The sequence below is a fragment of the Conexibacter sp. CPCC 206217 genome (assembly GCF_030646165.1).
Lineage (GTDB): Bacteria > Actinomycetota > Thermoleophilia > Solirubrobacterales > Solirubrobacteraceae > Conexibacter.
Genome location: NZ_JAUTDO010000010.1, coordinates 1 through 56,152 on the forward strand (window position 1 = coordinate 1; position 56,152 = coordinate 56,152).

Sequence of the window (56,152 nt, forward strand, 5' to 3'; positions counted from 1 at the left end):
ACAAAAACACTGACACGACCGCGACAACGACAACGTCAAATTCCGACTAAAAGTGACCCGGCGGTGGAGGGGCTGCGCGAGGTTCTGCATGGGTCAGATGCTAGTGGCGTGTCTCCAACCCCAGCGCCGCGCGCGCGTTGTCGACGGCGATGCGCCGGCGCAGGTCGTCGTCGGCCGCCGGCACTGGCGGCGAAGCCGACCCTTACGTCTCCGACAGGGACGCGGTCGACGCCGCCGTCGCCGCGGTCGTCACACGCCACCGCCGCGTCGACAAGGGCGCGCTGATCGCGTTCGCGAAGTCGCTCGCGGCCGAGGTCTCCGACGACCGCGTGCGCGTCAACACGGTCTTCCCCGGCGTGATCGTCACGCCCCAGCTCCAAGCCGCCAACCCGACCGGCGGCGAGCGCGAGCACTGGCAGAAGACGACGGGCATCGGGACCCCCGAGGACGTCGTCGGCCCGCTGCTGTTCCTGCTCTTCGACGCCGCCACGATGACCGGCTCGACGCTCGCGCGCGATCGAGCGTTCGGCTCAGAGGAGGAGTCGCCCTCCGGCGCGCGCATGGCGGACAGTGGCTGAAGGGCACGTCGATCGACGACACGATGCCGCTCGGACCGTGGATCACGACGGCCGACCAGGTGCCCGATCCGCACGGCCTGCAGATCACCTGTGAGTTGAACGGTGAGATGCTTCAGAATGCGGCGACTGACCGGAACGCCCAGCGGGATCGGCAACGCCCGGGATCGGCAGGTCGTTCTGAACGACGGGGATGTGGTGGTGACGAAGGTGATCGGCCTCGGAGAGCTTCGCAACAACGTGGTGGCGGTGGCATTGACATGAGCAAGCGCGCGCGACGAGTGACGACGAGGGGCAGCAACGGAGCCGCCGGCGGCAACGGGTCGGCGGCCGCGACCAACGGGGCCGGCGCAGCCAGCCTGGTGAGTGCGACCGCTCCCGTCGTCTCCCGACCCGCGCGCCAGACTGCCGGAGACCAGGCCGAGGAGGCCGTCTTCGAGGCGATCATGGACGGGAAGATCCCGCCCGGCTCGCCGCTGCGGCTGCAGGAGCTGGCCGAGCAACTCGGCATGTCGATCATGCCGGTGCGCGAGGCGCTGCGCCGGCTGGAGGGCCTCGGGCTCGTCGAGATCGTCGCGCACAAGGGCGCGTGGGTGCGCCCGCTGACGCTCGAGGACCTGCACGACACGTACTTCACGCGCGTCAACCTCGAATGTCTCGCGATGCGCACCGCGGCCGGCAGGATGACCGAGCAGGACAGCGCCGCCGCGCGCGCCGCGCTGGACGAGCACGTCGCCGCGCGCGAGCGCGGCGACCAGGTCGGCGCGCGCAACGCGCACGAGCGCTTCCACTTCACGATGTACCGCGCCTGCGGCTCGGAGTGGCTGGTGCGCTCGATCGGCCCGGCGTGGCGCAACAGCGAGCGCTACCGCGTCGAGTCGATGCGCAACCCCGAGCACGTCGCGCGCCGCGGGCAGGAGCACCTGCAGATGCTGGAGGCGCTGGAGCAGGGCGACGCCGAGCGCGCCGTCGAGCTGCTGGCGTCCCATCTGCTGTCGTCGGTCGAGCTGGTCGCGGCCGGCCTCGAGGGCGACCCCGCCGCCACGCGCGTGCGGCTGCCGTCGCTCGACGCGCTGCTGCCGCGCGGCAGCGCGTAGCGACGGCGCTCGCGCGCAGCCGCTCGTCGCCTGCGCGGGGTCAGCAAGTCCTTTCCCGGAGTCCGTGCGCTCGACGCCGTCGACCGCACGATCGCGGCCGGCGAGGTGCACGCGCTGACCGGCGAGAACGGCTCAGGCAAGTCGACGCTGGCGAAGATCGTCGCCTGCGTCGCGCAGCCCGACGGCGGCACGATCGAGATCGACGGCGCGCCGGCTTGCCCGCCGCTTGGACATCCGGCCAAGCGAGTCCGACCAGACGGCGATTGCGGACCTCTCTGAAGTTGTCTAGGTTTCGCAACCGAAGTTGTCCTATTGGTAAGACAACCAGTCAGGGAGTACCGGGATGCGTGCGACGACGGTGAGGCGATCTGGATTCGGACTGGCGCTGCTGTGCGCAGCGACGCTGGCGGCGGGCTGCGGCAGCAGCGACGACACGGCGAGCACGAGCACGGCGGCAGCCGGCGGCTCCTCCGGCGCGACGGAGACGACCGCCGCCTCCAGCGGCGTCGCGGACGCGCAGAAGGAGCTCGACGCCTACCGCGGCGTGCCGACATTCGAGGCCCCGGGTGAGCCGTTCGACGCCAGAAGACTGGTCGCCGGCAAGACGCTGATGAGCATCCCGGCGTCGAGCAGCATCCCGTTCGTGCAGACGCTCCAGGACGGCGTCAGAGAGCTCAGCGGCGAGGTCGGGATGAGATTCCTCGACTGGCCCAACCAGGGCAAGCCGGTCGAGTGGGTCCAGGGCATGAACGCCGGCGTCGACCGCAGAGTGAACGCGATCAACCTGATGGCCGGCATCAACCCGGGCAGCATCGGGCCGCAGGTGAGCGCGGCGAAGGCAGCCAGAATCCCGGTCATCGCGTCCCACCTCTACGACGTCGGCGACACTCCCGCCGAGGGAGTCGACACCGTCTCGATCCCCTACGAGCAGGCCGGCCGGCTGCTGGCCGACTGGGTCGTCGCGAGAACCGGCGGCAAGGGCGACACGCTCGTCGTGAAGATCGACGAGGTTGTCTCGACCGCGCCGATGATGAGAGGGATCCAGGACGTCTTCGACAGAGCCTGCGGCGACGACTGCCCGGTCTCGACGATCAACGTCGCGATCGCCGACGTGGCGACGAAGATCCAGCCGCAGGTCCAGTCCGAGCTCGTCAAGAACCCGAACATCAGATACGTGATCGCGCTGTACGACTCGGCCGAGGCGCCGTTCGTGGTCGCCGCGATCAAGGCCGCCGGCGCGGCCAGCCGCGTCAGAGTCGTCACCTTCAACGGCACGCCGAGCGTGCTCAGAATGGTGAAGAGCGGCGACGTCGAGATGGATGTCGCGGAGAACCTCGAATGGGTCTCCTACGCGATAACCGACCAGGCGATGCGCCTGATCGGCGGGCTGGAGCCGGTCAGCGACCCGAAGCTGCCGCTGCGCATCTTCGACGCCGACAACATCGACGAGGCCGGCACCAACCCGGCGACCGCCGAGGGCTTCGGCGACGAGTACAGAGCGGGCTACCGCAAGCTCTGGGGCCTGGGCGGCTGATCGCGATGACGACGCTGCTCGAGATCCACGGCCTCAGCAAGAGCTTCGGCGGCGCCCGCGCGCTCGACGCCGTCGAGCTGGAGCTGCGCGCGGGCGAGGTCCACGGCCTGCTCGGCCAGAACGGCTCGGGCAAGTCGACGCTGCTGAAGGTGCTGTCGGGCTTTCACCAGCCCGACGAGGGCCGACTCGCGATGCGCGGCGAGCCGGTCGCGCTGCCGCTCGCGCCGGGCGCCTATCGCGCCCTCGGGATGGCGTTCGTGCACCAGGACCTCGGCCTCGTGCCGGAGCTGTCGGTGTGCGAGAACCTGATCGTCGCGCGGCTCGGGGCGGGCGTGCAGAAGACCGTGCGCTGGCGCGTCGAGCACGCCCGCGCGGCCGAGGCGCTGGAGCGCCACGGCCTCGGCGAGATCGACACGCGCGCGAAGGTCGCCAGCCTCAGCCAGATGCAGCGCGCGCTGCTGGCGATCGTGCGCGCCGTGGAGGAGCTGCGCGACGGCCCGCACGAGCACCAGCTGCTGGTGCTCGACGAGCCGACGGCGTTCCTTCCGCGCGCCGGCATCGAGCAGCTGTTCGCGCTCGTGCGCGGGCTGGTCGAGCATGGCGCCAGCGTCCTCTTCGTGACGCACGACCTCGACGAGGTCGTCGAGCTGTGCGACCGCGTGACGGTGCTGCGCGACGGCAGGCTGGCCGGCACGACCGAGGTCAGCGCGACGGACGCCGACGCGCTCGTCGAGCTGATCGTCGGACGGCGGCTGGCGGCGCTGGCGCAGCGCCCGCCCGCGGACGACGCCGCGGCGGCTGCCGCGGCCGCCGCGGTGCCTGCGCGCCTGCGTGCGCGCGGCGTGCGCGGCCGCTACGTCGACGGGATCGACCTCGAGGTCCGCCCCGGCGAGATCCTCGGCGTCACCGGCCTGCTCGGCTCCGGCTTCGAGGAGCTGCCGCACCTGCTGTTCGGCTCGCGCCCGGCGACGGGCACGCTGACGCTGACGCGGCATGACGGTGCAAGCGGCCGGGACCGCTCAGGCGACCCCGCGCCCGACCAGGAGATCGCGCTCGAGCGCCTCACGCCGGGCCGCGCCGTCGGCCTCGGCCTCGCCTTCGTGCCTTCAGACCGTCCGCTCGACGGCGCCGTCGGCGCGCTCAGCATCGCCGACAACCTGACGATGACGACGCTGCCCGAACATCGCCGCGGCCCGCTGCTGTCGCGCCGCTCGATGCGCGAGAAGGCACGCGAGCTGGGCGAGAGATTCGCCGTCGTGCCAAACGATCCGAGCGCCGCGCTGAGCGCCCTCTCGGGGGGCAACCAGCAGAAGGTCGTGCTCGCGAAGTGGCTGCAGCGCGACCCGCGGGTGCTGCTGCTGGACCAGCCGACGCAGGGCGTCGACGTGCAGGCGCGCCGGCAGCTGTTCGACGCGATCAGCGGCGCCGCCCGCCGCGGCAGCGCCGTGCTCTGCGCGAGCGCCGACTACGAGGAGCTGGCCGCGCTCTGCGACCGGCTGCTGATCGTCGCGCGCGGCCGCGTCGTGCGCGAGCTGCGGCGCTCGGAGCTGAGCAAGGAGCGGATCGCCGAGCACGTCCTCACGAGCACGACGATGCCCGCCGCCGACCTCGCGGAGACCCACCACTCATGAGCGCCACCACGACCTCCTCCAAGCCGTCTCGCCACGCGCTGCGCCCAAGCGTCCTGGTCGAGCGCTCCGGTCTCGTGATCGCCTGGATCGTCGCGATCGCGGTGTTCGGGATCCTCAAGCCCGACACGTTCCTGACGAGCGCGAACTTCTCGACGATCTTCGGCTCCCAGGCCGTCCTCGTCGTGCTCGCGCTGGCGCTCGTCGTGCCGTTGACGGCCGGCGACTACGACCTCTCGATCGCCGGCGTGCTGGCGCTCTCCAGCATGCTCGTCGCCTACCTCAACGCCGAGCACGGCGTGCCGCTCGCGTTCGCGATCCTGGCGGCGCTCGGGGCCGGCGCGCTCGTCGGGGCGATCAACGGCGCGCTCGCGGCCGTCTTCGAGATCGATCCGTTCATCGTCACGCTCGGAACGGGCACGATCCTCGAAGGACTCGTGCTCTGGCTCTCGGACTCGCAGACGATCAGCGGCATCTCGACGACGCTCAGCGACGCCGTCATCACGACGAGATTCCTCGGCGTCGCGCTCGGCTTCTGGTACGGGATCGCGCTCTGCGTCGTGCTGTGGATCGTGTTCGAGTACACGCCGCTGGGGCGACGGCTGCTGTTCGTCGGCCGCGGCCGGCGCGTCGCGGCGCTGTCGGGCTTCAACCTGCGGCGGCTGCGCTGGGGCGCGCTGATCGCCAGCGGCACGATCGCCGCCTTCGCGGGCGTCCTCTACGCCGGCGTGACCGGCGGCGCGGACCCGTCCAGCGGCGCGACGTTCCTGTTGCCCGCGTACGCGGCTGCCTTCCTCGGCGCGACCGCGATCGTCCCCGGTCGCTTCAACCCCTGGGGAACGGTGATCGCCGTCTACTTCCTCGTGACCGGCATCACCGGCCTGACGATCCTCGGCGCCGCCGCGTGGGTGCAGGACGTCTTCTACGGCACCGCGCTGGTGCTCGCCGTCGCGTTGTCGACGTGGTCGCGCCGCCGCAGCGGCGCCGCGGCGGCGGACGGATGAGCGGCGCGGCGATGACCTTCACGAACACCAAGACCAAGGAGTCCGACACGTGCTGCTGGTAGGCATCGACATCGGCGGCACCTTCACCGACCTCGCGCTCTACGACTCCGATGCGGGTCGCGTGGCGGTGCACAAGGTCCGCTCCACCCCCGACGACCCCGGCCGCGCGCTCGTGACCGGGATCGTCGAGCTGTGCGCCGCCGCCGGCGTCGCGCCCGGCGACCTCGACGGCGTGCTGCACGGCACGACCGTCGCGACCAACGCGGTGCTTGAGCACCGCGGCGCGCGCACCGGAATGGTCACGACGGAGGGCGTGCGCGACGTCGTGCACATCGGCCGCCATCAGCGCCCAGAGCCGTACTCGGTGATGCTCGACATCCCGTGGCAGGCGACGCCGTTCGTGCGCCGCGCCCACCGCCTCACCGTCCCGGAGCGGATCGCGTCGAGCGGCGAGGTGATCGTGGCGCTCGACGAGGAGCGCGTGCGCAGCGTCGCCCGCGCGCTCGGCGAGGCCGGCGTCGAGGCGGTCGCGATCTGCTTCCTCTTCTCCTACGTCGACGCCGCGCACGAACAGCGCGCGGCGGAGATCGTGCGCGAGGAGCTGCCCGCGGCATTCGTCACGACCTCGGCCGACGTCTCGCCGCAGTTCCGCGAGTTCGAGCGCTTCACGACGGCGGCGATGAACGCCTTCGTCGGGCCCGGCACGGGCAGATACCTGGAGCGCCTGACCGCCGGTCTGGAGCGCGAGGGCGTCGGCGCCGACCTGCTCGTGATGCGCTCCAACGGTGGCGTCGCGAGCGTCGCCGAGGCCGCCGCGCGGCCCGTCACGCTGATGCTCTCCGGCCCCGCCGCCGGCGTGCTCGGCGCGCGCTGGGCGGCCGGTCTGGCCGGGCGCGAGCGGCTGATCACGTTCGACATGGGCGGCACCAGCGCCGACATCGGGATCGTGACCGAGGACGGCGTCGCGGAGGCGTCCGCGCGCGACACCGAGATCGCCGGCTTCCCGCTCCTGGTGCCGATGTTCGACATCCAGACGATCGGCGCCGGCGGCGGCTCGATCGCACGCCTGGACGAGGCCGGCGGCTTCCGGGTCGGTCCGCGCAGCGCGGGCGCCGTGCCCGGCCCGGCCTGCTACGGCTTCGGCGGCACCGAGGCGACGATCTCCGACGCGCACCTCGTGCTCGGACGGCTGGACCCGGAGCGCTTCCTCGGCGGCGACATGGCGCTCGACACGGCCGCCGCGGAGGCGGTCGTCGACCGGCTCGCCGGCCAGCTCGGCCTCGACCGGCTCGCGGCGGCCGAGGGGATCCTGCGGCTGGCGAACGCCAGCATGGCGCAGACGATCCGCTCGATCACCGTCGAGCGGGGCCACGACCCGCGCGACTTCAGCCTCGTCGCGTTCGGCGGCGCCGGCCCGCTGCACGCGGCCGAGCTGGCCGACGCGATCGGCATCCGCGAGGTCGTCGTGCCGCCGCATCCCGGCATCACCTCGGCCGCCGGCCTGCTCACCTCCGATCTGCGCTACGACCACATGCGCACCGTCTTCATGACCGAGGGCGCGATCGACGGCGACGCGATCAACCGGCAGTTCGAGGAGCTGGCCGGCGAGCTGCTCGCACGGCTGCTGCGCGACGGAGCCGACGCGGCCGACGTGACGATCGAGCGGGCGCTCGACTGCCGCTACGCGGGCCAGGGCTACGAGCTGCGGATCCCCGCCGGCAAGGGCTTCACGCCGCAGGTGCTGGAGGCGTTCCACGCCGCCCACAGAGCGGAGTACGGCCACCACTTCGCTGATCCGATCGAGCTCGTCAACCTGCGCGTGACGGTCTCGGGACCGCGCCCGAAGCTGGAGCGCGTCGAGATCGGCAGCGGGACGCTGGAGCAGGCGCAGATCGGCGAGCAGACGGGCGTCTGGCGCGTCGGCGACGAGCTGGTGGCGCGCCCGACGCGCCAGCTGCTGCGCGAGCGGCTGCCGCTGGAGGAGCCGATCGCCGGTCCCGCGATCGTCTTCCAGCGCGACACGACCGTCGTCGTGCCGCCCGGCTGGAGCGCGACCGCCACGCCCGGCGGCGCGCTGCTGCTGAACGCGACGGGCGTGCAGCACGGAGCCGCCGCCGACGATGACGTGACCGCCGACGGCGCGACCGCCACCGACCAGACCGCCGACCGCGCGACCGCCACCGACCAGACCGAGACGAGAGGAGCGCTCGCATGAGCACGCTCGACCGACCGCGCGTCGACCCCGTCACCGCCGCGGTGATCGGCGGCGCGCTGACCTCGACCGCCGTCGAGATGGGCTACCGCCTCGCGCGCGCCTCCTACTCGTCGATCATCCGCGAGTCGGAGGACTTCGGCTGCGCGCTGCTGGACCACGAGCGCCGCCAGCTGTGCGAGTCGACCCAGTCGACGCCGCTGCAGTCCGGCCCGATCCCCGGCTACGTGAGAGGGATCGATCGCCGCTTCGCGGAGCTCGGCGACAGCTGGAGACCCGGCGACGTCGTGATCCACAACCACCCCTACTACGGCGCATCCCACCAGCCCGACGTCGGCTTCGTCGTGCCGGTCTTCCTCGGCGAGCAGCTGATCGGCTTCTCGGTCACGACCGCGCACCACCTCGACCTCGGCGCGCTGACGCCCGGCAGCTGCGGGATCGTCGACGCCTCCGACGCGTTCGCCGAAGGGCTGCTGCTGAACGCCGTCAAGGTCGAGGAGGAGGGACGCCGCAACGAGAGCGCGTGGCGGATCGTCGCCGACAACACGCGCCTGCCCCAGCTCGTCGTCGGGGACATGGAGGCGCAGGTCGCCGCCGCCAAGCTCGGCGCGACGCGGATGCTGGAGCTGGTGCAGCGCTATGGCCTGGAGACGGTCCAGGCCGCCTCCGAGCAGCTGATGGACCACTCCGAGGCGAGCCTGCGTCAGCAGATCGAGCGGATCCCCGACGGCCGCTACGCGGCGGAGGGGCGGATGGACGGCTTCCTCGACCACCCCGACCCGGCCTATCGCGACCTGCTCGTGAAGGTCGCGATCACGGTCTCCGGCTCGGACCTGCACGTCGATCTGACCGGCACCGCCGACCAGGTCGACCTGCCGATCAACATGCCGTTCAAGGGCACCGTCGACATCGCGATCTGCCTGACGCTGCGGGCGATCCTGCTCGACAGCGTGCGGCACGACGCGGTCGCCAGCAACCAGGGGCTGTTCCGCCCGATCACGATCGAGGCGCCGCTCGGCTCGCTTGCCAACCCGCGCTTCCCGGCGCCGACGATCGCGCGCTTCTGCCCCGGCAACGTGATCGCCGACACGGTCATGCGCGCGCTCGCGCCGGTGCTGCCCGACCAGGTCGCGGCCGGGGTCGGCAACCTCAAGGTCGTCGCGTACTCCGGCGCGAGCGAACAGGGCTCGTGGGTCTACATGGACATCGTCGAGGGCTCCTACGGCGGCCGCAGCGGCAAGGACGGCCTCGACGCCGTCGACACGCTCTACGCGAACACGCGCAACAACCCGATCGAGGACATCGAGTCGCACTACCCGCTGCGCGTGCGGCGCTACGAGCTGGTCGACGAGGGCGCGGGCGCCGGTCGCTGGCGCGGCGGCCTCGGCTCCGTGCGAGAGATCGAGTTCCTCGCCGACGGCGGCTTCTCGCTGGAGGGCGACGGCAACCTCGTGCCACCGCCGGGCCTGTTCGGCGGTCACGAGGGCAGAGCGGGCTCGGTCACGCTCAACCCCGGCACCGCGCGCGAGCAGGCGCTGCCGTCCAAGACGCCGTACCGCAAGGCCCGGGCCGGCGACGTGCTGCGGCTGGTGGCGCCCTGCGGCGGCGGCTACGGCGACCCGGCGCAGCGCGACCCGGCGGCTGCCGCGCGCGACAGCGAGGACGGGATCGCGACGGTGGCGTCGCGATGAGCGGCGTGTCGATCAGCCCGCAGACGCTCGCCCGCACGCTCGGGCAGGACCTCGAGGAGGTCGCGCAGATCGGCGCGACCGGCCGCGGTGGGATCTCGCGCTTCGCCTGGACCGACGAGCTGGCGCAGGCATACGCCTGGGTCGCCGGCGAGCTGGAGGCGCTCGGGCTCGTCGCCGGGGTCGACCAGGCCGGCAACCTGATCGCCAGATGGGAGGTCGACGGCGGCGACGAGGGCGCCGTGATGGCCGCCTCGCATCTCGACACCGTCCCCAACGGCGGTCGCTTCGACGGCGTGCTCGGCGTGCTCGGCGCACTGGAGGCGGTGCGGATCCTGCGGCGCAGGGGCTTCGAGCCGGCGCGGCCGATCTGGATCGGCTCGTTCATGGACGAGGAGGGCACGCGCTTCGGCGCTGCGCTGTTCGGCAGCCGCGCCTTCGCCGGCCACGACGTCAGCGCAAGCCTCGCGGCGACCGACGCCGAGGGCGTCACCGTCAGCGAGGCGATCGCGGCGCGGGGGATGGACCCCGCGCGCGTCGGCGAGGCGTTCGTCGCGCCGTCGCTGTCGGCCTACCTGGAGCTGCACGTCGAGCAGGGGCCGGTGCTCGACAGCGCCGGCGAGCGGCTTGGCATCGTCGAGTCGATCACCGGCGTGCTCGGCTTCCACGTGATCGTCAGAGGCGAGGCCAACCACGCCGGCGCGACCCCGACCGACGCGCGCAGAGACGCGCTCGTCGGCGCCTCGAAGATGGTGCTGGCGCTGCGCGAGCGGGCGCGCGAGCACAGCGAGCTGCGCGCGACCGTCGGGCGCATCTCGACCTCGCCGGGCGCGATCACGGTCGTCCCGGGCGAGTGCCGCTTCACCGTCGATCTGCGTCCGTCGCAGCCGGAGGTCGTCGCGCCGACGATCGCCTGGCTGCGCGCGATGGTCGCCGAGGTCGCGGCCTCCGAGGGGCTGGAGGCGGAGGTCGTCAGCGACTACGAGCTGGCGCCGACGATGATGGATCCGCGCGTCGTCGCGGCGCTCGCCGCGGCCGCCGCCGACGAGGGCGTCGAGCCGGTGCGGATGTGGAGCGGCGCCGGACACGACGCGATGGTGATCGCGCCGCATGCGCCGACCGGGATGGTGTTCGTGCCGAGCGTCGGCGGGATCAGCCACTCGCCGCACGAATGGACCGAGACGGCCGACTGCGAGCTGGGCGCGCGCGTGCTCGCGGGCGCGATCGAGCGGCTCGCGGGGTGAGCGGCGCGCGGGGACTGCGGCGGTGTGCGCACGCGCCAGCGGCGGCGACGTAAGGTGGTGCGATGAGCTCCGTCGACAAGCAGTCCCCGCTGCCGGCGTACTTCCAGGTGGCGCAGGATCTGCGCCGCCGGATCGCGCAGGGCGAGTGGGGAACCGGCGACAGGATCGCGCCGGAGCTCTCGCTCGCCGGGCACTACGGCGTCAGCCGCGTCACGGTCCGGCAGGCGCTGGCGGAGCTGGCGAAGGACGACCTCGTCGAGCGCAAGCGCGGCAGCGGCACGTACGTGCGTCCGCAGCAGCGGCCGATCGTCTACGACCTCAACCTGACGCTCGGCGCCTACGCCGCGAGGATCAGGGAGCTGGGCTTCTCCAACCGCGCCGAGATCATCGAGTCGGGCCTGCTCACGCCGCCGCCCGAGCACGTGCGCGCGCCGTTGGAGCTGGCGCCGGACGGCCAGGTCGCCTACCTGCTGCGGCGGATCTTCATCAACGACCAGCCGGCGGCGATGTACCGCTCGTGGTTCGACGCCGCCGTGGTGCCGGGGATCGAGCGCTGCCCGGGCGTCGAGGGCTCGTTGTCGGACACGCTCGAGCGCGAGTACGGCTTCGTGCCGGTGCGTAGCGAGCTGTACCTGGAGGTCGTGCGCTCCACGCGCGAGGAGGCGCTGCTCGTCGACGCCGTCAGCGACGTGCCGCTGCTGGTCGTCACCAGCACGAGCTACCTCGCCGACGGCCGCCCGCTCGAGCACGGCCAGACGGCATGGCTCGGCGACCGCGTGCGGTTCCACGTGACGTCGGAGGCGTAGTTCCAGCGCCGGCCCCTCGATCGCCTCGCGGAGACGGCGGTCTCGATTCTCGCGGAGATCGTCACGACCCGCGCGGGGCGCCCCGCCGCGCCGTTGCGTGACACGAGCGGCTCGATCCAACCACACGACACCACCTGAGCTGTCGCCCGTCAGGCGCTGTCGATCGTCGTGAGGAAGTCGGCGAACGCCTGCTGCGTGCGCATGGTGTCGCCGGTCGCATCGAGATCCATCAGGAGGCCGCGGATCACGGCGAGCACGACGGTGGCCAGCTCCGGCCGGCCGAGGCTGCGCATGCCGTCCTCCAGCGGTGCGAGCCAGTCGGTCGTCGCGGTGCGCCGGAAGCCGGGCCAGAGCGGTCCGCCCGCGCTGTCGTGCAGCCGGCTGAAGATGCGCAGGTAGGGCGCGCCCTGCGGCCCGGAGATCTCCGCCCATGCACGGGCCAGGGTCACCGGGTAGGGCTCGTCGGGTCGCAGGCACAACAGCTCGGTGAAGGCCTCGACCTGACGCTGCCGGGCCTGTCTGAGGACCTCGCGCAGCAGTCCGTCGCGGGTCTCGAAGTGGTAGATCAGCATCCGGCTCGAGCTGCCCGTGGCGGCCGCGAACGGCCCGAGACGATCGGGGAGCCCGTGCTCGAGCGCGTAATCGGTGCACGCGTCGAGAAGCTGCTGCCTGATCTGCGGTTGACGCTGCCGGCCCATCCGGTCATCTTTTCACGTAACGAACGGTACGTCTATCGTTGCTCCAGAGCAGATCGACACACGACGGGAGGGCAAGATGCGGGTCGTTTTCGTGCATGGGGCATGCGTCAGCGACGGAGCGTGGTGGTGGCACCGAACCGCTGAGCTGCTGGCCGAGCGGGGCATCGCCAGCGACGCGCCCGCCCTGCCGAGCTGCGGCGAGACGGGACTGCCGACGAACGCGCAAGGACCCGGGCTGGCCGAGGACGTCGCGTCGATTCGGCACGTTCTGGGCGCGAGCGACGAGCCGACGGTCGTGGTCGCGCACAGCTACGGCGGCATCGTCACCGCGGAGGCCGCGGCGGGCGTCGCAGCCGTGCGCCATCTGCTGCTCGTGTCCAGCTACCTGCCCGAGGTCGGGCAGAGCCTCTCCTCGTTCGGCGGTGACGAGCCCGCCCCGTTCCTCGACGTCGATCCCGCGGGCGGCACGTTCACCGTGCGGCCGGAAGCCCTGGCCGAGACGTTCCTGCAGGACTGCGACGCGGAGATCCAGCGACAGGCGATCGACAAGACGGCGCGGCAGAGCCTGGCGGTGCTGGGGCAGCCGGTGCGGTCAGCGGCCTGGCAGCACGTGCCCTCGACGTACCTCGTCTGCGCACAGGACCACGGCACCCCGGCCGATCTGCAACGCGAGTTCGCCGGTCGAGCCGGCAGCGTCGTGGAGCTCGACGCCGGTCACCACCCGTTCCTCTCCCAGCCCGCGGCCGTCCGCGAACTGATCCTCGGGCTGTGAGGGCGACGGTGGCCGCCGCCGCGCTGGGCGCGCGGCGTCAAGCGGCGATCGAGCGCCGCAGCGCGACGAAGCCGATCGCTCCGCCGGCCAGCGGGAGCCAGAAGAGGATCACGCGGTAGATCAGCACGGCCGCTGCGGTGGCGGCGGCGGGGGCGCCGAAGACGATCAGCATCCCGATCAGGCCGCCGTCGATCCCGCCCATCCCGCCGGGGATCGGCAGCAGCCCGCCGAGCTGGCCGACGAGATAGCCGAGCAGGATCACCCAGATGCTGACGTCGGCGCCGAAGGCGTGGAACGCGGCCCACAGGACGGCGTTGTCGAACAGCCAGTAGCCGAGTGCGCCGGCGAGCACGAGCGGGTTGCGGGCCCGCAGGATCCCGATCGCCTCGGCTGTGCCGGTCACGAGGGTGCGGCGAGCGATCGTGAGGGCGGCGCGTACGCGGATCGCGCCCGAGCGGGTGACGGCGCGCTGCGCGCCGGGCGGAACCGCGCGTGCCGCCTCGCCACCCGCGCCGATCCGCGGCAGCAGCAGGACGACCGCGATCGCAACGCCCGCCAGTGCGGCGGGGAAGGCCGTCAGCCACAGCGAGACGGGCGGCCCGACGAGGCCGAGCGCCATCGCCGTGCCGATCAGCGCGACCGCGACGAAGTTCACCGAGCCCTTGATCAGGAAGAACGCGACCGAGCGGCGTGCGACGCGCTCGGGCTCCATGCCGTCGTGGACGAGCGCCCAGCTTGCGAGCGCGAGGCCGGCGGCGCCGCTGGCGGGGACGATCGAGCCCATTCCGAGCGCCGACCAGCCGATCCGGCTCGCCGCGCCCCAGGAGCGCTCGGCGCAGAAGATCGGCTTGAACATCAGCACGTAGGCGACGCACGACAGCAGTTGCAGCGCGACCGCGGCGGCGACCCAGCCGAGGCTCGCGTCGCCGAGCAGGCGCCGCACGTCGCCGAGCCCCGGCGTCAGCGCCGCGACGAGCACCAGCGCGCCGATCAGTGCCGCGACCTGCGCCGCGCCGCCGAGCAGTCGGCGCGTCTGGAACGCGCGCGGCGGCGCGTGGTCGGTCGCGTGCTGCTGAAGCGTGCTCATGCGGTGCTCTCTGAGCTGGGCATGTCGGTAAGACCGTGCGGCCGCGCGAAACTCACCGGTCGCCCGTCGTCGATCGGCAGGTCACCCGACCCGCTCGATTCAGCCGCTACGCCCGCGGCGCCGGTCCTCGCGCGCGGCGCCGAGGCGCCCGGCTCAGGCCGCCGCGGACGCAGCCCCCACCGGGCTCGACCGCAGCACGCGCGTGCGGCCCCATCTGGCGGCCGCCGCGTGGTCGAGCAGGAGCGGGACGAGCCGCTCGATCGGGACGGGGCGGACGCCGAGCTGGCCGGCGCGGGCGAACTCGAAGCGCGCCCAGACGTCGACGTACGGGGCGTAGACGCCGATCTGGTCGGCCGCGGTCGGCACGCACTCCATCATCGGGCGCCCGGCGTGCTCCAGCGACAGCCGCGCGAACTGCTCCATCGTCGGCGCCAGCTCGCCGCTGACGACCTGCACCACGCCCGTCTGCGCGGGATCGTCGAGCAGACCCGCGACGACCTCCACGACGTGGTCGACCGGCACGAGGTCGAGGATCGCACCGGCCGGCGCGGGGACGACGTCGAGCACGCCGCTGACGAGCGCCCGCAGCGGCGGGTAGACGACGTTGAAGGAGCTGGTCCAGCCCGTCCGCGTGTCGCCGACGACGATGCTGGGGCGCACGATCGCGGCGCCGTCGAGGCGTTCCACGACGCGCTCGGCGCGGTGCTTGGTCTTCTCGTAGGTGTTGCGGAACGCGGGCGTCGGCGCCGGGCCGGTCTCCCGCGCGAGCCCGTCCGCGCGGCCGTGCACGTACGCCGTCGAGACGTGCACGAGGCGGCCGGCGGCGCCGCGCTCGCGGGCCCGCTCGGCGAGCGCGACGATCCGCTCGGTGCCGGCGACGTTGATCGCGTGCGCGTCGTCGAGCGACAGGTCGAAGCGGATCGAGGCGGCGCAGTGGACGACCGCGGCGGCGCGCTCGGCGAGCGCGTCGTAGGCGTCCGGCGCCAGCCCGAGCCCGTCGCGCTCGACGTCGGCCGCCAGCACCTGCACGCCGGCGACGACGGTCGCGTCGCCCCAGGTCGCCTCGGCCAGCTGCTCCAGACGCCGGCGCGCGTCCGCGTCGTCTCTCGCGCGCACGAGCGCCGCGACGCGGTCGCCGCGTGCGAGCAGGCGCTCCAGCACGAGCGAGCCGACGAAGCCGGTGGCGCCGGTCAGCACCGTCACGTCATCTTCACGAGCCATGCGCTCAGTATCGCTGCGCACGGTCGGTCAGCGCCGCGCGGTCGCATCCCCTAAGGTCGTCCGCCACACGACGCCGGGGTCGACGCGCGGGCGCACGCGCCCGCGCGCCAGCGATACGGAGGACGGACATGGCAGCGATGAAGTGGTGGGGCTGGGGCGTGGAGGGCGTGGAGTTCACGCACGAGGACAAGCCCGCGCTCGGACCGTTCATCAAGGAGGTGCTGGGGCTGGACGTCTCGCGTCCGACGACCGCGCCGCTGCGCTTCGACCAGCTGCAGATCGCCGACCCGACCCTGCCCGACGCCCTGCGCGCCGCGCTCGAGGAGGCCGTCGGCGCCGAGCACGTCAGCGTCGATCCGCTCGACCGCGTCGTGCACGCGCGCGGCAAGTCGGTCCGCGACCTGATCCGCCAGCGCCGCGGCGACCTGCCGCGCGTGCCGGACGTCGTCGTGCGCCCCGGCGGCGAGGACGCCGTCACCGCCGTGCTGCAGGCGGCGCTGAAGGTCGACGCCGTCGTGATCCCGTTCGGCGGCGGCAGCTCGATCTCCGGCTCGCTGGAAGCGCCCGCCGACGAGCAGCGCCCGATCGTCTCCGTCGACCTCGGCCGGCTCGACAAGCTGCTGTCGATCGACGAGCACGCCCGCCTGGCGACGGTCCAGGCCGGCGTCTTCGGCCCGCACCTGGAGCAGCAGCTCAACGCGCGCGGCTACACGTTCGGCCACTTCCCCGACTCGTTCACGCACTCGACGCTCGGCGGCTGGATCGCGACGCGCTCCTCCGGCATGCAGTCCGACCGCTACGGCGACATCGCCGACCTGACGCGCGGCCTGCGCGTCGTGACGCCCAACGGCACGCTCGTCGCGCAGCCGGTCCCGTCGCAGTCGACCGGGCCGAGCGTGCGCGAGATGGTGCTCGGCAGCGAGGGGCGGCTGGGGATCATCACCGAGGCGACCGTGCACGTGCGGCGGCTGCCGCAGGAGCGCAAGATCCTCGGCTACCTGTTCCCCACGTTCGCCGCGGGCCTCGCGGCGATGCGCGACGTCGCCGCGAGCGAGTGCTCGGTCTCGGTCACGCGCGTCTCCGACGCGCCCGAGACGATGTTCTCGTTCGCCACGCGCAAGCGCTCGACGCTGCTGGACAGAGTGCAGTCGAAGGCGCTCCAGACGTTCCTGCAGCGGCGCCTGGGCTTCGAGCTGAGACAGATGTGCCTGTCGTTCATCGGCTACGAGGGGTCCGCGGGCCACGTCGCGCAGCAGCGCAAGGCGGTCGGCAAGATCGTCAAGCGCCACGGCGGGCTGTGCATCGGCTCCAGCCCCGGCGCGCTGTACGACCAGAAGAAGTTCGACACGCCCTACATCCGCGACTTCCTGCTGGACCGCGGCGTCCCCGCCGACGTCTCCGAGACGGCGATGCCGTGGAGCAGACTGCAGACCGTCTATGACGCGGTCAGCGCCGCCGGCCACGGCGCGTTCGCGCAGCTCGGCGTGAGGGGCTACCTGATGTGCCACCTGTCGCACAGCTACCACGGTGGCGCCTGCCTCTACTTCACGTTCGCGTTCGAGCCGTCGCCGGGCGCCGACATGCTGGTCGAGTACGACGTGGTCAAGTCGGCGATCCAGCAGGCGTTCGTCGACAACGGCGCCACGCTGTCGCACCACCACGCCGTCGGCACCGAGCACGCGCGATGGCTGGAGCAGGACATCTCGGCGCCGGGCGTCGCGATGCTGGAGGCGCTGTTCTCCGGGACCGACCCTGGTCGGAACTTGAACCCCGGAAAGATCGTCTGACGCGCGTGCGGGAAACCTTCACGCAGGAGCGGAGTAAGCAACCCCTGATGGCGAACGACGACCGTGCACGAGACCAGGCCTGGGCGCGCAAGCTCCCGGCGCGGGTCGCGCGCGAGGCGATCGTCTGCGGCGTCTTCGACACGATCATCCGCTCCTACGCGCGCAAGCGGATCGACGGGCGCGAGCACCTCGACCGGCTCGACGGCCCGGCGATCTTCGTCGCCAACCACTGCAGCCACGTCGACACGCCGCTGCTGCTGCGCTCGCTGCCGCGCGCGGTGCGGCGGCGCACCGCCGTCGCCGCCGCGGCCGACTACTTCTACACGAGCAGGCTGCTCGCGGGCGCGGTCTCGCTGGCCTTCTGCACCGTGCCGCTGGAGCGGCGCGGGGGCGGCAGAGGCGGCTCGACCGCGAGCCTGCAGCCGCTGATCGACGACGGCTGGAGCCTCGTCGTGTTCGCCGAGGGGACGCGCTCGCGCGACGGCCGCGTCGCGCCGCTGAGAACCGGCGCCGCGATGCTCGCCGCCGCGCACGGCCTGCCGCTCGTCCCGATCCACATCGCCGGCACGCACGCCGCGATGCCGACCGGGCGCGGCTGGATGGTCAGGCCGGCCGGCGGCCGTCGCTTCGCGAGGCACGAGTTGCGCGTCTGCTTCGGCGCCCCGATCGAGGTGGGCCCGCGCGACGACCGCTTCGAGGTGATGGAGCGCGTGCGCCAGTTCATGGAGGCGTGCGGAGCGGTGACGAGCCCGGACCCGAAGCTCGCGGCGCGGCGGGCGGCGGCTGCGGCCGGGTCGGCTGGCGTGGACGAGGCGGCGGCGCCCGTGGCTCCGGCGGCGCCGGGTCCGACGGCGACGGGTGCGCCGGCGGTGCGAGCCGCGTCGACCGGCGGCGCCGCTGCGCCCGCGCGTGTCGCGGAGAGCCGGTCGCTGCGATGAGCAGGGTCTTCCTGACGGGCGGCGGCGGCTTCATCGGCGGCGCGCTGGCGACGGCGCTGCGCGAGCGCGGTGACGAGGTCGTCGGGCTCGCGCGCACCGACGCGGCGGCGCAGGCGCTGAGCGCGCGCGGCGCGCAGGTCGTGCGCGGCGACGTGCTCGACGCCGACGCGCTCGCCCGCGCGCTCGCCGGCTGCGACCTCGCCTACCACGTCGCGGGCGTCAACTCGCACTGTCCGAAGGATCCGGCGCGGCTGATGCGCGTGAACGTCGAGGGGACCGAGCAGGTCGTGCGCGCGGCGGCGCTCGCGGGCGTCAGGCGGGTCGTCTTCACCTCCTCGGCGGCGTCGATCGGCGAGGCCGAGGGCACCGTCGGGACGGAGCAGTCCCCGCATCGCGGCTCCTACCTGTCGCTCTACGACCAGTCCAAGCACGACGCCGAGCGCGTCGCGTTCGCGGCCGGTGTCGAGACCGGCGTGGAGGTCGTCGCGCTGAACCCCTCGTCGGTCCAGGGCCCGCCACGCAAGGGCGGCAACGGCGCGATCATCATCGCGTTCCTGAACGGCAGGCTGCGCGCGTTCGTGGACACGTACGTCAGCGTCGTCGACGTGCAGGACGTCGTCGCCGCGCACCTGCTGGCGGCCGAGCGCGGCACGCCCGGTCAGCGCTACATCCTCAACGGCGCGACGATCCCCTCAGCCGACGCGCTGGCGATCGTCTCCGACCTGACGGGCCTGAGACAGCGCGTCCCGATGGTCCCGCCCGCGCTCGCCCGCGGCGCCGCGACGCTGGTCGAGCGCGTCCTGAGGCTGCGTGGCAAGACCTCCCCGATCTGCCGCGCCCGCGTCGACACGATCCTCCACGGCCATCGCTACGACGGCTCCCGCGCCACCCGCGAACTGGGCCTCGCCTACACCCCGGTCGCCGACACCTTCCGCCGCACGATCGAGTGGGCCGTGGCGGAGGGGCTCGTCACGCGGGAGCTGCCAGCACGACGCAGGCGCGGCTGACCGTCGTACCGCCGACGGCGGCGAGGTGAGCGGCGCGCGCCGCGCGCCGCGTCCTTGCCGAATCGCAGCCGATGGCCCATGCTGACGGGCCGATGGCCGACGTCCGCGTGACCACGACTGCGTCGATCCCGCTGGACGGTCTCGCGTGCGTCTGCTGCGCGGAGTACCTGCAGGAGCGCGTCGGCGGCCTCACCGGGGTGCAGCGGGCCGACGTGCGCTTCGCCGAGCGCCGGCTCGACGTGCGCTACGACGCCGCGGCGGTCGACGAGACGGCGATCCGCCGCGCGGTCGTCGACGGCGGCTTCCGCTGCGCCGACGCGGCCGACGGACCGACGGCCGAGCAGCTCGCGCACGCGCACGCGATGCAGCCCGTCACCTGCTGCACGACCGCGGACCGGATGCAGTACGAGCTGCCCCACACGGCGGCGAAGCACGAGCACCACGATCCCGCCGACGAGCACGGCGGGATGGACCACGACATGTCGGACCCGGGCATGGCCGCCGCGATGGAGCGCGACATGCGCAATCGCTTCTTCCTCGCGCTCGCGTTCACGATCGGAGTCGTGCTGCTCTCGCCGGTGGCCGTGAACACGTTCGGGATCGAGCCGATTCGCTCGATGGACGTGCGCAACGTCCTGATGCTGCTGCTGTCGGCGCCGATCGTGTGGTACGCCGGATGGGTCTTCGTCGGCGGGGCGTGGACGTCGTTGCGACATCGCGCGCTGAACATGTCGGTGCTCGTCGCCACGGGCGTCCTCGCGGCATGGCTCTCCAGCGTGCTGCTCACGATCGTGGGTGAGGAGACGTTCTTCGAGGCGGCCGCGATGCTCGTCACGTTCGTGCTGTTCGGTCACTGGATGGAGATGAAGAGCCGCAAGGGCACCGGCGACAGCCTCCGCGCGCTGTTCGACATCGTGCCGCCGACCGCGACCGTCGTGCGGGCCGGCGTGGAACGGGAGGTCCCGACCGCGCAGCTGGTGGTCGGCGACCTGATCCGCCTGCGGCCCGGCGATCGGGTGCCGGTCGACGGCGTCGTCGAGTCGGGCTCCGGCGCCGTCGACGAGGGGCTCGTCACCGGCGAGTCGATCCCGGTCGAGAAGCGCGCGGGCGACGAGCTGGTCGGCGGCTCGATCAACGGCTCGGGCGCGATCGCGATGCGGGCGACGAGGATCGGCGCCGACACCGCGCTCGGACGCATCATCGACCTGGTGCAGACGGCGCAGAGCTCGAAGGCGCCCGGGCAGCGGCTGGCCGATCGTGCCGCCGGCGTGCTGGTGGTCGTCGCGGTCTCGGCGGGACTGATCACCTTCGTCGCCTGGACCGCGTTCTCCTCGCAGGACCTGATCACCGCGCTGACGTTCGCGATCAGCGCCGTCGTCATCGCCTGCCCCGACGCGCTCGGCCTGGCGACCCCCACGGCGGTCGCGGTCGGCACCGGCATCGGTGCGCGCCACGGGATCCTGATCAAGGACGCGACGACGCTGGAGCGGCTCGGCAGCCTGCAGGCGATCGCGCTCGACAAGACGGGCACGCTGACCGCCGGCAGACCCGAGCTGACCGCCGTCGTGGCGCTCCCGGGCCGTTCGGAGGAGCAGCTGCTGGCGCTCGTCGCCGCGGCGGAGCGGGACTCCGAGCACCCGCTCGCGGGCGCGATCGTCGCCGCCGCCGAGGAGCGCAGCCTGCGACTCGGGAGCACCACCGCGTTCGAGGCGGTTGCGGGCCACGGCCTGCTGGCGATGGTCGACGGTCACGCCGTCGCGGTCGGCAACGAGCGCCTGCTGGCCCGCGAGGGCGTCGCCTGCGACGCCCTGCGCGAGCGTGCGCGGGACCTCGCCGCCGACGGCGGCACCGTGATGTACGTCGCGGTCGACGGCGTGGCGGCGGGCCTCGTCGCGGCTGCCGACCAGGTCCGTCCCAGCGCCGCGGCGGCCGTCGCCCAGCTCGTCGGGCTGGGCCTCGAGGTCGTGATGATCTCCGGGGACGCCACGGCGACCGCGGAGGCCGTCGCCGCCAGGCTCGGGATCGAGCGCGTCTTCGCGCAGGTGCTGCCCGAGGACAAGGCCGGCCACGTCAAACGGCTGCAGGGGGAGGGCGCGTCGGTCGCGATGGTCGGCGACGGCGTCAACGACGCGCCCGCGCTCGCGCAGGCCGACGTGGGGATCGCGATCGGCGCCGGCACCGACGTCGCCGTCGAGACGGCGAACGTCGTGCTGACGCGCTCGGACCCGGCCGACATCGTCTCCGCGATCCGGCTCTCGCGCGCCACCGACCGCAAGATGAAGCAGAACCTCGTCTGGGCGTCGGTCTACAACCTGCTCGCGATCCCGGTCGCGGCCGGGGTGCTCTACCCGGCCTACGGGATCGAGCTGCGGCCGGAATGGTCGGCGCTGCTGATGAGCGCCAGCTCGATCGTCGTCGCGACCAACGCGGTGCTGCTGAAGCGCGTCGAGGCCGAGCTGCCCGCTCGGCCCCGCTCCGCGCTCGCTGCCGCGCCCGCTGCCGCCGCGCCCGCCTAGCCCTCCTGCATGTACGGCGCGAGCGTCGGCAGGTCCGCCGGGCCGAGGCGGTCGGAGGCGGTCAGGACCTGGTGCCAGAGCGGGTAGGCCAGCGGCGGGCGGCTGACCTGCTCCAGGCGCGCGAGCTCGTCGTCGGCGAGTCTCAGCTCGGCGGCGGCGAGGTTGTCGGCGAGCTGCTCGTCGGTGCGCGCGCCGATCACGACGGTCGAGATCCCAGGGCGGCTCAGCAGCCACGCCAGCGCGACCTGCGCGTGCGAGACGCCGTGGCCCGCGGCGATCTCGCCGAGCACGTCGATCGTGTCGTGGAGCTTCTCCGCGTCGTAGACCGGCGGCTCGCTCCACTCCGTCAGCTGCCGCGAGCCGGCCGGGGCCTCGCGGTCGCGGCCGTACTTGCCTGACAGCAGGCCGCCGGCGAGCGGGCTCCAGACGAGGATCCCGAGGCCCTGGTCGAGGCAGGCGGGGATGATCTCCTGCTCGATCGCGCGCTCCTGCAGCGAGTAGTAGACCTGTGTGCTGACGAATCTCGGCAGCCGGCGCGCATCGGCGATCCCGAGCGCTCTCGTCATCTGCCAGGCGGCGTAGTTGGAGCAGCCGACGTAGCGGACCTTGCCGGAGCTGACGAGCAGGTCGAGCGCCTCGAGCGTCTCCTCGATCGGCGTCAGGCCGTCCCACTCGTGCACCTGGTAGAGGTCGACGTAGTCGGTTCTGAGGCGCCGCAGGCTCGCCTCGCAGCCGGCGATCACGTGGTGGCGCGAGAGCCCGCCGTCGTTGGCGCCCGGCCCCATCGAGTAGCGCACCTTCGTCGCCAGCAGCGCGGCGTCGCGACGACCGCTGAGCGCCTCGCCGACGATCTCCTCGGAGATCCCGCCCGAGTAGACGTCGGCGGTGTCGATCAACGTCACGCCGGCGTCGAGCGCCATGTCGATCTGCCGCTTCGCGGTCTGCAGGTCGGTTCTGCCGACATCGGCGAACTTGCCGGTGCCGCCGAACGTCATCGTCCCGAGGGTGAGCGCGGAGACCTTCAGGCCGCTCGCGCCGAGCTTTCGCTGTTCCATCCCGCGATGGTTGCACGTGCAAGCAGCGCGGCGGGATCTGCCTCTGCGCGTCAGGCGTTCGTGCTCGTCGCCGCGGCCCGCCGCGCCCGCAGCGCCTCCAACCCGGCCTCGATGAACGCGAGCACGTCGTCGAGGCCATCCATCGACTTGGCCGTGTGGTCGGCGCTGGAGTCGTCGTCGGTCTGGCTCAGCGCGCCGACCGTCGCGGTCAGCGCGGCGCCGACGAAGCGAGGGCGCAGCGCGCCGGGGTCGTCGCCCAGTTCCGCGGCGACCTGGATCGCGACGATCCGCTCGGCGCGTGAGAGCAGCTGGCGCTCGCGCGCCTGCAGTTCGTCGCTGCCCTCGATCAGCCTGCGCCGCGCGGCCTTGCGCGCGATGTGCTGCTCGTCGTGGGCATCGGCCTCGACGTCAGCGCGACAGGAGATCCACTCGCGCAGCGCGGCGACGAAGTCCTGATCGGGGTCACGCGCCTCCATCGCCGCCTCGAAGTCGTCGATGAACTCGGCCAGGTCGGCGAGCACGACCGCTTCCTTGCTGGGGAAGTAGCTGAAGAACGTGCGGCGGCCGATCTCCGCCGCCTCGGCGATCTCGGAGATCGTCGTCTCCGTGTAGCCGTGCTCGGCGAACAGCCGCAGCGCCTCGCGTTCGATCGCCTCGCGCGTGCGCTCCTTCTTGCGCTCCCGGATTCCCATCCGACGGATGATAACGATCTCATTTGCACCGAGTGTTATTACGCACTCAGTATATTTCTGCACTGAGTGCGCTAGTCTGCCACGCATGCGCTCATTCGCCCTCTGGTGTCACGACCGGCACCGCATCGTCATCGCCGCCTGGGTCGCGCTGATCGTGGCCGCGGGCGCGCTCGCCGCCGCTTCGGGCGGCGCCTTCGTCAACAACTTCTCGCTCCCCGGCACCGAGTCGCAGAAGGCGCTCGACCTGCTGCAGACGCGCTTCCCGCAAGCGTCGGGCGACAGCGACCAGATCGTCTTCAAGAGCGACGGCGCCAGCTTGAGCGATCCAGCCCAGCGCGCGCAGATCGCCAAGGTGATCGCCAGCGTCAGAAGCCTGCCGAGCGTCGCCTCGGTCCAGAGCCCGCTCCAAGCGCCGGGCCAGATCAGCAGAGACGGCAGCATCGGCTTCGCGACGCTGCTGTTCGACAAGCCCGCCAACGACCTCGACAGAGAGCGGACCAGACACGTCGTCGAGGTCGCCCGCTCTGGCTCCACGGCGACGCTGCAGGTCAACCTCGGCGGCCAGGCGGTGCAGGCCGCCGAGCAGTCGGCCGAGTCGCCCGGCGAGGCGATCGGCCTCGTCGTCGCGATCGTCGTGCTGCTGGTCGTGCTCGGCTCGTTCGCCGCGATGACGATCCCGCTCGTCGTCGCGATCAGCGCGATCGTCGCCTCCAGCGCGCTGATCGTCGGGCTCGCCTCAGTCGTCGACGTCGCCAACTTCGCGCCGACGCTGGCGATCATGATCGGGCTCGGCGTCGGGATCGACTACGCGCTGCTGATCATCAACCGCTTCCGTGCCGAGCGCAGCGACGGCGCCGACGTGCGCAGCGCCACCGGCGTCGCGCTCGACACCGCGGGGCGCTCGGTCCTGTTCGCCGGCACGACCGTCGTGATCGCGCTGCTCGGGATGCTCGTGCTCGGCGTCGGGATCCTCAACGCGCCGGCCGTCGCCGCCGCGCTGACGGTCGCGCTGACGATGCTCAGCGCGCTGACGCTGCTGCCCGCGCTGCTGCGTGCCTACGGCCACCGCGTGAAGCCCGCCGCGGCTGCGGCGCCGGGCGCGCGCGGCGGCGTCTGGGCGCGGCTGAGCGGCATGATCCGCCGCCGTCCGTGGGCCGTCGGCGCCGCCGCGCTGGTGCTGCTGCTGGTCGTCGCCTCGCCCGCGACGAGCCTGCGGCTGGGGACCTCGGACGCCGGCACCGCGCCGTCGGACACGACCCAGCGTCACGCGTACGACGATCTCGCCAGCGGCTTCGGCCCCGGCTTCAACGGCCCGCTCCTGGTCGCCGCCACGCTCCCGCGCGAGGGTGGGCAGGCGGCGGCGAGACAGCTGCGGGCGACGCTCGCGCAGCAGTCCGGCGTCGCGAACGTGACGACCCCGGTGCTGAACGGCACGGGCGACACCGCGGTGCTGTCGGTCTACCCGAGCAGCGCCCCGCAGGACGAGGCGACGAAGGACCTGCTGACGCGGCTGCGCGACGACGTGGTGCCGCGCGTCGAACAGCAGCACAGCGGCCTCGACGCCAGCATCGGCGGCGCGACCGCCACCTCGGTCGACGTCGCGAGCGTGCTCAGCAGCAAACTGCCGCTGTTCATCGGGATCGTCGTCGGGTTGTCGCTGATCCTGCTGGCGATCGTCTTCCGCTCGCTCGTGATCCCGCTGAAGGCGGCGGTCATGAACCTGCTCAGCATCGGCGCCTCGCTCGGCGTCGTGACGTTCGTCTTCCAGCAGGGGCACCTGCTGTCGCTGCTGGGCTCGACCGCCGGGCCGATCGACCCGTTCGTGCCGGTCTTCCTGTTCGCGATCGTGTTCGGGCTGTCGATGGACTACGAGGTCTTCCTCGTCTCGCGCATGCACGAGGAGTGGGAGCACACGCACGACGCCTCCCACTCCGTCGACCGCGGCCTGACCGCCACCGGCAAGGTCGTGATGGCGGCCGCGATCATCATGATCAGCGTCTTCGCCGGCTTCATGCTCGGCGACAACCGCATCATCCAGCTGCTCGGCCTCGGGCTTGCCGCGGCGATCCTGTTCGACGCGTTCGTGATCCGGCTCGTGCTGGTGCCGGCGGTGATGTACCTGCTCGGCAGAGCGGCGTGGTGGATGCCGTCGTGGCTGGGCCGGCGGCTGCCGCGGCTGTCGGTCGAGGGGCCGTCGGCGCCGGCGCCCGTCAGCGCGCCGACGCGCTGACGCCCTGGTCCGTCGCGGCCGGCTGCAGCGCTCTCGCCGTGCCGGCCGCGCCGAGCGTGAAGGCGCCGGCGGCCTCTCAAAGGCCGTCGGCGACGGCCGCTCGCAGCGCCTCGACGAGCGCGTCGAGCGACTCGACGACGCGGCCGCCCGAGGCCTCGATCGTCGCCTCGACCTGCAGGTTCACCGCCATCTGCTCCTCGCCCGTGCGGCGCAGGTCGCTGCGCAGGCCGAAGCAGCGGGCGCCGGTCGCGGCGGCGTAGCCGATCTCGGTCGCGGTGCCGGAGTCGACCTCCTGCCCGTCGAGCCAGGCCGCCAGCAACGGCGCGCTGCGGATCAGCTCGAGGTTTCTGCGCCCGGTCGCCAGCCACAGCAGCCGCAGCGTTCCCTGCTCGCGAGCGCGCTCGACCTCGCTCGGCGCGACCTGCGCCCATGGATCGACCGGCTCGACGACCCGCGCCAGCGCCGGCAGGTAGTGCTCGCGGTAGTAGACCGCCCCGGCCTCGTTGAAGCCGAGCGGGCTGGCGACGTAGCAGCGCGGACGATCGGCCACGCCGCGCAGCCTACGCGCGCGGCCGGCGTCCGCTCGGGCGCGCGCGCCGGCGCGGCTGCTCAGCCTGCGCGCAGCGGTCGTTCCGCTCAGCCCGCAGTCACCTCGTCCGCCTCCACCTGCCGCTTCCAGTCGGCCTTCTCCGCGCGCCAGTCCTCGTCGCTGCGCGTCAGCTTCCAGTAGCCGGAGGCCGACAGCGCGTCGCGCGGGATGCCGCGCTCGACGACGAGCTGCTTGCGCACCAGCCGCACCGACTCCGCCTCGCCGTGCACGAACGCGTGCACGCGGCCGGACGGCAGCTCCAGCTCGCGCAGCGCGTTCGCCAGCAGCGCCGCGTCGTGGGTCGGATCGTGCAGCCAATGGAGGTGCAGCTCGCCGTCGCTCTCCAGCGGCTGCTCCTCCTCGGGGCCGTCGACCTGCAGCAGCACGTGCACGGGGACGCCGGCCGGGATCCGCGCCAGCGACGCGGAGATCGCCGGGATCACGCTCGCGTCGCCGACGAACAGGTGCCAGTCGGCCTGCGGATCGGGCGCGTAGGCGCCGCCGGGGCCGAGCAGCTGCAGCGCGTCGCCGACCTGGGCGGCGGCGGCCCACGGGCCGGCGAGGCCCTCGTCGCCGTGGACGACGAAGTCGAGCGTCAGGCGCGTGTTCTCGGCGTCCCACGCGCGCACGGTGTACGTGCGCGTGCGCGGCCACTGCTCGCGCGGGAGCGTCGCCTTCAGCTGCTCCTGGTCGAACGGCGCGCTGTACGGCGCGCCCGCGGGCGGCAGCAGCAGCTTCACGTAGTGGTCGGTGAAGGCGCCGACCGGAAAGCCCGCGAGCTGCTCGCCGCCGACGACGATGCGGATCATGTTCGGTGTCAGCTGCTCGACCGACTCGACGCGCGTCAGCAGCGCTCTGCGGGCCGGCCTGGCCGGGATCTGGGGCGTGGCGGGACTGTCGGCCATCGGTTCCTCTTGGTCGTCGCTGCGGGGCAAGGCGGGACTTCTTAGGGTGCCCTTACGTGATACCACGCGCCAGCCCTTCGGCCGAGATGTGATTTTCTTGACCGACCAGCTTGCACTCTTCGCCCCGCCTGCTACTGTCACGCCATTCGAGCTGGGTCACACGGACCCGGCAAAGCAGTGTCAGCGCTCGTAGTCGTTGCATCCAAGCACCTCCGCGTTCGCAGCACACGAAACCCCCCGTGGAGGACACGGAACAATGGCAACAGGAACCGTGAAGTGGTTCAGCGACGACAAGGGCTTCGGCTTCATCACGCCGGACGACCAGTCGAAGGATCTCTTCGTGCATCACACCGGCATCATCAGCGACGGCTACCGTTCGCTGCCTGAGGGCGCCAAGGTCTCGTACGACTCGGAGCCCGGTCCCAAGGGTCCCAAGGCGGTCAACGTCCAGCAGATCTGAGGCTTCGGCCGCGGACAAGTCTTGCCATCGAGGCCCGCTTTCGAGCGGGCCTCGGTCGTTCTCGGCCGAACTTACGGCATCATGGACGCATGACAACGCCTCCGTCCACGCGCAGCGTCAAGTTCTCCGACGACGAACGGGGCGGCTGGTCGTCCGATCGTCCGCGCCGCGAGGGCGCGCCGAACCGACCGGCGGACGTCTCTGTGCGCTGCCAGGTGCTCGGCCCGACCGACCGCATGCGTTACACGCCCGGCAGCCTCGTGATGATCGTCTCGCCGGACCACGCCGAGCGCGATCGCTTCGCGAGACGGACGCTGCTGGAGGACCAGGCGGCGGTGCTGTCGCTCGACAAGGTCCGCACGCTGCTGCGCGGCCGCGTGCCGGAGGGCCAGGAGGAGGAGCGCGCCTCGCAGCTGATCGACGCCGCGGCGGCGAAGCGCTTCGCCGCTGGCGAGTCGGTCGTGATCGCGGCCGACAGCCTCACCTTCGAGGAGCGCGACCACTGGGTGCGGCTCGCGCACGCCAACCGCCGCCCGCGTCACCTCGTCCTGATCGAGGTCGGCCGCGATCGCGTCGCCGACGAGGACAGGCCGGCCCTGAACGACCTGCGCCGCAAGCTCGACGCCGGCGAGCTCGGCGACGAGGGCTTCCACACCGCGCTGCGCCTCAGCGGCCCGACGATCGGCGAGCTGAAGCGCATCGTCTTCCGCCCGCCGCCGCGGGACGAGTAGGGCTCACGCCGGCAGCATCGGGCGCGCGGCCGCGCTCGGCGCGCCGGCCGAGCCGGCGCTCAGGCAGCCGCCGCCACCCGCAGCGCCGCGGCATGCGCGGCGAGGGCGCTGCGACCGCGCGAGGTGAGGCTCAGCTGTTGGACGCGGCGCGGCCAGCCCTCGGACGCGGTCGTCGCGAATCCCGCGCTCTCCAGGCGCAGGATCCGCGCGCTCAGCGCGGCGTCCTCCCAATGCGTCGCGTCGCGCACGAAGCTGCGGTTGACGTTGCGCGCGGGCGCCAGCAGCGCGGCGAGCGCGAGCTGGTCGGGCGCGGCGAAGAGCGGCTCCAGCGCCGGCTCCGGATCGGGCCCGAAGGCGTCGGCGAAGCTGACGTCGGGCAGCACGCGGCGGACCTCGTCGTGGCGCTCGCGCCGGTCGAGCACGATCCGGCCGAGCGGCAGCACCGTCAGCGCGACGACCGCGCCGGTGACCGTGTTGGGATACGCGATCCCGCGCTGCTGCAGCTGTCTGAGCAGCCGCTTCGGGAGCAGCGCGCTCGCGATCAGCGTGATCGATGCCGCGACGGTCAGGCCGCGGCGGGCGGCGGGCGCGGTCGGCGACGGCGCGTCCAGTTCCACGCGCGGCGCCTCGCGGTTGCTGCGCAGCAATCTGACGACCGTCTCGCTGACGGCAGCGGCGGTGCGGATCGTGCGGGAGCGAGGCCCGTCGTCGAGGTCTCTCGACGCGTGGAACGCGAACACCGACGCCATGTCGAGCAGCAGCGGCCACAGCGGCGGCCGCTTCTCGTACTCCGCCACGACCATGCGGTGGTAGCGCGAGAGGGCAGCGAGCATGCGAGCGGCGTCGGCGGGCGGCAACGGCGTCATGCGCGCCAGTATGACCGCGCCGAAGCGTTCGCGCGACGCGGCGTCCGCGGACGTACGAGCGATGTCATCCCACCTCGTGGCGCCCGCGCAAGCGCGCGGCGATGGCGAGTGTCGGCGCGTCGAGCGGGATCTCGCTGACGGGGCCGCGGGCGGACAGCTCGTCGCGCAGGGCGCGCGCGACGTCGTCGACGGTCACGCCCGGCGTGAGGTCCTCGACGGCGCCGACGGTCGCGGGGTCGAGCGGGAGCGCGAGCTGGGCGTGGACCGCTTCGAGCACCGCGCGGGCGCGCGCGCCGCCGGTCACCAGCAGCAGCCCCTCGGTCCAGGTCGCGTCGCGCTTGACCCGCTGCGACAGCCCCGACAGCTTGATCCCGCCGGCGTGCAGGCTCCAGTCGCCGGGGCAGTACTCGTCCGGCAGCTGCCCGCGCTGCGCGACGACGCCGACGCGCGCGAGCGCGCCCAGCACCAGCGCCGCGAGCCACTCGAAGCGCTCGCCGGTGGTCGACAGCGGGTCCGCGGGCTGCGCGATCCCGAACGAGATCGCGCCATCGTGGATCGCCGCCGCGCGCCCGCCGCCGACGCGCAGCGTGGGGGCGAAGCCGTGCTCGCGCGCGGTCGCGACCGCAGCGGGAAAGCCCGGCAGGATCCGGTCGAGGCGGCCGAACGAGAACGTCGGCGCCGGGCGCCCGATGCGGAACAGCGGCACCGCGCTCAGCCCCGCTGTCTCCAGCAGCGCCGACCCGAGCGCCACGTCGAGCACCGGATCGCGCGCGAGCGAGGCGGTCAGGAGGCGGGTCGGCTGCGCTGGCGCGCCGGCCGCGGGCGATGCCGCGCCGACGTCGGCGCGTGCCGCACCGGCCGCGCGCGAAGCTCCGCGTCCGCTCTCGGCCACGCGCGCCAGCGGCTCGGCCGCGATCTCGTCAGGCGCTGCCACGCCGGGCTCGCACCGCGGCGGCGAGCCCGTCGAGGACGTCGACCGTCGTGTCCCAGTCGATGCACTTGTCCGTGATCGACTGTCCGTACGTGAGGCCCTCGCGGCCGTTGAGCACCTTCTGGCTGCCGGCGACGAGGAACGACTCGAGCATCACGCCCACGATCGCGGCGTTGCCGCCCGCGACCTGCTCGCCGATCGCCGCGGCGACGAGCGGCTGGCGCTCGTGGTCCTTGTTGCTGTTGTCGTGCGAGGCGTCGACGATGACCCGCTCGCGCAGGCCCGCCGCGTTCATCCGCGCGAGCGCGTCGCCGACGCCGTCGGCCTCGTAGTTCGTGATGCCGCGGCCGCCGCGCAGGATGATGTGGCCGTCCGGGTTGCCGCGCGTCGTGAAGACGGCGGGCGTGCCCGACTCGGCGACGCCGGCGAAGGTGTGCGGCGCAGCCGCCGCGCGGACGGCGTCGACCGCGATCCCGATGTCGCCGGTCGTGCCGTTCTTGAAGCCGACCGGCATCGACAGCCCGGAGGCGAGCTGGCGGTGCGTCTGGCTCTCGGTCGTGCGCGCGCCGATCGCGCCCCACGAGACGGTGTCGGCGATGTACTGCGGGATGATCGGGTCGAGGAACTCGCAGCCGACCGGCAGGCCGAGCTCCAGCACCTCGAGCAGCAGTCTGCGCGCCAGACGCAGGCCGGTGTTGACGTCGTTGGAGCCGTCCAGGTGGGGATCGTTGATGAGCCCCTTCCAGCCGGTCGTCGTGCGCGGCTTCTCGAAGTAGACGCGCATCGCGATCAGCAGGTCGGACCTGTGCTGCGCCGCGGCGGCCGCGAGCAGTCTCGCGTACTCCAGCCCCGCGTCGGCGTCGTGGACGCTGCACGGTCCGACGACGACGAGCAGGCGGTCGTCGTCGCCGTTGAGGACGCGCGTGGTGTCGTTGCGCCCGGCGAGCACGACCTCGGCCTGGCGGTCGTTCAGCGGCAGCTGATGCAGCATCAGCGCCGGCGTCACGAGCGGGATGATCTGCGCGATGCGCTGGTCGCGCAGCTCTTCGAGGTGTCGGGTCAGGCTCACGTGAGCGAGGATACCGGGAGTGCCGCCGGCGGCCGGGGGAGAACCTGCGGAGGCGGCTGGTGGCGGCTCGGCGCCGCGCCGGCGCCCGGCCGCCGCTCAGGCGCTGACGGCCCGCTTCGCCGCCAGCTTCGCCGGATCGACGCGCACGACGTCCCACGCCAGCCCGAGCTTCTCCAGCAGCGTGATGACGCTGGCGGAGATGTCGAACTGGCCGCGCTCGACGCCGTGGCGCGCGGACGTGGGGAAGGCGTGGTGGGCGTTGTGCCACGCCTCGCCAAGCGTGAACGGCGCCAACCAGGCGACGTTGCGCGACTCGTCGCCGGTCTCGAACGGGCGCCGGCCGAAGAAGTGGCAGAGCGAGTTGATCGAGTACGTCGCGTGGTGCAGCAGCAGCGTCCGTACCAGGCCGCCCCACAGCATCCCCGTCACGCCGGCCTGCCACGAGAAGCCGCCGAGCAGGAAGCCGAGCGCGCCGGCGATCAGGAACCCGCCGATCGCCCAGAATATGAACGTGCGGTCGACCCACGCGACGACCGGATCTCTCATCAGGTCCGGCGCGTAGCGCGTCTTGTTGCCGCGATGCGTGTGCACGAACAGCCAGCCGACGTGCGCGTGCGCGAGGCCGCTGAGCGCGCCCTTGAGGCCGTGACCGTGCTCGACGTGCGGGCTGTGCGGATCGCCGAACTGGTCGGAGAAGGCGTGGTGCTTGCGGTGGTCGGCGACCCACGAGATGACCGGCCCCTCGATCGCCATCGAGCCGAGTGCGGCGAACACCCCGCGCAGCGCCGGCGTCGTCTTGAACGCGCGGTGCGTGAAGAGGCGGTGGAAGCCGACCGTGATCCCGAGCCCCGTGAAGAGGTACATGATCGCGAGCACGACGAGGTCGTTCCAGCCGAGCGCGACGGCCCACAGCTGCCAGCCGACGAGGCCCAGCGCGAGCACCGGCACGATCGTCACCAGCCCGGTGACGAAGCGGTCGAGCCGTTCGTTCTCGACGGGCTGGACATCGGCTGCGGTGGGGCCGGCCGGCGGGGCCGTCCCAGTTCGATCGGCACGATCCATGACGGTCCTCCTCGCGGTGATAGATGGGCGCCTGTGCCCCCATCGTACCGCCGCGAGGCGCGGCTCACGCCGCTTTCTTAGGGACCCCTTACTACGCGACCGGCTCCTTCTTCTCCAGCGAGTGCTCGATCGCCTCCTGGCGCTCGGCGTCGGTCTGCGTGTCGACCTCGTGGCCGTCGAGCGAGATGTTCGGGATCACCTTGTCCATCCAGGCCGGCATCCACCACGCTCTGTCACCGAGCAGCAGCACGACGGCGGGCGCGATCACGAGCCGCACGATCAGCACGTCTATGAGGATCGCGAGGCCGAGGCCGACGCCGAACATCTTCGCGACGACGTCGGGCTGCGAGACGAACGCGAGGAAGACGGACGCCATGATCAGGCCGGCGAACAGGATCACCTTGCCGATCCGCGAGACGCCGTGGATGACGGACTCACGCGGGCGGTCGCCCTCGTGGTAGGCCTCGCGCACGCGGGAGAGCAGGAAGACGTTGTAGTCCATGCTCAACCCGAACAGGATCGCGAACAGCATCACCGGCACGAACGAGACGATCGGCACGTCGGAGTCGGCGCCGATCAGGCTCGCGCCCCAGCCTCTCTGGAAGACGAGCGTGATGATGCCGTAAGCCGCGCCGATCGACAGCAGGTTGAAGACCGCCGAGGCGAGCGGCACCCAGATCGAGCGGAAGGCCGCGATCAGCAGCAGCACCGACAGGCCGATCACGACCGCGATGAACAGCGGCAGGCGCGCGGAGACCTTCGCCGAGAAGTCCTTGAAGCCGGCCGTCTGGCCGCCGACGTAGACCTTCAGCGGGGTGCCGGCGATCGCCGCGGGGATGACGCTGTCGCGCAGGTGGTCGACCAGTTCGTCGGTCGCCTCGTCCTGCGGCGAGGTCGACGGGATCACGGAGATCGTCGCCATCTCGCCGTCTCTGGACGGGGCGGCGGGCGACACGAAGACGATGCCTCTCGTGTCTCTGACGGCGCTTTCGAGTCTCGTCAGGTCGGCTCTGACGTCCTGGCCGGTGGGCGTGTCGACGGCGAGCAGGAACGGGCCGTTGGTGCCCGGGCCGAACGCGGCGCTGAGCTGGTCGTAGGCGATCCGCTGCGTCTTCGACGTCGGCTGGTTGCCGTCGTCGGGCTGGCCGAGGCGCATGCCGGTGACCGGCAGCGCGAGCAGGATCAGGATCAGGCCGCCGACCGCGATCGAGACCCACGGGCGCGCCGTGATCGTCGTCGCCCAGCGCTCGAACGCTCTCGACGGCAGCACGTGCTCCGGCTTCTTCGGCTTCAGCCATCTCTTCAGCGCGCCGATCATGATCGGCAGGATCGTCAGCGACGAGACCACGACGGCGGCGACGCCGATCGCGGAGCCGATGCCGAGCTTGCCGATCAGCGGGATGCCGATCACGAGCAGGCCGGCGATCGCGACCATCACGATCAGGCCGGCTGCGACGACGGAGGCGCCGGACGTGGCGGCCGCCTTCGCGGAGGCGTCGGCTGGCGAGTCCCCGGCCGCGACTTGTTCTCGGTAACGGCCGATGATCAACAGCGAGTAGTCGATGCCGGCGCCGAGGCCGAGCATCACCGCGATCGTCGTCGCGAACTCGGGCAGGCCGAGCGGCTTGGCGAGGATCGCGAGCAGTATCTGGCCGAACGCCACGCCGAGCAGCGCGCCGATCAGCGTCGCCGCCATCGCCGCACCAGAGCGGAACAGGATCGTCAGCAGGATGATCGCGATCGCGACGCCGACCAGTTCGCCGACGGGCGCGTCCTGCTCGGACGCGAGGTCGACGATCTGCCCGCGCATCTCGACGTCGACGCCGGCTCTCTCCGGCGCGGTTCTCGCAGCGGTTTCGAGCTTCTCGCCATCTTCCTTCTCGAGGTCGTTGACCTCGACGTCGTAGCGCACGTCGGTGAGGGCGACGCGGCCGTCTCTGGAGACCTGGGCGAACGGATCGCCGACCTGCACGACGCCCGGCAGTCTTCTGATGTCGCCGAGCGCGGTCTCGATCGCGGCTCTGTTGCCCGGCTCGGACAGCGTGCCGCTCGGGACGCTGAAGACGACCTGCGCGTCAGCACCGGCAAGCGCGGGCGCGTGCGCACGGAAGAGGTCGATCGCCTGCTGCGACTCGGTCCCGGGGATCTCGAAGTCGTCGGCGGCTCTGCCACCCTGGCCGGCGAGGGCCCCGAGCACGACGATCACGGCGATCGCGACGGCAAGGCTGCGCTTCCAGTGGGTTGTCAGTACACGCGCTATGCGTGCGAGGAGGGACGACATCCGGACTCCTGAGAGGTTTCGGGGGCGAAGGGCGCAGGAGCGCCGGTGCAAGGTATCACAGAGCATGTAGAATTGCAGTCAATGCAACTTTTCATCGCTCGAAGAAGTGCAAACGTTGCTGATCGCGGTTAGGCTCATGGCATGAGCGAGCGGGAGAGCGATCGCGACGGCGCGTTGGCGCCCGTCGAAGCGCTGCCGGTGGCGGGCTGCGCCGCCGGGCGCCCGGGCCTGCGCGAGCGCAAGAAGCTGCGCACGTACGAGACGATCGCCCAGGTCGCGCTCGACCTGTTCGAGCGCCAGGGCTTCCGCGCGACGACGATCGCCCAGATCGCCGACGCCGCCGACGTCTCCCCGCGCACCGTCTCCGCCTACTTCCCGGCGAAGGAGGACCTGCTCTTCCCGCACTCGGCCGAGATGTTCGAGGCGCTGGGGGAGCGGCTCAGCGACCGCCCCGCAGGGCAGCTGGCGACCGACGCCCTGCGCGCCTGGATCGCCGAGCTGTTCGACGATCACGCGACCAAGACGGAGCACGACCGCGAGCGCGTGCGGCGCCGCGTGATCGAGGCCGACGACGCGCTGCTCGCGTACGAGCGCCAGCAGCTCGGCAAGGGCGAGCGGCTGTTCGCCGAGGCGATCGCGCGCGACCTCGGCACCGGGCCCGACGACGTCGCGGCGCAGCTGGCCGCCGCCGCCGCGGTCGGCGCGCTCGCCGCGATCGGGCGCGTGCACGACGAGCAGGAGCGCGAGTTCAGCGATCCGGTCGCGCATCGCGAGGCGGCGCTGGCGCTGGTCGACCAGGCGATCGTCTTCCTCAGCGGCGGCGTGCGCGAGCTGCGCGCCCAGCGCGGCGATCCGCCGCTGCGGCCGGCGCATGCCGCGGCCGAGGGCTAGAGCCGAGCCCGCCGCGCGCGTGACGACGCGGCGCCCCGAGATCAAGGTCCTGATGACGGTCGCTCGCGTACCCTTCGGTAGATGAGCGCGACAGACCCGATCCCGCTCGACGACGCGCGCGTGCGGATGCTGATGGACGTCGCGCTCGCGCCCGTGGCGCACGAGGCCGGCTGAGATGGCGACCGCCGACCTCACGATCCTCGCGCTCGGCCGCGCCGGCGCCAGCGCGAGCGAATACGTCGCCGAGGTGCAGCGGCGACTCGCCGCGCAGGACCGCGTCGTCTACCAGATGCACGCGATGGGCACGTCGCTGCAGGGCTCGACGGCGGACATCCTCGCGGTCGTCGGCGAGTTGCACGCGATCCCGTTCGAGCTGGGCATCCCGCGCGTCTACACCGTCCTGAAGCTCGACGAGCGGCGCGACAAGCCCGAGCAGACGCTCGACGACAAGATCCGCTCGGTCGAGCAGCGCCTCGCCGCGGACTTCGACGGGCCGAGCGACTGACGCATCGTCGGGGCGCGCGCCGCAGCGCCGCGCACGCGCGCCCAGCGATCCAGCCCGCCCGCGGCGTCTCGCGACTGCGGTAGCCTGGCGCGCCGGTGCCGGGCCCTCACAGCCACCGCTCTCGCGGCCGTCGTTTCGCGGCCGTCCTCGCACTCTCCGGCGTGATCGGCGCGGTGGTGCTCGTGCTGCTCGCGACGACCCGCGATCAGCGGCCGCAGCTCGCTCGCGCCGCGCACACGACGATCGCCGACAGCGGCGCGACGGGCCCGCGCGCCGCCGCGTCCTCCGCCGCCGCGGCCCGCGTCGCCTCAACCACCTCCCGCCGCACCATCCGCGCCGAGACCAATCGCCGCGCCGCCCTGCGGCTGGCGCGCGAGCAGCGGGCGCGCACCGACGAGCACGTCTTTCCGATCCGCGGCAGACACGACCGCGGGCGCTACGAGACGAACGACTTCGGCGGCGGGCGCGGGCACCAGGGGCAGGACATGTTCGCCGGCTGCGGGACGCCGCTCGTGGCCGCGCTCGGCGGCGTCGTCAAGAGAGCCGGGACCGAGGGCGCCGGCGGCAACTACGTCGTGATCGCGGGCAAGGACCGCCACGACTACGTCTACATGCACCTCGCCGAGCCGCCGCCGGTCAGAAGGGGCCAGAGGGTCGACAGCGGCCAGCGGATCGGCCACGTCGGCGACTCCGGCAACGCCGACGGCTGCCACCTGCACTTCGAGGTCTGGACCGCGCCCGGCTGGTACACCGGCGGCGAGCCGATCGACACGGCGAAGCTGCTGGCGGCGTGGGACGCGGCGACGTAGCGCGGAGCCGCGGCCGCATGGGACGCAGGGGCTCAGCGCTCGGCGTCGCGGCCGCAGAAGGCGCGTTGCGTCGGGCTCACGCCCGCGGCGTCGGACCCGGGTCGTGCTCGATCCGCGCGTCCTCCTCGGACTCCGCCTCCGAGGGCTGCGCCAGATCCAGCGGCCCGCGGCCGTCGAGGTCCAGGCGCGCGTCCTCGAGGTCGAGGTCGTGCTGGATCCGGCGCAGGACCTCGTCGTTGATGACGCCGTCGTTGCGCAGCCGGATGATCTCGGCGCGCTCCGCTTCGAGCACCTCGCGGCGCAGTAGCTGGTAGGCCTGGGAGCGGGCCTCGTCGGCGCCGTCGTCGTCGTCGTCGAAGCGCGAGCCGAAGCGGCGGATGCGGAACTCGTAGGAGTTGCGCAGGCGCTGGGCGCTGACGTCGCGGACCCAGTCCTCGCCCTGCAGCTCGTCGATCCGCCCGATCGCTCTTCTGGCCGCCTTGATGCGCGCCTTCGCCTCGAGTCTGTCGAGCCTGCCGTCGTCCTCGACGCCGAGCAGCCTGATCAGCGGCGCCAGCGACAGCCCCTCGACCAGCAGCGTCGCGAGGATCGTGACGTAGACGAGGAAGATGATCAGGTCGCGACCGGGGAAGGGCGCGCCGCCGTCGACCGTCAAGGGGATCGCGAGCGCCGCGGCGAGCGAGACGGCGCCGCGCATGCCGGTCCAGCCGACGAGCGCGACGGCGCCCGGCTTGTAGTCGGGCCCGTCCCACGGCGAGTGCTTCAGCCACAGTCTTGGCACGTATGTCGCAACGGCGACCCACGCGAAGCGGGTCACGACGACAACAGTGAAGACGAGCGCGCTCCACCAGACGAGGTCGGCGACCGCGTACTTGTCGGCGATCCGCTCGACGATCTGCGGCAGCTGCAGGCCGACGAGCACGAACAGCGCCGCGTTCAGCACGAACGTGAGGATCTCCCAGACCGAGAACGACTGGATCCGCACCGCGGGCGTGATCAGCTCCGGCGCGCGCCATCCCAGCCAGATCCCGATCGTGACGGCCGCCAGCACGGCGCTGACGCCGAGCGCCTCCGCCGGCAGGTAGGCGAAGTACGGCGTCATCAGCGAGATCGTGATCTCCGTCGGCGGGTCGTCGACGACCCTGCGCACGCGCGCCACGATCATCCCGACGACGATCCCGATCGCGATCCCCGCGGCCGCGCCGACGACGAAGTCGAGCCCGGAGTCGAGCAGCGAGAAGGTCCCGGTCAGCGTCGCCGCGACGGCCGCTTTGTAGATGATCAGGCCGGAGGAGTCGTTCAGCAGCGACTCGCCCTCGACGATCGTGACGAAGCGCCGCGGCGCGCCGGCGCGGGAGGCGATCGCGGTCGCGGCGACGGGGTCGGTCGGCGACAGCACGGCACCGAGCGTGAACGCCGCGGCCCAGCTGAGGTCGTTGATGAACGCGTGCGCGACGAGGCCCACCGTGAGCGTGGTGGCGATCACGAGCCCGACCGCCAGCAGCCCGATCGGCGCGAGGTTCGCGCGCAGGTCGCGCAGCGAGGAGAAGAACGCGGCGGAGTACAGCAGCGGCGGCAGCAGCACGACCAGCACGAGGTCCGGATCGAGGTCGACGTCCGGCAGTCCCGGCACGAACGCGAGCGCGCCGCCGCCGACGACGAGCAGGATCGGGTACGGGATCCGCGCGTGATACGCGACCACGAGCAGGCAGGTGACACCCGCGAGCACGCCCAGCAGGACGAGGTCCAGCGAGCTGCCTGCGGAGGAGGCGAACGTCAAGGTCTGGGAGGCGACCGCATGCATCGCCCCCCAGTGTGCCCGAGCGGGCTATGCCGCGACGGGCATCCCGAGCATCGTGCGGAAGGCGACGGTGTCGTTGAGGTGCGGGAACGGCTCGTCGGGGATCGCCACGCCGAGGAAGTCGCACAGCGGCGCCCAGCCCTGTCTGACGTCGAAGACGAGCAGGCGGTCGGCCGGTACCTTGCGCTTGACGTCCTCGATGTGTCTGTGGAAGACCTCGAACGCGTAGGCCTTGTCGAGGAAGCGGCCGTTGAACGCGCCGTCCCAGATGATCCCGTTGATGATCTCCAGCACGGCGCCGGCGGGAGCGCTCTCGGTGTTGCCGGCCAGCTCGCCGCGTCCCGCCATCTCCTTCGCCTCGAAGATCGTCGAGAGGCAGCTGCGATACCACGCCTCCGGGTCGCGGACGCTCAGCAGCACGAGCGCGTCCGGGAACGTCTCGGCGTGCTCCTCCCAGTAGGCGCAGGCGGGCCAGTCGATCGTCGAGCCCCAGCCGTCGAGCGCCTCGCGCCAGTCGACCCGCTCGCCCGCCACGGCGGCCTTCCACGGCGCCGCCAGCGACGGCTCGCGCAGCACGTCGATCATGTGCAGGCACGGGCCGGCGCCGAGCTGCTCCAGCGCCGCCTTCTGGGACATCGTCCCGGTCCGGCCGAAGCCGCCTCCGATCACCTTCATCGTCTCTCCTCTCGTCACCATCTCAGCAGCGCAAGCCCGACCGTCACCCCGGGGCCGATCGTCACCATCAGCCCGTGCTGCCCCGGTCGGGGCGCGCGCCGTGCTGTCAATTCATCGAGCACGAAGAAGGCCGACGGCGTGCCGACGTTGCCGTACTCCGCGAGCACCGCGGCGCTCGCCTCGGTGTCGTGCTCGGTCAGCCCGACGCCCGCCTGGATCCCCTCGAGGATTCCGCGCCCGCCGGGATGGACCGGCCAGTGGTCGATCGCGGATCGGGTCAGCCCGTGACGTGCGAGGAAGGCGTCGATCAACTGCGCGAGCTGCGTGCGCGCGTAGATCGGGAGCGCCTTGCTCATCTGCACCTGGCTGTCACCGGCGGTCATGACGGACTTGACGTCGGCGAGCGAGCCGGGGATCTGGTGCACGGCGGTGGCCGCGATCGTGGGGAGGGTCGCGGGCTCAGGTCCGGCGCCTTCGTAGGTCAGCAGCGCCGCCGCGGCGCCGTCGCCGAACAGCGACGAGCCGACCGTCTTGACCTTCTCGTCCACGGCCGGGTCGACGGGGGTGAGGATCCCGGACATGTATTCCGCCGCGACGACGAGCGCCCGCTGTCCGGGGCGGTCGCGCAGCGCCTGGCCGGCGAGCCGCAGCAGCGGCACCGCGCTCGCGCAGCCGACGCCGATCACGTGGTACTTGTCGACGTCGGCGGGGAGGCCGAGTCGGTCGACGAGCCGGTGCGCGAGCGTCGGCGTGCCGAACGACCCGAGGCTCGCGCTGACGACGACGCCGATCTCGGCTGGGTCGAAGTCGAGCTGCGCGATCGCCTCCTCGGCGAGTCCCAGCGACCGCCGCTCGCTCAGCGCGGAGCGTGCCTGCAGCGTCTGGCGCAGCAGCTCGGGCGTCAGGTCGAGGTGGCGCCGCTGGACGCCGCAGCGCGTGAAGATCGCCTGCGCGAACGGGTCGTCGGCGAGCCCGAGCAGCTCCAGCATCTGCCGCTGGTCGAGCGTCTGCGCGGGCGCGGCCGTGGCGAGGCCGGCGAGCTTGGGGAGCGCCGCGCGGGTGTCGTCGAAGCGGCGTGGAGCGTGCGTGGGGGAGAGCGTCTGTTCGAGCATGTTCGGCCCCGAACACTGGTCGCCGCGCGGCCCCGCCACAAGGCGCACGAGACCGCACAGTTGAGCGGGCGCGGGCTACGCAAGCGGCGTTCCGTAGTGACTACGGAACGGGGGCGGATCGGGCTCGCTCTGGGATGATCGACGAACGAACCGATGCCGTGACGAAGCCCGAGCCAGGGAGTTCCCACCCAGGCGTCGGGCTCAGCGAACCTCTGTGGAACTCCCAAGGCAAACGCGTTTGACCGTCGTGCTCGCCGACGACCACGAGATCGTCCGCAGCGGCCTGCGCCTGCTGCTGGAGTCCGACGACGCGATCGCGGTCGTGGCGGAGGCGGGCGAGGTGGGCGCGACGGTGGAGGCGGTCGAGCGGCTGCGCCCCGACGTGCTCGTGCTGGACCTGCACATGCCCGGCGAGCCGAGCCTCGCCGCGATCCCGCGGCTGCGCGCGAGCTGCCCGGAGACCGCGGTCGTGGTGCTGACGGCCCAGCGCGACCCCTCCTACGCGGGCGAGGCGCTGCGACTGGGCGCGACCGGCTACGTCCCGAAGGAGGCGGCCGGCCGCCATCTGCTCGAAGCGATCCGCACGGTCGCGGGCGGCGGCACCTACCTGGAGCCGCAGCTGGGCGCGCGGCTGGCCGCCACGACGGCCGCGGCGGCCGGCGCGGCGCCGGAGCTGTCCACGCGCGAGCTGGAGGTCCTGCGCCTGATCGCTCGCGGACTCACGAACAGAGAGATCGCCGAGCGGTTGTACCTGTCGGTCCGCACCGTCGAATCGCACCGCGCGCGGATCCAGCGCAAGCTCGGCCGCGCGCGCCGGTCCGACCTCGTCGACTACGCCTTGGAGCGCGGGCTGATCGAGGCGTCGGAGCTGGGATGAGCGGTCGTCCGCTGGTCTGTGGGACCAGTGACCGACCGCTCATCCGCCGAGCGGCAGCGCCGCGACGACCTCGGTGCCGTCGCCGGCGGCGGTCGTGATCGTCAGGTCGCCTTCGAGCAGGTCGACGCGCTCGCGGATCGAGCGCAGGCCGTAGCCGCCGGCGTCGCTGGTCGCGTCGAAGCCGGAGCCGTCGTCGCGGACGCGGACGTGCAGGACGCCCGCCGCCGGCGGATCCTCCGAATCCGACGACGGCGACCCCGCCGGTGGCGGCTCGACCTGCGTGATCTCGACCCCGATCCGCGTCGCGCCCGCGTGGCGGGCGGCGTTGGAGAGGCACTCCTGGACGATCCGATAGGCCGTCGTCTCGACCTCCGAGGCGAGGCGCCGCGGCGCGCCGTCGTCGCCGTGCAGCGCGACGGTCGTGTCGACCTCGATCCCGTACGCGGTCTGCATCCGGTCGGCGAGGTCGCGCACCGACGCCTCCAGCCCCAGCTCGTCGAGCGCCGCCGGGCGCAGGTCGTTGATCAACCCGCGCAGGTTGTCCATCGTCCCCTCGATCTGCTCCTGCGCGAGCGCGATGCGTGCCCGCATCAACTCCGGCGTCGGCGCCCGCTCGCCCGAGGAGAGCAGCACGTGCAGCGCGGCGAGGCCCTGCAGCGTCTCGTCGTGCAGCTCCCGCGCCCAGCGCGCCCGCTCGGCCTCGGCGGCCTGCATGCGTGCGCGCGCGGCGCGCTCGCTCGCCTTCTGGATCACGCCGAGCCCCTGCAGCGGAGCCCCGTCCTCGTCGCGGATCAGCGAGACGGTGACGTGCACCCACAGCGTCTCCCCGTTGCGCCGCACGTAGCGCTTGTCGATCCCGAAGCCGGGGATCTCGCCCGCGAACATGCGCGCGACGAGCCGCTCGCCGGAGTCGACGTCGTCGGGGTGGGTGATGTCGCTGAAGGTCCGCTCGCGCAACTCGGCGGCGTCGTAGCCGGTCAGCCGCGCGTAAGCGTCGTTGACCTCGGCCAGGCGCCGGTCCTCCCCGATCAACGCCATCGCGACCGGTCCGTCCTCGAACAGCCGCCGGAACCGCTCGCCGGCCTCGCGCAGCCCGGTCGCTCTGGCGCGCCGCAGCGTCACGTCGCGCAGCGCGACGGCGAGGGCGGGGCCGTCGACGCCCTCGATCCCGTCGATCACGCGCACCGAGATCTCGACCGGGAACTCGCGCCCGTCCGTGCGCTTGAGCGTCAGTCTCGCGTCGGGGTCGAGCACGCCCTGCGGGATCAGCGCGTCGAAGCGCGCGCCGACCAGGTCGCTCGCGCCGCCGCCCGCCAGCTCCGCGGCACGCTCGTCGGCGACGGCGACGAGCCCGTGCCGATCGAGCACGATCGTCGGATCGGGCGCGAGCTGCAGCAGGGCGGCGAGCTGGTCGGCGGTCACGTCGCGGGCAGTCTACGAACCGTTCACGGGAATCGCGCGCGCAGCGTCCTAGGCTGAGAGACATGACCGAATACCGCAGCCTTGGAAGAACCGGCGTCGCAGTGAGCCCCCTGACGCTGGGCACGATGATGTTCGGAGCCTGGGGAAACAGAGACCACGACGATTCGGTGCGGATCATCCACCGCGCGCTCGACGCCGGCATCAACGTGATCGACACGGCCGACGTCTACTCGCAGGGGGAGAGCGAGGAGATCGTCGCCAAGGCACTCGCCGGCGGCCGCCGTGACGGGGTCGTGCTGGCGACGAAGTTCCACGGCGTGATGGGCGACGGGACCGATCCCAACCGCAAGGGCAACAGCCGCCTGTGGGTCAACCGAGCGGTCGAGGATTCGCTGCGGCGGCTCAGAACCGACTGGATCGACCTCTACCAGGTGCACCGCTGGGACCTCGGCACCGATGTCGAGGAGACCGTCGGCGCGCTCGACGACCTCGTCCGCGCCGGCAAGATCCGCTACGCCGGCACGTCGACCTGGCCGGTCCAGCGCGTCGTTGAGGCGCAGTGGCTCGCCAGAGCGGCCGGTCGCACGCGCTTCGTCAGCGAGCAGCCGCCGTACTCGCTGCTGGTGCGCAGAATCGAGGGTGACCTGCTGCCGGCGGCGCTCGACTACGGGATCGGGATCTTGCCGTGGAGCCCGCTCGCCGGCGGCTGGCTCAGCGGCGGCTACCGGCTCGGCAGAGACCTGCCGAACTCCAGCCGCAGAGACCGCATCCCGTCGCGCTTCGACATGAGCATCCCCGCGAATCAGCGCAAGCTCGAAGCCGCCGACGCGCTCGCGAGACTGGCCGAGGAGGCCGGCCTCTCGCTGATCCGGCTCGCGCTCGCATTCGTGATCCGCCACCCCGGAGTCACCTCCGCGATCATCGGCCCGCGCACGATGGAGCAGCTCGAATCCCAGCTCGGCGCCGACGAGGTCGTCCTCGCCGACGACGTGCTCGACCGCATCGACGAGATCGTCCCGCCCGGCCAGACCGTCAGCCCCGGCGACGACGGCTGGGCCAACCCGGGGCTCGAGGCGGGCGCGCGGCGGCGGTAGCGGCGCAGAGCCTGCGCGGCGTCGCGAAAGCTGAGACGCGCCGCGAGAATCCCACGTGTAACAAGCGTTGTGCCACATCTATCTGTGGCACAACGTGTGCTGCGCTCCTTGCATGGCTTCTCGTGTCGTGCGCGCCCGCCTCGATGGTCCCTCGGAGCAGAGCTTGGAGCTGCTGATGCGAGAGGGCATGAACGAGTCGGAGGCCGTGCGCGCGGCGCTGCTGGAGTCCGCCCGCCGCCGCCGGCAGCGCTCCTCGCTGCGCGAGGAGGTCACGCGACTGGCCGCAGACGAGAGAGACCGCGCCGCGCGCGAGCGCGTGATGGCGGACATGGACGCCGTCGGCCTCGACTGGCCGGGGTGACGTGGTCCGCGGCGACGTCTACCGCGTGCGGATCCCCGCGTCCGGCGGTCGCGAAGCGCGGCGCGCGGTATGCGGGGATCGTGCGGGCAGATGAGCTGCTCGCACTCTCGACCGCGATCGTCGCACCGACCTCGCGCAGCGCCGCGCCGGCGACGTTCCGGCCCGAGATCGAACTCGACGGCGAGCGGACACGAGTGATAGTCGAACAGCTGCGGGCGCTCGACGTGCAGCGACTCGACACGCTTGCCGGGCAGCTCCGCGCCGCGGAGCAGCGCGCCGTGGACGAAGCGCTCGAACTGGTGCTCGCACTGCGCTAGCGACTGCGGTACGCGCTGCTGGCACCGCTGTCGGTCGTGGTGTATGCCGGGACGGCGTACTTCGCGGCTGCCGAGGCGGGTGCTCGGCTGGCCGGGCCGGTCGCCGGTGCGACCGTCGCGGCGGTCGACGCGAGCCTCGGTTGGCGGCTGTCGCGCCGGCTCGGCGTCGAGGAGCCTGCGGCCGTCGCCGAGCACGGCGAGAGCGCCGTCGCGGTGAACGTGATCGCGCTCGGCGCGGTGCTCGGCGGGCTTGCCGGCTTGATCGCGTGACCAGCGACTCAGCCGAGGTTCGCCCAGCTCCCCGTCAGCACCGGCTTGACGCCCTGGATCCGGGCGCGTTGGAAGCGGGCCTGTTCGACGCCTGCCTTCGACAGGTTCAGGTGCAGGATGCCGGTGCGGACGGTCTCGTCGCGGAAGGAGGTGAAGACGAAGTTGCCGAGGCTGTAGGCGACCAGTCGACGGCCGTCGTCGAGTGTGCGGATCGGCTGCAGGACGTGGGGGTGGCCGCCGATCACCGCGGTCGCGCCGGACTGCAGCGCGGCCGCCGCGAGGGTGGACTCCTGGGCGTTCTCGACCGGGTCCAGCTCGATGCCCCAGTGGAAGGTCGCGATCACGACGTCGGCGACTCTGCGGGCGGCGGCGACCGAGGCGCGCACGTTCGGGATCGAGGCGAACGTGTTGCCGGGGGTCGTCCCCGTCGCCCAGAACTCGGGCGGGAGGATGTTCGAGAAGCCGACGAAGGCGATCTTCAGGCCGAGCCGCTCGACCACTCTCGGCTGCATCGCCTGCGCGAGGTTCGCGCCAGCGCCGACCGGCTCCATCCCGAACCGTCTGACCCAGCCGAGCGTGTCCAGCAGCGCCGTCGTGCCGTAGTCGCCGACGTGGTTGTTGGCGAGGTTGACGACGTCGAAGCCGGCGTAGTCGCGCATCGTCTTCAGCGCCGCCGGGCTGCCGCGGAAGCGGAACTGCTTCTCGACCGGCGCGCCGCGCGTGGAGATCGCGCATTCGAGGTTGCCGAACGCGATGTCGGCCGATCTCAGCGCCAGCGCGACGCTCGTCCAGGGGTACTGCGTTCCGTACGACGCCATCGCGCTCGCGGTCGCGTCGCCGAGGTTGACGTCGCCGACCGCGGCGAGCGTCACGTCGCGCGTTCTGACGACGACCTCTCTCGACCTGCGGCCGTCTCTCGCCGTCACCCGCAGCCGGTAGCCCCTGCGCGGCGTCTGCGGCTCGACGAGGCGGTCGAACACGCCTCTCGCGTCGGCGCGGATCGCCGTCAGCGGTCGCCAGCTGCCGTCGAGCTTCACCTCCACCTGCACGCGGCCGCGCGCTGCGGCGCCGCGGCCGCTCAGCTCGAAGCCGACGCCGGTCGCGACCAGCGGCGGCGCTCTCAGCACGAGCGCGGGCAGCGGGGCCGGATCGACGGCCGGCGGGGGCGGTGGGGGAGTGACGGCCATCCGCGAAGCCTCTCACGCCCGGCGGCGCGGAGCGCGCCAGAGCGGGCAGGGGCGGGCGCGGCTGGCGCGGGCGCGGCTGGCGCCGACGCGCCCGCGCCGCGCTCAGCTGCCGACCGGCGTCTCCGCGTCGATGCTCGTCACCGTCACGCCCGTCGCCCTGAGCGCTTCCAGCTCCGGTCCGGCGAGACCTTCAGTCAGCACCGTCGTCAGCTCGCGCACGTGGGCGATCGCGTTCTGGCCGCGGACGCTCAGCTTCGAGCCGTCGACCAGCAGCACGGTCTCCTGCGATTGAGCGATCATCGTGCGCTTCAGCTCCGCCTCGAGCTCGTCGGCGTCGGTCATCACGCCGCCCGGCGTGAGGCCCTTGACCGACATGAACATGCGGTCGGCGAAGTGGCCGCGGATCGTGTCGACCGCGTAGGGACCGACGAACGAGCCCGTCAGCCGGCGCAGCGTGCCGCCGACGGCGACGAGGTGGATCGGCGGGCTCTCGACGCCCGCGATCAGGTCCATGATCGGCAGGCTGTTGGTGATGATCGTGACCGCCAGGCCGGCGTCGACGATCCTCTGCGCGAGGAAGTACGCGGTCGAGGACGAGTCGAGCACGATCGTCTCCTCCGCCTCCACCATCGCGACGGCGAAGTCCGCCAGCCTTCCCTTCGCGTCGGCGGCGAGGTTGACGCGCTTGGCGAACGAATCCTCCTTCGCCGACATCGACGGCAGCACCGCGCCGCCGTGCGTGCGGCGCGCGACCCCTTGCTTCTCCAGCGCCATCAGGTCGCGTCGCGCCGTCATCGGCGACACGCCGAAACGCGACTCGACCTCCGTGACGCTCACCGCCCCCGCGCCGCGCAGCAGCTCCGCGATCGCAAAGCGACGCGCTTCGGCGAGCAGCGGACGACCGGATGAGCCTTCAGCAGCGATGATGCACCTTCCTCCGAGTCGGCGAACACGTTCGAACGGATCCGACCGCCCCCACGCTATCAAGCATGGTGGACCCGGTGCGACGGCCGACGCCGCAGAACGTCAGGTGCGGCGGCCGATCGGCGCGCTTCAGCGCTGCCGCGAGCGGTTGGCGGAGCTTGTTCGATTCATCGCGAAGGCGTGTCCGCTCGCGCAAATCACGAGTGGACCATGGTCGTTCGGCGTCAGCCGACCGACCCGCGCCACTTGCGCTCGAACGGCAGCCGCCAGCGGTGCGGCGCGATCAGTCTGTTCTGCGACTCGGGCCCCCACGAGCCGGGCGCGTAGGGCTGCAGCGGCGGCGGGCTCTCCAGCAGCGGCGTCGAGACCTCCCACAGCCGCTCGATGCCGTCGGCGGTCGTGAAGAGCGTGTGGTCGCCCATCATCGCGTCGTGGATCAGGCGCTCGTACGCCTCCAGCACGTCGTGGCCGTAGGTCGTCTCGTCGAGCGAGAACTGCATGCTCGCCTTCTCCAGCCGCATACCCGGTCCGGGCCGCTTGCCGTAGAAGGAGAGCGACACGCGCGACGCCTCGTCGAGGTCGAACGTGAGGTGGTCCGGCCCGAACGAGCCGACGCCGGAGCCGCGCGGGAACATCCCCTGCGGCGGCTCGTGGTAGGCGATCGAGATCACGCGGGCGCCCTCGGCCATCCGCTTGCCGGTGCGCAGGAAGAACGGCACGCCGGCCCAGCGCCAGTTGTCGATCTCGGCCCGCAGCGCGACGAACGTCTCGGTCTCGGAGTCGGCCGCGACGCCCGGCTCGTCGCGGTAGCCGTCGTACTGGCCGCGCACGACGTCGGACGGGATCAGCGGCTTCATCGAGCGGAAGACCTTGTTCTTCTCCTCCGTGATCGCGCGCGGCTCCAGCGCCGTCGGCGGCTCCATCGCGACGAACGCCATCACCTGGAAGAGGTGCGTGACGACCATGTCGCGGTAGGCGCCGGTCGCCTCGTAGAACGAGCCGCGCATCCCGATCGAGAGCGTCTCCGGCACCTCGATCAGCACGTGGTCGATGTGCTGCCGGTTCCAGATCGGCTCGAACAGGCCGTTGGCGAAGCGCAGCGCGAGGATGTTCTGCGCCGCCTCCTTGCCGAGGAAGTGGTCGATGCGGAAGACCTGCTGCTCTCTGAAGACCTCGTGCACGGCGGCGTTCAGCTCGCGTGCGCTCTCCAGGTCGGTGCCGAACGGCTTCTCCATCACGACGCGCGCGTCGCGCGCGAGGCCGGCCTCGCCGAGCTGCTGCACGACCATCTTCGCGGCCTTTGGCGGCACGCTCAGATAGTGCAGGAGGCCTGCTCCGTCCTCCATCTCGCCGCGCGCCTGGTGGACCGCCGCGTGCAGGGCGGATGGTCCGCCGCTGCCCGAGACGTAGCGCAGCCGCCCGGCGAACGCTTCCCACGACTGCTCATACACGTGCGTGCGCGAGAACTCGTCGATCGCGGTGCGCGCGAGTCTGCGGAAGCCGTCGACGTCGAGGTCGTCGAGCGAGGTGCCGACGATGCGGAAGTCGACCGGCATCAGACCGGCTTGGAACAGTCGCAGCAGACCAGGCAGGAGCTTGCGTCTGGCAAGGTCTCCGGTCGCGCCGAAGAGGACGATCACGTGGGGCTTCGGATTCATGCCGCGTCGAAGTGTGCACGGTCTGCCGGCTGTCTGGTTTGTCCATGTGGTGAAGCGCTCTGCCGATCGCCTGTGCCCGCATGCCGGAACGTCCAGCACCGCGACGACCTCCGGGCGATGGCGCGAACGCGGACGCGCCGCAAGCTGCGACCTCGTCACCCCGCGAACCGGAGGTTCCAGTGTCCCGCCCGTTCCCGTCCCCGCGTCTGACAGGCCTCTGCCTGATCGTCGCGTCGGTGCTGCTGCAGATCGGCTATCTCGTCACCCCGTGGGAATCCGAGGCCACGACGCTCGGGTACCACACGGCGCTGCGCGAGCACGAGACGCAGGCGCAGATCGCCGCCGTCTTCCTGCACTTCGGCTGGGTCGTGTGGGCGCCGGCCGCGTTCGGCGTCGTCGCGCTGCTGAGCCCGCGCGGCGGCTGGCTGCTGAAGATCGCCGGCATCCTCGCGATCGTCGGCACCGTCTCGCTGCCCGGCATGCTCGTGACCGACTTCTACGACCTCGCGCTCGCGCAGGAGCTGCCGCCCGGCACGGCGGTCGAGGTGTCCGACAAGGCGTCCGAGTTCCCGCTGTTGGCGGTGTTCCAGATCCCGGCGGTGGTCGGCGCGATCCTCGGCACGACGTTGCTGTTCTTCGCGTTGTGGCGCGCCCGCGTGGTGGCCACGTGGGTCCCGTTCGTCGTGCTCGGCGGGAACGTCGTGACGTTTTCGCTGCCGCTCTCGCTCACCTCCTTCGCGATCGGCGGCGGACTCGTGACGATCGGCGGGATCGTGGCCGGCATCCGGATCCTGGGCGTCGACTCAGGCGACGTTCGGGGGACCGGCGACCGACTTCCGGCAGAGGCTCCGGCGCCGGCCGCGGCCTAGCTTGCAGCGATGACACGAATCTCAGCTTTTCGCGTCCCCGCAGGGCTCCTGGTCGTGCTGCTGGCGCTGCTCCTGCTCGCCGGCAGCGCCTCGGCCGGGCAGCTCACGAAAGAGGGCGGCACGTGGGTCTACCGCGCCGCGCCCGGGGAGAACAACGACTTCCGCGTGGTGCTCGACGACCAGCGGGACGGCTACCTGCGCTTCGGCGACGCCTACGACCTCGCCGGCGCGGTGCCGGCCGGCTGCTACCAGCTCGACTGGGAGGAAGCCGACCTGAAGACGCTGCGCTGCCAGATCGCGAACGTGCGCGCCGAGCTCGGCGACAACGACGGCTCCGTGATCGAGTGGGGGATCGTCAGCGAGGACCTGCCGGCCAACCTGCAGATCACGATCGACGGCGGTCCCGGGCCCGACAGACTGACCGGTCCGCTGCGCGGCGCCGCCGTCACGCTGCTGGGCGGCGACGGCAACGACGAGCTGCACGGCTCGCGCCAGGACGACGTCCTCGACGGCGGCCCCGGCAACGACAGAGTCGACGGCTCCGGCGGCAACGACGTCGTGCGCGGCGGCGACGGCGACGACAAGCTCAGCGGCGACGACCTCGACGTCGGCAGCGACACGATCGACGGCGGCCCCGGCTACGACACGATCAGCAGCGACTGGATCCAGAACGACAGAGCCGCCGGGCCGCTCGCCGTCTCGCTCGACGGCGTCGCCAACGACGGCCACGGCAGCGAGCGCGACAACGTCGTCGGGGTCGAGCGGCTGGAGCTGTTCGAGGCGGCGGTCCTGGTCGCCGGCGCCGACGCGGTCTTCTTCAAGCTGCTCAACACCAGCGCGGCGCCGTCGAAGCTCGTCGGCGGGCCGGCCGGCGACACGCTGATCGCCTACGACTCGGCCGACGAGATCGACGGCAGCGGCGGCGACGACACGATCGAGGGCGGCTACGGCGACGACCGCATCACGGGCGGCGCCGGTCGCGACGTGATCAACGCGGACGCCGGCACGAACTCGTGCAGCTTCCTCGTCTGCCGCATCGGCTCCGGCAACGACACCGTCCAGGTGCGCGACGGCGAGCAGGACAGCGTCGTCTGCGGGCCGGGCGCGGACACGGTCGTCGCGGACGCGATCGACACCGTCGCGGCGGACTGCGAGACGGTCGACCGCGGCGTCATCGCACCGCCGCCGGGCAACAGAGACAGAGGCAGAGACAGAGACAGAGGCGGCGCGAGAAAGGCGCCGGCCAGAAGCAGCAGGCGCTGCGTCGTGCCGAAGGTCAGAGCGGGCGCGAAGCTCGCCGCCGTCAAGCAGGCGCTCGCGAAGAAGGGCTGCAAGGCCGCGACGAGAAGGATCCGCTCCGCAAAGGTCCGCAGAGGCCGCGTCGTGAAGCTGTCGCACAAGGCCGGCAAGCGGCTCGCGTACAGGAAGACGATCACGGTGTTCGTGTCACGCGGGCGGCGCTGAGCGGGGCGTGCGCGAGCGCGGCACCGCCCGCCGCGTCGACCGCTCGATCGCGGCGGCGGTGCTCGCCTTCGGCATCGGCGACGTGCTGCTGCACGGCGTGCCGGGGAGCGAGACCGCTGCGCTCGCGTTGTGGACCGCGGCCGGGATCGCCGTCGTCTGGCGGCGCGCCCATCCGGTCGCGTTCTTCGCCTTCGCGCTCGGCGTGCAGGCCTGCTCGATCGGCTTCAAGCTGTCGCCGGGATCCGCGGCGGTCGCACCGCTGTACCTGCCGCTGGCGCTGTTCGGCCTCGGCGCCTACGTGCGCGACGCGCGGCTGGCGGTGCCGGCTGCGCTCGGCGTGGTCGTGCTGATGCTGATGCGCACGGGGCTGGACCTGCTCGGCGCGCTGCCCGAGCGGACGCCCGACGTGGTCGTGCGCGAGCTCGCGATCTTCGTGCCGGCGGCCGTCGGCGGCGCGCTGCTGCGCGACCGCACCGAGGCGCTCGCGCACGCGCGCCGACGCGCCCGCCTCGCCGCCGCGGCCGCGGACGACGGTGGCGCAGTCGAGCTGGCGCTCGGCGCCGAGCGCCGTCGCATCGCCCGCGAGCTGCACGCGGTCGTGACGGGCTGCGTGCGGGCGGTGCTCGACGAGGTCGCGGCCGTGCGCACGATGCTCCGCCGCGCGGGCGGGCCGAGCGGCGCGGCGGGAGCGATCGGGGCGGCCTGGGCCGCGGGGGACGTGTGGGCCGCTTGGACGGGCGGGGCGAGCGGCGCGGCGGGAGCGATCTCCCCCGAGCCGGCCCGCGTCGCGCTGCGCCGCGCGCGCGACGCGAGTCAGCAGGCGATGGCGGAGATGCGGCGGATGCTGATGCTGCTGCGCAGCAGCGAGGCCGTCGCGCGGCCGGACGCGTCGGAGGTACCGGCCTCGCTGCGCGAGCTGACCGATCGCGGCGCCGGGGCGATCGACGTGCGGCGCGCGCACGCGGGGGCGCCGCCGCAGGAGGAGCGGCTGCCGGCGGTCGCGATGCGGGTGCTGGTCGCGCTTGCGGAGCTGCCCGGCTGCACGCGCGTGACGGTCGAGCGCGGCGACGGCTTCGTGCGCGCGAGCGCGCGCATCCGCCTCGGGCTCGGGCGCGGCGCGGTCGAGGCCCTCGCCGAGCGGGCGCGGCTGGCGGGCGGGCGGCTGCGGCGCGGACCGCTGCGCCGCTCGACGCTGACCGTCGTGCTGCCGACGCACTCCGAGCACGCCGCGCGGTTGCGCGCGCCGAGCGCGTGGCTGCGGCTCGCGCCGCGGCTGAGCGCCCAGCTGCTGCCGCTGCTGATGCTGGCGCTGGAGCTGACCGAGGCGCTGCTGGCGGCCGGCAAGCCGGCCGAGTTCTACGGCAGCGCGAGCGTGCCGGTGCGCGTCGTCGGCGCCGTCGCGCTGGCGGCGGCGTTCCTGCCGCGGCGGCGCTGGCCGCTGGCGAGCGTGCTGCTGGTCGTGGCGGTCGCGCTCGTGCGCTGCTCCGTGCTCGACGACGCGTTCGGCCTCAACGCGCCGCTCTACGTCGCCGCGTTCATCGCCGGCGCGTACGTGCGGCTGCCGTGGGCGGCGGCACTCGGCGGCCTCGCCTGCATCGCGGGCGGGATCGCGACGGTGATGTTCCAGTTCGGCTGGAACCTCGAGCTGTACCCGACCGGCGTCCTGCTGTTCTTCGCGACGATGACCGCGGCGGCCTGGGCGACCGGGATCGGCGGCCGGCGGCGCGTCGCCGAGGCACAGGAACTGCGTGCGCTGAGCGCCGCGGAGGAGCAGCGCCAGGCGCGCGCGATCGAGCGCGTCGTGGAGGCGGAGCGGTTGCGCGTCGCGCGCGAGCTGCACGACCTCGTCGGCCACGGCCTCACCTCGATCACGCTCCAGTGCGCGGTGGCGGACCAGTTGCTCGGCGCGCGATCGGCCGTTGCGGGAGACGCGATCGCCGACCCGGGTGCGCGGCCGACTGCGGGTGCCGCGCACGCGCACGCACAAGCCGCTGCGGCGACGGCGATCGCGGCGGTCGAGGAGGTCGGCGAAGAGGTCCTGCGCGAGCTGGACCAGCTGCTCGCCGCGCTCGACGGACGGCGCGAGGCGGCCGCGCCGCAGTTGAGCCGGCTGCCTGAGCTGGCGCGGCGCGCCGAGGCGCACGGCCTCGACGTGCGCCTGAAGCTCGTCGGCGACGTCGCCGCGGTCCCCGCCGGGCACGCCGGTGCCGCCTACCGGATCGTCCAGGAGGCGCTGACGAACGCGCGCAAGCACGGCGGCGCGGTCGCGGTCGCCGTCCGCGTCGCGCACGAGCGCGAGCGGCTGACGATCGAGGTGCGCAACGAGATCGCTCTTGGCAGATCGATCCCGACCGCGCCCGCCACCGGCGCCGGCCTCGGGATCGCCGGCATGCGCGAGCGGGTGCGGCTCTACGACGGCTGGCTCGTCGCGGGGCCCGACGGCGCCGACGCGTGGGCGGTCAGGGCGGAGCTGCCGCTCACCGGCTGAGCGGGGGACGTGGGCACCGACGCCCGCATCGACGCGGACGCCGGCTCAGCCCGGCAGCTCGTTGCTGCCCAGCTCCACGAGCCCGCTCTCGTACGCCGCGACCACGATCTGGGTGCGGTTGCGCAGGCCGAGCTTCGACAGGATCGCGGTCACGTGGGTCTTGACGGTGCCCTCGCCGAGGAACAGCTCGCGCGCGATCTCGGCGTTCGTCATGCCGCGCGCGACGAGGCGCGCGACGTCGACCTCGCGGGGGGTCAGCTCCGCGAGGCGCTCGGTCAGGTCCTCGTCCGGGGTCGGGCGCTGGACGTAGTGCTCGATCAGCTGGCGCGTGACGGCCGGCGACAGCAGCGCGTCGCCGGCCGCGACCGTGCGCACCGCGCCGACGAGCGAGTCGGGCGCGGTGTCCTTCAGCAGGAAGCCGGCGGCGCCCGCGCGCAGCGCCTCGTGGACGTACTCGTCGAGGTGGAAGGTCGTCACCACGAGCACGCGCACGCCCGGCATCCGTCTCTGCAGCCGGCGCGTCGCCTCGATCCCGTCGGTGCCGGGCATGCGGATGTCCATCACCGCGACGTCGGGTCCGGTTCTGATGATCTGCTCGACCGCGTCGGCGCCGTCGCCCGCCTCGCCGACGACGCGGATGCCGGGGTCGGCCTCGAGGATCATCTTCATGCCACCGCGCACGAGCGCCATGTCATCGGCAACGACGACTCGGATCATCGGGCAATCCTGTCGTCTCGCGGGACAACCCGCAATAGACCTTCGATAGAGATCAGGGGCGCGCGATCGACGCTCGCGGAGGGCGCCGATCGCGCGCCGCTCCTACGCGGCGGCCTCGGCGGCCGGCTCGCGCAGCGGCCGCAGCGCCGCCTGCACGCGCAGCAGGTCGTCGAGCATCGCGGTCGCCGACTGCTCCATCGGCGCGTTGCCCTCGAGGCGGCCGTCGTCGTCGATCAGTCTCGCGACGAACGGGATCGAGATCGCGTCGGTGACCGGGACGAGCCGCAGCGCCACGAGCGGGTGCTTGATCGCCGTCGCGGCGCGCAGGCCGGCGGAGACGCCGCCGTAGCTGATCAGCCCGACGGGCTTGTGCTGCCACTCGACGTGGAGGTAGTCGAGCGCGTTCTTCAGCGGCGCGGTGAAGGAGTGGTTGTACTCCGGCATCACGATCGCGAAGGCGTCGGCGGCCGCGACGCGCTCGCTCCACGCGCGCGTGTGGGCGTGCTCGTACTTCTGCAGCCGCGGGTGGTTCGGCTCGTCCATGAACGGCAGCGCGATCTCGGCGAGGTCGGCGACGTCGAGCTCGAAGCCGCCGTGTGCTTCGGCGCGGTCGCGAAACCACTCGGCGACGGGGAGGCCGACGCGGCCGGGGCGAGTCGAGGCGATGATGATCTGGAGTCGAGGCATCCTCTGAGCGTAGTAGCGCTCTCGCGAGCGGCTCGGCCGCGCCGCCGCGCCGCGCGTTGCGGCGCTCAGACCCGCCGCAGCGAGCGGTACTCGTCCAGCGAGGTCGCGTCGCGCTCCTTCGCGACGTCGACCGGCGCGACGTCGAAGTCGTGCGCGCCGTCCGCGCACCAGAAGGCCGGATGTCTGCGCAGCCAGCGCCGCGCGTCGCGGCGCCCGGCGGCGATCAGCGCGTCGACGTAGACGCGGTCGAAGAAGAGGAACGAGAGCAGGTCTCCGCCCGCGTCGGTGCGGCCGCGCAGCAGCCGCCCGAGCAGCAGCAGGTCCGGGTGACGGGCCGCCTTCAGGCCGCCGTAACGGGCCTGGAACGTTCGCATCGCGAGCTGGCCCAGCTCGCGTCTGCGGCGCGGCGTGACCATCGCGTACGCGATCTTGCGGTACGGGCGCCTGCCGCGCGCCTCGCGGTAGGCGCGCGCGGACGGGTTCGTGCCGGCGCGGTGGTCCTCGACGAAGAACGAGTTGATCGCGACGAGCCGCTGCATGTCGGCCGCGACCTGGTCGACGAGCAGGCCGTCGAGCATGTTCGCGATCACGTCGACGAGATGCGGCGGCGGCTCGTCCGGCGCGATCGGCGGCGCGGCGAGCGGCTCGAAGCCGATCACGATCACATGGTCGGCGCCCAGTTCGACGGCCGGCTTGATCGGCGAGTTGAGCCGTGTCGCGCCGTCGGTGTAGTAGCCCTGGGCGCTCGGCGGGTCGTTGATCTCGACGGCGGGGAAGACGAGCGGGATCGCCGCGGAGGCGCGCACGTGCTCGTCGGCGAGGCGCACCGGCACGAACGGCAGCTCGTCGCTTCTGGGCAGCTGGCGCGGCGTCGCCGTCTCGACGAAGCCGACCGGCCGGCCCGTCGTCAGCTGCGTCGCGACGACGCAGACGGCGTCGAGCAGGCCGCCGTCGACGTTGCGGTGCAGCGCGTCCCAGTCCATATGGCGGCCGAGGTAGCGCCGCAGCGGGTGCGGATCCAGCAGCGAGCCGCGCCGCACGCCCGGGATCGAGAGCGCGTCGCCGGCCAGCCGCGCGAGGTTGAACGGCAGCCGCGGCGACAGCAGCGGCGCGATCACGTCGCTGCGCTCCAGCCCGCGCCAGCGCTCGATCGCCAGCTCCACCTGCGCCGCCACCGGCAGGTGCGCGAGCGACCCCAGCAGCGCCGCGTTGATCGCGCCGACGCTGGTGCCGCACAGCAGCGTCACCTCCTCGCCGCGCCGCTCCAGCTCCGGCAGCAGGATCGACAACGCACCGACTTCGTACGCGCCTCGCGCGCCGCCACCCGGCAGCACGAGCG

Annotated in this window: 50 protein-coding genes and 2 pseudogenes (1 of these 52 cut by a window edge); 30 read left to right on the forward strand and 22 right to left on the reverse strand. The window is 72.7% G+C overall.

Translation table 11 applies throughout. The features are described from left to right. Positions 1 to 149 precede the first annotated feature (149 nt). The 11 genes and pseudogenes from Q7L65_RS22815 to Q7L65_RS22865 all read left to right on the forward strand — a co-directional run bounded on the left by Q7L65_RS22815 (position 150) and on the right by Q7L65_RS22865 (position 11,788). A complete protein-coding gene (locus Q7L65_RS22815) occupies positions 150 to 578 on the forward strand; it encodes an SDR family oxidoreductase (RefSeq protein WP_304724846.1) in 429 nt (142 codons plus the stop codon). A gap of 23 nt (positions 579 to 601) precedes the next feature. Continuing rightward, a pseudogene (locus tag Q7L65_RS22820) lies at positions 602 to 839 on the forward strand (fumarylacetoacetate hydrolase family protein). Beyond that, complete coding sequence (locus tag Q7L65_RS22825; protein WP_304724847.1) at positions 836 to 1,672, forward strand: GntR family transcriptional regulator; 837 nt, start codon at positions 836 to 838, stop codon at positions 1,670 to 1,672. The pseudogene Q7L65_RS22820 and the gene Q7L65_RS22825 overlap by 4 nt, the downstream one beginning before the upstream one ends. Positions 1,673 to 1,702: 30 nt before the next feature. After that, positions 1,703 to 1,879: pseudogene (locus Q7L65_RS22830) on the forward strand (ATP-binding cassette domain-containing protein); the annotation flags it as partial. A gap of 136 nt (positions 1,880 to 2,015) precedes the next feature. Beyond that, positions 2,016 to 3,206, forward strand: coding sequence for a substrate-binding domain-containing protein (locus Q7L65_RS22835; RefSeq protein WP_304724848.1), 1,191 nt, complete (start codon positions 2,016 to 2,018; stop codon positions 3,204 to 3,206). 5 nt (positions 3,207 to 3,211) lie between these two features. Beyond that, positions 3,212 to 4,837: a sugar ABC transporter ATP-binding protein gene (locus Q7L65_RS22840; protein WP_304724849.1), complete on the forward strand. Its 1,626-nt coding sequence runs from the start codon at positions 3,212 to 3,214 to the stop codon at positions 4,835 to 4,837. Then, entirely contained in the window at positions 4,834 to 5,838 is a 1,005-nt protein-coding gene (locus tag Q7L65_RS22845) for an ABC transporter permease (protein ID WP_304724850.1), read from the forward strand. The genes Q7L65_RS22840 and Q7L65_RS22845 overlap by 4 nt, the downstream gene beginning before the upstream one ends. A gap of 49 nt (positions 5,839 to 5,887) precedes the next feature. Then, positions 5,888 to 8,053, forward strand: coding sequence for a hydantoinase/oxoprolinase family protein (locus Q7L65_RS22850; protein ID WP_304724851.1), 2,166 nt, complete (start codon positions 5,888 to 5,890; stop codon positions 8,051 to 8,053). Continuing rightward, positions 8,050 to 9,741: a hydantoinase B/oxoprolinase family protein gene (locus Q7L65_RS22855; RefSeq protein ID WP_304724852.1), complete on the forward strand. Its 1,692-nt coding sequence runs from the start codon at positions 8,050 to 8,052 to the stop codon at positions 9,739 to 9,741. The genes Q7L65_RS22850 and Q7L65_RS22855 overlap by 4 nt, the downstream gene beginning before the upstream one ends. Then, a complete protein-coding gene (locus tag Q7L65_RS22860) occupies positions 9,738 to 10,982 on the forward strand; it encodes a Zn-dependent hydrolase (RefSeq protein WP_304724853.1) in 1,245 nt (414 codons plus the stop codon). The genes Q7L65_RS22855 and Q7L65_RS22860 overlap by 4 nt, the downstream gene beginning before the upstream one ends. A gap of 62 nt (positions 10,983 to 11,044) precedes the next feature. After that, complete coding sequence (locus Q7L65_RS22865; RefSeq protein ID WP_304724854.1) at positions 11,045 to 11,788, forward strand: GntR family transcriptional regulator; 744 nt, start codon at positions 11,045 to 11,047, stop codon at positions 11,786 to 11,788. A 149-nt stretch (positions 11,789 to 11,937) separates the two neighbouring features. On the opposite strand, the gene Q7L65_RS22870 is transcribed toward Q7L65_RS22865, so the two are convergent. Continuing rightward, positions 11,938 to 12,486, reverse strand: coding sequence for a hypothetical protein (locus tag Q7L65_RS22870; protein WP_304724855.1), 549 nt, complete (start codon positions 12,484 to 12,486; stop codon positions 11,938 to 11,940). Between the two features lie 76 nt (positions 12,487 to 12,562). On the opposite strand from Q7L65_RS22870, the gene Q7L65_RS22875 reads away from it, so the two are divergent. Continuing rightward, complete coding sequence (locus tag Q7L65_RS22875; RefSeq protein ID WP_304724856.1) at positions 12,563 to 13,258, forward strand: alpha/beta hydrolase; 696 nt, start codon at positions 12,563 to 12,565, stop codon at positions 13,256 to 13,258. A gap of 37 nt (positions 13,259 to 13,295) precedes the next feature. Here the strand turns inward: Q7L65_RS22875 and Q7L65_RS22880 are convergent, their stop codons facing one another. Beyond that, a complete protein-coding gene (locus Q7L65_RS22880) occupies positions 13,296 to 14,345 on the reverse strand; it encodes a flippase-like domain-containing protein (protein WP_304724857.1) in 1,050 nt (349 codons plus the stop codon). A 153-nt stretch (positions 14,346 to 14,498) separates the two neighbouring features. Further along, complete coding sequence (locus Q7L65_RS22885) at positions 14,499 to 15,566, reverse strand: SDR family oxidoreductase (RefSeq protein ID WP_304724858.1); 1,068 nt, start codon at positions 15,564 to 15,566, stop codon at positions 14,499 to 14,501. A 128-nt stretch (positions 15,567 to 15,694) separates the two neighbouring features. Between Q7L65_RS22885 and Q7L65_RS22890 the strand changes: the two genes are divergently transcribed. The 4 genes from Q7L65_RS22890 (at position 15,695) to Q7L65_RS22905 (ending at position 21,814) form a co-directional block, all read left to right on the forward strand. Further along, positions 15,695 to 17,353, forward strand: coding sequence for an FAD-binding oxidoreductase (locus tag Q7L65_RS22890; RefSeq protein ID WP_304724859.1), 1,659 nt, complete (start codon positions 15,695 to 15,697; stop codon positions 17,351 to 17,353). Between the two features lie 47 nt (positions 17,354 to 17,400). Then, positions 17,401 to 18,291: a 1-acyl-sn-glycerol-3-phosphate acyltransferase gene (locus Q7L65_RS22895; protein ID WP_304724860.1), complete on the forward strand. Its 891-nt coding sequence runs from the start codon at positions 17,401 to 17,403 to the stop codon at positions 18,289 to 18,291. After that, complete coding sequence (locus Q7L65_RS22900; RefSeq protein ID WP_304724861.1) at positions 18,288 to 19,298, forward strand: NAD-dependent epimerase/dehydratase family protein; 1,011 nt, start codon at positions 18,288 to 18,290, stop codon at positions 19,296 to 19,298. Before Q7L65_RS22895 ends, Q7L65_RS22900 begins: the two co-directional genes overlap by 4 nt. Before the next feature lie 92 nt (positions 19,299 to 19,390). Next, positions 19,391 to 21,814: a heavy metal translocating P-type ATPase gene (locus Q7L65_RS22905; protein ID WP_304724862.1), complete on the forward strand. Its 2,424-nt coding sequence runs from the start codon at positions 19,391 to 19,393 to the stop codon at positions 21,812 to 21,814. Here the strand turns inward: Q7L65_RS22905 and Q7L65_RS22910 are convergent. Together Q7L65_RS22910 and Q7L65_RS22915 are read right to left on the reverse strand one after the other, a co-directional pair. Then, on the reverse strand, positions 21,811 to 22,869 hold the full coding sequence (locus Q7L65_RS22910) for an aldo/keto reductase (protein ID WP_304724863.1): 1,059 nt from the start codon (positions 22,867 to 22,869) through the stop codon (positions 21,811 to 21,813). The two genes, Q7L65_RS22905 and Q7L65_RS22910, sit on opposite strands and share 4 nt — an antisense overlap. A 50-nt stretch (positions 22,870 to 22,919) precedes the next feature. Further along, the gene (locus Q7L65_RS22915) at positions 22,920 to 23,561 is read right to left on the reverse strand and encodes a TetR family transcriptional regulator (protein ID WP_304724864.1); all 642 of its coding nucleotides are present in this window, start codon (positions 23,559 to 23,561) and stop codon (positions 22,920 to 22,922) included. Between the two features lie 85 nt (positions 23,562 to 23,646). On the opposite strand from Q7L65_RS22915, the gene Q7L65_RS22920 reads away from it, so the two are divergent. After that, entirely contained in the window at positions 23,647 to 25,791 is a 2,145-nt protein-coding gene (locus tag Q7L65_RS22920; RefSeq protein WP_304724866.1) for an MMPL family transporter, read from the forward strand. 76 nt (positions 25,792 to 25,867) lie between these two features. On the opposite strand, the gene Q7L65_RS22925 is transcribed toward Q7L65_RS22920, so the two are convergent. Next, a complete protein-coding gene (locus Q7L65_RS22925) occupies positions 25,868 to 26,341 on the reverse strand; it encodes a nucleoside 2-deoxyribosyltransferase (RefSeq protein ID WP_304724868.1) in 474 nt (157 codons plus the stop codon). 86 nt (positions 26,342 to 26,427) lie between these two features. Further along, positions 26,428 to 27,285, reverse strand: coding sequence for a siderophore-interacting protein (locus tag Q7L65_RS22930; RefSeq protein WP_304724870.1), 858 nt, complete (start codon positions 27,283 to 27,285; stop codon positions 26,428 to 26,430). A 256-nt stretch (positions 27,286 to 27,541) separates the two neighbouring features. On the opposite strand from Q7L65_RS22930, the gene Q7L65_RS22935 reads away from it, so the two are divergent. Both Q7L65_RS22935 and Q7L65_RS22940 read left to right on the forward strand, forming a co-directional pair. Then, entirely contained in the window at positions 27,542 to 27,745 is a 204-nt protein-coding gene (locus Q7L65_RS22935) for a cold-shock protein (RefSeq protein WP_012936464.1), read from the forward strand. A gap of 89 nt (positions 27,746 to 27,834) precedes the next feature. Continuing rightward, positions 27,835 to 28,476 carry an AAA family ATPase gene (locus Q7L65_RS22940; RefSeq protein WP_304724872.1) on the forward strand — a complete coding sequence of 214 codons (642 nt, stop codon included), beginning with the start codon at positions 27,835 to 27,837 and terminating at the stop codon, positions 28,474 to 28,476. 59 nt (positions 28,477 to 28,535) lie between these two features. Here the strand turns inward: Q7L65_RS22940 and Q7L65_RS22945 are convergent, their stop codons facing one another. From Q7L65_RS22945 to Q7L65_RS22965, 5 genes are all read right to left on the reverse strand, one after another. Then, complete coding sequence (locus tag Q7L65_RS22945; RefSeq protein ID WP_304724873.1) at positions 28,536 to 29,342, reverse strand: hypothetical protein; 807 nt, start codon at positions 29,340 to 29,342, stop codon at positions 28,536 to 28,538. A 64-nt stretch (positions 29,343 to 29,406) separates the two neighbouring features. After that, positions 29,407 to 30,276: a hypothetical protein gene (locus Q7L65_RS22950; protein ID WP_304724874.1), complete on the reverse strand. Its 870-nt coding sequence runs from the start codon at positions 30,274 to 30,276 to the stop codon at positions 29,407 to 29,409. After that, positions 30,263 to 31,342 carry a 3-deoxy-7-phosphoheptulonate synthase gene (locus Q7L65_RS22955; RefSeq protein WP_304724875.1) on the reverse strand — a complete coding sequence of 360 codons (1,080 nt, stop codon included), beginning with the start codon at positions 31,340 to 31,342 and terminating at the stop codon, positions 30,263 to 30,265. Before Q7L65_RS22955 ends, Q7L65_RS22950 begins: the two co-directional genes overlap by 14 nt. Positions 31,343 to 31,438: 96 nt before the next feature. Continuing rightward, positions 31,439 to 32,404 (reverse strand): fatty acid desaturase, encoded by a 966-nt coding sequence (locus Q7L65_RS22960; RefSeq protein ID WP_304724876.1) that lies wholly within the window; start codon positions 32,402 to 32,404, stop codon positions 31,439 to 31,441. A 91-nt stretch (positions 32,405 to 32,495) separates the two neighbouring features. After that, on the reverse strand, positions 32,496 to 34,685 hold the full coding sequence (locus Q7L65_RS22965; protein WP_304724877.1) for an MMPL family transporter: 2,190 nt from the start codon (positions 34,683 to 34,685) through the stop codon (positions 32,496 to 32,498). Between the two features lie 141 nt (positions 34,686 to 34,826). Between Q7L65_RS22965 and Q7L65_RS22970 the strand changes: the two genes are divergently transcribed. From Q7L65_RS22970 to Q7L65_RS22980, 3 genes are all read left to right on the forward strand, one after another. Continuing rightward, a complete protein-coding gene (locus Q7L65_RS22970) occupies positions 34,827 to 35,576 on the forward strand; it encodes a TetR/AcrR family transcriptional regulator (protein ID WP_304724878.1) in 750 nt (249 codons plus the stop codon). A 175-nt stretch (positions 35,577 to 35,751) separates the two neighbouring features. Further along, positions 35,752 to 36,081 carry an MTH1187 family thiamine-binding protein gene (locus Q7L65_RS22975; protein ID WP_304724879.1) on the forward strand — a complete coding sequence of 110 codons (330 nt, stop codon included), beginning with the start codon at positions 35,752 to 35,754 and terminating at the stop codon, positions 36,079 to 36,081. A 95-nt stretch (positions 36,082 to 36,176) separates the two neighbouring features. Further along, entirely contained in the window at positions 36,177 to 36,890 is a 714-nt protein-coding gene (locus Q7L65_RS22980) for a M23 family metallopeptidase (protein WP_304724880.1), read from the forward strand. Between the two features lie 76 nt (positions 36,891 to 36,966). Here the strand turns inward: Q7L65_RS22980 and Q7L65_RS22985 are convergent, their stop codons facing one another. The 3 genes from Q7L65_RS22985 to Q7L65_RS22995 are packed head-to-tail and all read right to left on the reverse strand — an operon-like array spanning position 36,967 to position 40,478. Beyond that, positions 36,967 to 38,694: a Na+/H+ antiporter gene (locus Q7L65_RS22985; RefSeq protein WP_304724881.1), complete on the reverse strand. Its 1,728-nt coding sequence runs from the start codon at positions 38,692 to 38,694 to the stop codon at positions 36,967 to 36,969. Between the two features lie 24 nt (positions 38,695 to 38,718). Further along, the gene (locus Q7L65_RS22990) at positions 38,719 to 39,366 is read right to left on the reverse strand and encodes a sulfotransferase family protein (RefSeq protein ID WP_304724882.1); all 648 of its coding nucleotides are present in this window, start codon (positions 39,364 to 39,366) and stop codon (positions 38,719 to 38,721) included. Positions 39,367 to 39,380: 14 nt separating this feature from the next. Then, positions 39,381 to 40,478, reverse strand: coding sequence for a 3-oxoacyl-[acyl-carrier-protein] synthase III C-terminal domain-containing protein (locus Q7L65_RS22995; RefSeq protein ID WP_304724883.1), 1,098 nt, complete (start codon positions 40,476 to 40,478; stop codon positions 39,381 to 39,383). A 247-nt stretch (positions 40,479 to 40,725) separates the two neighbouring features. Here Q7L65_RS22995 and Q7L65_RS23000 point away from each other — a divergent pair, with 247 nt between their 5' ends. After that, positions 40,726 to 41,355: a response regulator transcription factor gene (locus Q7L65_RS23000; RefSeq protein WP_304725049.1), complete on the forward strand. Its 630-nt coding sequence runs from the start codon at positions 40,726 to 40,728 to the stop codon at positions 41,353 to 41,355. 39 nt (positions 41,356 to 41,394) lie between these two features. Here the strand turns inward: Q7L65_RS23000 and Q7L65_RS23005 are convergent, their stop codons facing one another. Continuing rightward, the gene (locus tag Q7L65_RS23005) at positions 41,395 to 42,777 is read right to left on the reverse strand and encodes a PAS domain S-box protein (protein ID WP_304724884.1); all 1,383 of its coding nucleotides are present in this window, start codon (positions 42,775 to 42,777) and stop codon (positions 41,395 to 41,397) included. A gap of 62 nt (positions 42,778 to 42,839) precedes the next feature. On the opposite strand from Q7L65_RS23005, the gene Q7L65_RS23010 reads away from it, so the two are divergent. The 4 genes from Q7L65_RS23010 (at position 42,840) to Q7L65_RS23025 (ending at position 44,819) form a co-directional block, all read left to right on the forward strand. Further along, positions 42,840 to 43,871, forward strand: a complete 1,032-nt coding sequence (locus Q7L65_RS23010) for an aldo/keto reductase (protein WP_304724885.1) — start codon at positions 42,840 to 42,842, stop codon at positions 43,869 to 43,871. 112 nt (positions 43,872 to 43,983) lie between these two features. Further along, positions 43,984 to 44,232 carry a hypothetical protein gene (locus Q7L65_RS23015; RefSeq protein WP_304724886.1) on the forward strand — a complete coding sequence of 83 codons (249 nt, stop codon included), beginning with the start codon at positions 43,984 to 43,986 and terminating at the stop codon, positions 44,230 to 44,232. An 80-nt stretch (positions 44,233 to 44,312) separates the two neighbouring features. After that, positions 44,313 to 44,549, forward strand: a complete 237-nt coding sequence (locus Q7L65_RS23020) for a type II toxin-antitoxin system PemK/MazF family toxin (protein WP_370552625.1) — start codon at positions 44,313 to 44,315, stop codon at positions 44,547 to 44,549. Between the two features lie 36 nt (positions 44,550 to 44,585). Continuing rightward, complete coding sequence (locus Q7L65_RS23025) at positions 44,586 to 44,819, forward strand: hypothetical protein (RefSeq protein ID WP_304724888.1); 234 nt, start codon at positions 44,586 to 44,588, stop codon at positions 44,817 to 44,819. A gap of 8 nt (positions 44,820 to 44,827) precedes the next feature. Here Q7L65_RS23025 and Q7L65_RS23030 read toward each other — a convergent pair whose 3' ends face one another. The 3 genes from Q7L65_RS23030 to zwf form a co-directional block, all read right to left on the reverse strand. Next, a complete protein-coding gene (locus Q7L65_RS23030; RefSeq protein WP_304724889.1) occupies positions 44,828 to 46,006 on the reverse strand; it encodes a CapA family protein in 1,179 nt (392 codons plus the stop codon). A 102-nt stretch (positions 46,007 to 46,108) separates the two neighbouring features. Next, positions 46,109 to 46,990 (reverse strand): DeoR/GlpR family DNA-binding transcription regulator, encoded by an 882-nt coding sequence (locus tag Q7L65_RS23035; RefSeq protein ID WP_370552626.1) that lies wholly within the window; start codon positions 46,988 to 46,990, stop codon positions 46,109 to 46,111. Positions 46,991 to 47,154: 164 nt separating this feature from the next. Next, positions 47,155 to 48,588 (reverse strand): glucose-6-phosphate dehydrogenase, encoded by a 1,434-nt coding sequence (gene zwf, locus Q7L65_RS23040; RefSeq protein WP_304724890.1) that lies wholly within the window; start codon positions 48,586 to 48,588, stop codon positions 47,155 to 47,157. A 179-nt stretch (positions 48,589 to 48,767) separates the two neighbouring features. Here zwf and Q7L65_RS23045 point away from each other — a divergent pair, with 179 nt between their 5' ends. Genes Q7L65_RS23045 through Q7L65_RS23055 form a run of 3 tightly spaced genes read left to right on the forward strand, consistent with a single transcriptional unit; the run spans position 48,768 to position 53,409 of the window. Then, complete coding sequence (locus tag Q7L65_RS23045) at positions 48,768 to 49,457, forward strand: hypothetical protein (protein ID WP_304724891.1); 690 nt, start codon at positions 48,768 to 48,770, stop codon at positions 49,455 to 49,457. Between the two features lie 9 nt (positions 49,458 to 49,466). Further along, complete coding sequence (locus tag Q7L65_RS23050; protein ID WP_304724893.1) at positions 49,467 to 50,921, forward strand: hypothetical protein; 1,455 nt, start codon at positions 49,467 to 49,469, stop codon at positions 50,919 to 50,921. 7 nt (positions 50,922 to 50,928) lie between these two features. Beyond that, positions 50,929 to 53,409, forward strand: a complete 2,481-nt coding sequence (locus tag Q7L65_RS23055) for a sensor histidine kinase (RefSeq protein WP_304724894.1) — start codon at positions 50,929 to 50,931, stop codon at positions 53,407 to 53,409. A 45-nt stretch (positions 53,410 to 53,454) separates the two neighbouring features. Here Q7L65_RS23055 and Q7L65_RS23060 read toward each other — a convergent pair whose 3' ends face one another. The 3 genes from Q7L65_RS23060 to Q7L65_RS23070 all read right to left on the reverse strand — a co-directional run. Beyond that, the gene (locus Q7L65_RS23060) at positions 53,455 to 54,126 is read right to left on the reverse strand and encodes a response regulator transcription factor (protein ID WP_304724895.1); all 672 of its coding nucleotides are present in this window, start codon (positions 54,124 to 54,126) and stop codon (positions 53,455 to 53,457) included. A gap of 102 nt (positions 54,127 to 54,228) precedes the next feature. Then, entirely contained in the window at positions 54,229 to 54,813 is a 585-nt protein-coding gene (locus Q7L65_RS23065; protein WP_304724896.1) for an NADPH-dependent FMN reductase, read from the reverse strand. A 65-nt stretch (positions 54,814 to 54,878) separates the two neighbouring features. Beyond that, positions 54,879 to 56,152, reverse strand: partial view of a patatin-like phospholipase family protein gene (locus tag Q7L65_RS23070; protein ID WP_304724897.1) — the 3' portion only. The gene runs 13 nt beyond the window's last position; the window shows 1,274 of its 1,287 coding nt (coding positions 14–1,287); the start codon falls outside the window, past its right edge — the gene reads right to left on this strand; its stop codon occupies positions 54,879 to 54,881.

Coding starts and splice junctions, on each gene's coding strand:
- Q7L65_RS22815 (WP_304724846.1), top strand. CDS start 150: ATGCGCCGGCGCAGGTCGTCGTCGGCCGCCGGCACTGGCGGCGAAGCC.
- Q7L65_RS22825 (WP_304724847.1), top strand. CDS start 836: ATGAGCAAGCGCGCGCGACGAGTGACGACGAGGGGCAGCAACGGAGCC.
- Q7L65_RS22835 (WP_304724848.1), top strand. CDS start 2,016: ATGCGTGCGACGACGGTGAGGCGATCTGGATTCGGACTGGCGCTGCTG.
- Q7L65_RS22840 (WP_304724849.1), top strand. CDS start 3,212: ATGACGACGCTGCTCGAGATCCACGGCCTCAGCAAGAGCTTCGGCGGC.
- Q7L65_RS22845 (WP_304724850.1), top strand. CDS start 4,834: ATGAGCGCCACCACGACCTCCTCCAAGCCGTCTCGCCACGCGCTGCGC.
- Q7L65_RS22855 (WP_304724852.1), top strand. CDS start 8,050: ATGAGCACGCTCGACCGACCGCGCGTCGACCCCGTCACCGCCGCGGTG.
- Q7L65_RS22860 (WP_304724853.1), top strand. CDS start 9,738: ATGAGCGGCGTGTCGATCAGCCCGCAGACGCTCGCCCGCACGCTCGGG.
- Q7L65_RS22865 (WP_304724854.1), top strand. CDS start 11,045: ATGAGCTCCGTCGACAAGCAGTCCCCGCTGCCGGCGTACTTCCAGGTG.
- Q7L65_RS22870 (WP_304724855.1), bottom strand. CDS start 12,486: ATGGGCCGGCAGCGTCAACCGCAGATCAGGCAGCAGCTTCTCGACGCG.
- Q7L65_RS22875 (WP_304724856.1), top strand. CDS start 12,563: ATGCGGGTCGTTTTCGTGCATGGGGCATGCGTCAGCGACGGAGCGTGG.
- Q7L65_RS22880 (WP_304724857.1), bottom strand. CDS start 14,345: ATGAGCACGCTTCAGCAGCACGCGACCGACCACGCGCCGCCGCGCGCG.
- Q7L65_RS22885 (WP_304724858.1), bottom strand. CDS start 15,566: ATGGCTCGTGAAGATGACGTGACGGTGCTGACCGGCGCCACCGGCTTC.
- Q7L65_RS22890 (WP_304724859.1), top strand. CDS start 15,695: ATGGCAGCGATGAAGTGGTGGGGCTGGGGCGTGGAGGGCGTGGAGTTC.
- Q7L65_RS22895 (WP_304724860.1), top strand. CDS start 17,401: ATGGCGAACGACGACCGTGCACGAGACCAGGCCTGGGCGCGCAAGCTC.
- Q7L65_RS22900 (WP_304724861.1), top strand. CDS start 18,288: ATGAGCAGGGTCTTCCTGACGGGCGGCGGCGGCTTCATCGGCGGCGCG.
- Q7L65_RS22905 (WP_304724862.1), top strand. CDS start 19,391: ATGGCCGACGTCCGCGTGACCACGACTGCGTCGATCCCGCTGGACGGT.
- Q7L65_RS22910 (WP_304724863.1), bottom strand. CDS start 22,869: ATGGAACAGCGAAAGCTCGGCGCGAGCGGCCTGAAGGTCTCCGCGCTC.
- Q7L65_RS22915 (WP_304724864.1), bottom strand. CDS start 23,561: ATGGGAATCCGGGAGCGCAAGAAGGAGCGCACGCGCGAGGCGATCGAA.
- Q7L65_RS22920 (WP_304724866.1), top strand. CDS start 23,647: ATGCGCTCATTCGCCCTCTGGTGTCACGACCGGCACCGCATCGTCATC.
- Q7L65_RS22930 (WP_304724870.1), bottom strand. CDS start 27,285: ATGGCCGACAGTCCCGCCACGCCCCAGATCCCGGCCAGGCCGGCCCGC.
- Q7L65_RS22935 (WP_012936464.1), top strand. CDS start 27,542: ATGGCAACAGGAACCGTGAAGTGGTTCAGCGACGACAAGGGCTTCGGC.
- Q7L65_RS22940 (WP_304724872.1), top strand. CDS start 27,835: ATGACAACGCCTCCGTCCACGCGCAGCGTCAAGTTCTCCGACGACGAA.
- Q7L65_RS22945 (WP_304724873.1), bottom strand. CDS start 29,342: ATGACGCCGTTGCCGCCCGCCGACGCCGCTCGCATGCTCGCTGCCCTC.
- Q7L65_RS22960 (WP_304724876.1), bottom strand. CDS start 32,404: ATGGATCGTGCCGATCGAACTGGGACGGCCCCGCCGGCCGGCCCCACC.
- Q7L65_RS22965 (WP_304724877.1), bottom strand. CDS start 34,685: ATGTCGTCCCTCCTCGCACGCATAGCGCGTGTACTGACAACCCACTGG.
- Q7L65_RS22970 (WP_304724878.1), top strand. CDS start 34,827: ATGAGCGAGCGGGAGAGCGATCGCGACGGCGCGTTGGCGCCCGTCGAA.
- Q7L65_RS22975 (WP_304724879.1), top strand. CDS start 35,752: ATGGCGACCGCCGACCTCACGATCCTCGCGCTCGGCCGCGCCGGCGCC.
- Q7L65_RS22985 (WP_304724881.1), bottom strand. CDS start 38,694: ATGCATGCGGTCGCCTCCCAGACCTTGACGTTCGCCTCCTCCGCAGGC.
- Q7L65_RS22990 (WP_304724882.1), bottom strand. CDS start 39,366: ATGAAGGTGATCGGAGGCGGCTTCGGCCGGACCGGGACGATGTCCCAG.
- Q7L65_RS22995 (WP_304724883.1), bottom strand. CDS start 40,478: ATGCTCGAACAGACGCTCTCCCCCACGCACGCTCCACGCCGCTTCGAC.
- Q7L65_RS23010 (WP_304724885.1), top strand. CDS start 42,840: ATGACCGAATACCGCAGCCTTGGAAGAACCGGCGTCGCAGTGAGCCCC.
- Q7L65_RS23015 (WP_304724886.1), top strand. CDS start 43,984: ATGGCTTCTCGTGTCGTGCGCGCCCGCCTCGATGGTCCCTCGGAGCAG.
- Q7L65_RS23030 (WP_304724889.1), bottom strand. CDS start 46,006: ATGGCCGTCACTCCCCCACCGCCCCCGCCGGCCGTCGATCCGGCCCCG.
- zwf (WP_304724890.1), bottom strand. CDS start 48,588: ATGAATCCGAAGCCCCACGTGATCGTCCTCTTCGGCGCGACCGGAGAC.
- Q7L65_RS23050 (WP_304724893.1), top strand. CDS start 49,467: ATGACACGAATCTCAGCTTTTCGCGTCCCCGCAGGGCTCCTGGTCGTG.
- Q7L65_RS23060 (WP_304724895.1), bottom strand. CDS start 54,126: ATGATCCGAGTCGTCGTTGCCGATGACATGGCGCTCGTGCGCGGTGGC.
- Q7L65_RS23065 (WP_304724896.1), bottom strand. CDS start 54,813: ATGCCTCGACTCCAGATCATCATCGCCTCGACTCGCCCCGGCCGCGTC.